This is a genomic window from Pseudomonas sp. PsB, assembly GCF_043658375.1.
GTDB classification, from domain to species: Bacteria; Pseudomonadota; Gammaproteobacteria; order Pseudomonadales; family Pseudomonadaceae; genus Aquipseudomonas; species Aquipseudomonas putida_Z.
On record NZ_JBIGLU010000012.1, the window covers coordinates 1 to 56768 of the forward strand.

The window sequence follows — 56768 nt, forward strand, 5'->3', positions numbered from 1 at the left end:
TAATTGGCCCGAAACAGATGTAGGAGCAGCCTTGTGCTGCGAAGCGCCGCGCGGGCGGCGCTCGATCTCATAGGCGCTGAAACTGTCAAGGCAAGCACCTGTCAGCCCCGACACTACGTTATCGCCAGTCCGCCTTGTCGGCAAAAAACGCCTGCGCATTCGCCTCCAGGCTCTCCAGGTGATACCCCCCTTCCTGCACGATCAGGCACGGCAAGCGCATCGCCCGAATCCGCTCGCCCAATACCGCAAACCCTTCAGTCGTCACCGCCACCTTGCTCTGCGGGTCGAGTTCGTAAATATCGAACCCCAGCGACAACACCAGCACCTCGGCGCCAAAGTCCTTCACCGCTGCCAGCGCGATCTCCAGCTGCCCCATGAAGTCCGCTTCGCTAGCCCCATGCGCCATCGGCAAGTTGAGGTTGTACCCCTCCCCCGCACCGCTGCCACGCTCGTCCGCGAACCCGGCCACACCCGGGTAGAAGTTGGTGGGGTCGCCATGCACTGACACATACAGCACATCCCGGCGGTTGTAGAAGATTTCCTGAATCCCCTGCCCGTGGTGCATGTCGGTATCGAGGATGGCCACGCGGCTGTAGCGGCTGCGCAAGGCCTGGGCAGCGACAGCGGCATTGTTGATGTAGCAGAAACCACCGGCTGCATCGAAGCGCGCATGGTGGCCTGGCGGCCGGCACAGGGCATAGGCCGCCGGCTCGCCGTCGAGAATGGCCTTGGCACCGGCCACTGCGCTTTGCGCAGACCAATAGGCCGAGCGCCAGGTGTGTTCGCCTACAGGGCAGCTGCCGTCAGCCAGGTAGCGCCCGGCCTGGGCGAGGATGCCGCGCAGGGCGTTGGGTTCACGCACGAAGATGTTGGACATGACCTCGTCGCCCCAGTCCTCGGGCACTTCCTTCCAGCGCGCATGAGCCTCTTCGAGGAAGGCCAGGTAGGCCTCGCCATGCACTGCCTTGAGCGGTTCGAGGCCGGCGTCCTCAGGTTGACGGATGTCGAAACCCAGATCCTTGGCCGCCTGCAGCAGGCGCTGGGCGCGTTCGGGGACTTCCTGCGGGGTGCGCATGGCGCCGCGCGAGTAATAGCTGCGTGGGTGGTGCAGCAGTTGTTCGGGGTGGAAGTAGCAACGCATCAGGCGTCTCCTTGTTCAATACGACCCGCGCGGGCCAGCACGGCATTGAGCAGTACATCGGCGCCCTGGCGGGCGTCGTCGGGCAACACGTCTTCGGCTTCGTTGTGGCTCAGGCCGCCGACACAAGGGATGAACACCATGGCGGTCGGGCAGTAGCGGGCCAGCAGGATGGCGTCGTGGCCGGCGCCGCTGACGATCGACTGCTGGGCATAGCCCAGGCCATCCACTGCCTGCTGCACGGCGGCTACGCAATCGGCATCGAATGGTGTGGCCGGGCTGACCCAATGGCGCTCGATACGCACCTGCAACCCGCGCTGATTGGCGATGGCTTGCAGCTTCAACGTCAGGTCGCGCTCCATCGCCTCGATGGCTTCATCCCGGTGATGACGCAAGTCGACGGTGAACTGCAGCAGCCCCGGAATGGTGTTGCGCGAGGACTTGGCGATGGACAGTTCACCCACCGTGGTCAGGCCTTCAGGGGCAAAATCGGCAGCCAGTTGCTCGACCGCCTGGATCATCCGTGCGGTGCCGTACAGGGCATCCTTGCGCAGCGGCATCGGCGTGGTGCCGGCGTGTGCGGCCATGCCTTCGACCGTGACGTCGAGCCATCGGATGGCCTGCCCGCCGCTGACCACGCCAATGGCCTTGGCGTTGTCTTCAAGGATCGGGCCTTGCTCGATATGCGCCTCGAAATAGGCATCGACCTGGCCGCCCAGCGGGCGCCGGCCGGCGTAACCGTTGCGTTGCAGTTCATCGGCGACACTGATGCCATCGGCATCGCGAATGGCCAGCGCTTCGTCCAGTGCCAGGGTGCCGGTGAACACCGCCGAGCCGAACATGGCCGGGGTGAAGCGGGCGCCCTCCTCGTTGGTCCATACGGCGATTTCCAGCGGTTTGCGCGTCTGGATGTTCAGGTCATTGAGCCGGCGCACCACTTCAAGGCCCGCCAGCACACCGTAGACACCATCGAAACGGCCGCCCTCAGGTTGGGTGTCGAGGTGGCTGCCCATCATCACCGGCGCTGCATCCGGGTCGCTGCCAGCGCGGCGAACGAACAGGTTGCCGATGGCATCCACAGTCAGCGTCAGGCCGGCTTCGCGGCACCAGTGGCTAAACAGTTCACGGCCAGCCTTGTCCTCGTCGCTCAGGGCCAGGCGGCAGCTGCCGCCACGGGCAGTGGCACCGATTTCGGCCATGGCCATCAGGCTCGCCCACAGGCGTTCGCCATTGCTTTTCAACATGTGCGGGTACTCCAGAAAAAAGCGGTTCGATCAGGCCAGTTCCAGGCGCTGGCTGCGGGCGTACTGGCGCGCCAGGGCGAGCACGCAGACCAGCGAAATAGTGGCGATCAGGGTGTAGAACACCGCCATCGGCCACCATTGGCCGGTGAAGGTGTGGGCCAGCCAGGTACCGATCAGCGGCGTCAGGCCGCCCGCGATGGCGCCGCAGATCTGGTAGGCCAGGGAAATGGCGGTGTAGCGCACACGGGTGTCGAACATGCCGCTGACATAGCCGGCGATCACCGCGTAGAACGACGCCATGCACGCGGCGGCCAGGGCAATGCCGAGTACGATCAACGGGCCCTGGCCCGAGCTGACCAGCACGAACATCGGGTAAGGCGAGGCCATCGCCAGCAGCGCGACCAGGGCCAGGAAGCGGGTGGCGCCGATCTTTTCCGATAGCCAGGCGGCCAACGGCTGCACGCAGAACTGGATGATCGCCACGAAGAACAGGCACTCCAGGATCAACGAACGCTCCAGGTGCAACTGCTGGGTGGTGTAGCTGATCATGAAGGTGTTGGTGAAGTAGACACCGGCAATACCCAGGGTATTGGCACCGATGCACAGCAACAGCGGGCGCCAGGCCGTGCGCAGCACTTCGAATACCGGGGCCTGCTCCTTGCGCCGGGCCTTTTCCGCCTGCTCGCGGCTGGCGATGAACTCGGGCGACTCATTCACCCCCAGGCGAATCGCCAGGCCCACCAGCAGCAACAGCGCGCTGGCCAGGAACGGCACGCGCCAGCCCCAGTTCATCAGGTCTTCTTCCGGCAGGCGGGTGACCGCGCCGAAGGCCAGCAGCGACAGGATCAGGCCCGCCGGGCTGCCCAGCTGGGCGAACGAAGCGAAGAAGTTGCGCCGGCCCTTGGGGGCATGCTCACCGGCCATCAGCACCGCCCCGCCCCACTCGCCGCCCACGGCGATGCCCTGGACGATGCGCAGCAGGATCAGCAGTACCGGCGCGCTGGCGCCGATTTGTGCGTAGGTCGGCAGCAGGCCGATGCCCACGGTGACGATGCCCATCATCAGCAAGGTGATGACCAGCGACTTCTTGCGGCCGATACGGTCGCCCACGTGGCCGAAGACGATGCCACCCAGCGGCCGGGCAAAGAAGCCGACGGCGAAGGTGCCGAACGCGGCCATGGTGCTGAACAGGCTGTTGTCGGAGGGGAAGAACAGCGCGCCGAACACCAGGGCGGCGGCGGTGGCGTAGATGTAGAAGTCGTACCACTCGATCATGGTACCGATGAACGCGGCGGCGGCGGCACGGCGTGGCTGGGGGGAAGCGGTGGGCTTCATGGGGGCTCCTTTGCTTGTTGTTCTGGCAGGAGTTGTTGGGGGCACGGGGGCGCTCTTGTGGCGCTTGGCTTGTTGAATCGGTGTTGGCTTCTTCGCGGGCTCGCCCGCTCCCACAGGTACTGCGCAGCATTCGAAACCTGTGGTGACCCTGTGGGAGCGGGCAAGCCCGCGAAGAAGCCAGCACCGACTCGGCAGGCCTCGATACCTGCGATTTATCGGCTCGGGGCTATGATTAGTCAATTTTCTATTTATTATTCGAAATATTAGCCTTGCTTATTATCGAGCCCTGCCATGCCCGACCGTCTGCTCAACGACCGCCTCGACTGGAACCTGCTGCGCACCTTCCGGGTCATCGGCCAGGAGCTGTCCATCAGCCGCGCGGCCGCCCGCCTGCACCTCACCCAGCCGGCAGTGAGCCAGGCGCTCAAGCGCCTTGAAGAACAGCTTGGCCGCCAGCTCATCGCCCGCCGCGGGCCGCGCTTCGTGCTGACGGAAATGGGCGAGCAGCTGTTCCAGCTGGCCGGCGAGGTCTATGGGCAGATGTCGCAGATCGGCGGCTTGCTGGAGCAGCCGGCGGACGAACTGGTGGGCAAGGTACGCCTGCTGATGATCAGCCGTATCGTCAACGAACGCTTCGACGACTTCCTCGCCGACTTCCACCGCCAGCACCCGCGGGTGGAGCTGGAGATCGACGTGATGCGCAGCTCCGACATCGTCGCCGCCCTGCAGGAAAAAACCGCCACGGCGGGCCTCAGCCTGAACCGGCGTGCGCAGCCACGGCTGGAGCAACGGTTGTTCCTGCGCCAGCGCTATGCGTTCTTCTGTGGCAAGCACCATGCCCTGTTTGGCCAGGACGAGGGCGACCTGCAGCGGGAGAACTTCGTCAGTTTCACCAGTGACCAGATTGGCGGCATGCTGTCGCCACTGACCATTTTCCGCGACCAGCAAGGGTTTGCCGGGCGGATCGTGGCATCGTCACCAAGCCTTGAAGAAGTACGCCGGCTGGTGATTGCCGGGTTTGGCATAGGTTGCCTGCCCGAGCATGTGGTGGCGCCGGATGTAGACGCCGGGTTGCTGTGGAAGCTGTCGCCGCAGGAAGGGATTGCCGATGTGGATATCCACCTGTTGTGGAACAGGGAGCAACGCTTCAGCCGGGCAGAAGAAGTGTTTATCGAGGCGTTGCAGCAGAGCCTTGACTGAACGCAGAGCTGGGGTCGGCGAGCACTGGACACGATAGTGGCCAATTAGTAGCATCCAGGCCAACTGAACATTACGGACAATCTCAGTCATGGATCGAGCTACCGTGGTCATTCGACGCCCCATTCATCACCCCATCCGCCCTTTGATCACCTGGGAAGAAGCATGGAAGGGGCCCGACGAGGGCTTGATCCGCTGCTGGGAGATTGGCCGTGAGCGGGCTCTGGCCCAGCCAGAACTTGCCCGGCACTGCGCCGATGGCGCACTCCCGGTGCTAGGTTGGAAAGGTGGCCATGATCGCGCTTTGAAGAAACCGATGAAGTACGGTTCGTTCAAGTACCTGGCGCAATGGCAGGGCCTTCGCGGCGAGGATCTGTTCATCGATACGCGAACAGAGCTCACCCTGACCTGTAATCACACCGGCATGCTGACAACGTTCACACCGGACCAGGAAAAATACGCCAACGCTTTGATGCTGATGGAATAGAACAGAGAATGGCGGCCTTGCAGGAACTTCGGTGAAGCACGCTTTTTCACTAAGTACCTTTACACCCTACCCCGAAATTGCACGGTCACTGTGGGAGCGGGTTCACCCGCGAAGCAGGCGACACGGTGGATGGCACCGGCGTTGCCGGTGTTCGCGGCTAAAGCCGCTCCCACAGGTACAGCGTGAGCCCGCTCCTACAGAGGTAGAACCCGAAGTCAGGCTGTTGCCAGTGCCGGGTAGTCGGTCAGGCCATGGGCATCACCGCCAAACAGCGTGGCCCGTTCGTGCTCGGCCAGGGGCGCATTCAGCTTCAGCCGTGCCGGCAGGTCCGGGTTGGCCACGAATGGTCGGCCGAAGCCGATCAGGTCAGCCCAGCCCTCCTCCAGCGCGCGCCGTGCACGTTCGCCGGTGTATTTGCCGGCATACACCATCACCCCGGGGAACACCGCCCGCAGCTGTTGCTTGAAGTCCACCGGCATGTCCGGCGCGTCATCCCAGTCGGCTTCGGCAATGTGCAGGTAGCCGATGCCGATTTCGCCCAGGCGTTTGGCCGCTGCAGTATAGGTGGTGACCGGGTCGGCATCGACACAGCCATTGAGGGTGGTCAGCGGCGCCAGCCGTACACCTACGCGCTGGGCGTCGCCGGTGCCTTCGACCAGCGCACGGGTGACCTGGTCGAGGAAACGCAGGCGGTTTTCCAGCGAACCGCCGTAGCGGTCGGTGCGGTCGTTGGCGCCGGAATCGAGGAACTGGTTGACCAGGTAACCGTTTGCCGCGTGCAACTCGACACCGTCAAAACCGGCCGCCATGGCGTTGCGCGCAGCCTGGCGGTACTGCTCGATGATCTCGGCAATTTCCGCTTCGCTCAACGCGCGTGGTTTCGAGGCCTGGACAAAGCCTGGCGTGCCGTCGGCATTGTCGATGAACACGTTCACGCCTTCGGCCTGCATCGCCGAGGACGACACCGGTGCCTGGCCGCCGAGCAGGCTGCTGTGGCTGAGACGGCCGACGTGCCAGAGCTGGGCGAAGATGCGCCCGCCTGCGGCATGTACCGCCTCGGTGACCAGGCGCCAGCCGTCGATCTGCGCCTGGGTGTGGATACCCGGGGTACGGGCGTAACCCTTGCCCAGTGGCGAGATCCAGGTGCCTTCACTGACGATCAGCCCGGCACTGGCGCGTTGTGCGTAGTACTCGGCCATCAGCGCGGTCGGTACATCGCCAGGCTGGGCGGCGCGGGAGCGGGTCATCGGCGGCATCAGCACGCGGTTGGGCAGGTTGAGGGCGCCGAATTGCAGGGGTTGGAACAGCGGATCTTGAGTCATTACGTGCATCTCCGTAAGGCAAATCAGGGGTCAGGCGCGGCTGACGACAGGTTGTGGCTGGGCAGGTACACGGCGGTCGAGGCGGCCGCTGTACAGGGTCAGGGCCAGGGCTCCAAGGGTGACCAGCGCGGCAATCCATGGGGTATGGCCAAGGCCGAGCTGTTGCACCACCTGGGCACCGCCCCAGGAGCCACCGGCCACACCCAGGTTGAAGGCGGCGATGTTGAAACCGGCAGCCACGTCGACTGCGTCGGGGGCGACCTTTTCCGCCTGCTGCACCACGTACACCTGCAGGCCCGGCACATTGCCGAAGGCCACCGCGCCCCAGGCCAGTACGGTGATAACCACCAGCACCGGATGCGGTGCGGTGAAGGTCAGCGCCAGCAGCACCACGGCCAGCAGCAGGAAGATGATCGACAGTGCCTTGACCGGGCCTTTGCGGTCGGCCAGGCGGCCGCCCCAGATGTTGCCCAGGGCAACCGAAACGCCGTAGGCGAGCAGCACCAGGGCGACGCTGTTGGCGCCGAAGCCGGCGATGTCCTGCAGGATCGGGGCAAGGAAGGTGAAGGCGATCAGCGAGCCGCCGTAACCCACGGCAGTCATGGCATACACCAGCAGCAGGCGCGGTTGCAGCATCACCCGCAGTTGGCGCAGCAGCGGTGCCGGCTGGCTGTGCTGGATGCGCTTGGGCACGAACAGCAGTGCGCCAAGCAGCGCCACCAGGCCGAAGGCAGCCACCACCAGGAAGGTCACGCGCCAGCCGAAGTGCTGGCCGATGAAGGTACCCAGCGGGATACCGGTGACGAAGGCCACGGTCATGCCACTGAACATGGTGGCGATGGCGCTGGCGGCTTTTTCTTTCGGCACCAGGCTGGTGGCGATGATCGAGCCGACCGAGAAGAACACCCCGTGGGCCAGGCCGGTGAGGATGCGCGCCATGATCAGCGATTCGTAGCTGGGCGCCTGCCAGGCCACCAGATTACCGGCGGTGAACAGCGCCATCAGGCCGACCAGCAACAGCTTGCGCGGGACGCGGCCGGTCATGGCGGTGAGCAGTGGCGCGCCGATGGCGACGCTGAGGGCGTAAAGGCTGACCAGCAGGCCGGCCGAAGGCAGAGTGACCGCCAGGTCATTGGCGATGGTCGGGATGAGGCCGACGATCACGAATTCCGTGGTGCCGATGGCGAAGGCCGCCAGGGTCAGGGCTAACAAGGCGAGAGGCATTTGAGAATCACCTGTGGAAGGTTGGGATGGGTGAATTCTCGGGGGACGTGGGGATGGGAAAAAGGTGGGGACGGGACAATGAGTTTTGATTTGAAGGCAAAGGTCATCCTGAAGATATTGCGAGCGGGTCAACTTTAAACAATGTTCCGGCCTGCGCGGCTTTTGTAGGAGCGGCCTTGTGTCGCGAAAGGGCTGCAAAGCAGCCCCAGCAATTTGTGCATTTGTGCTGAACCCCTGGGGCTCCTTTGCAGCCCTTTCGCGACACAAGGCCGCTCCTACAACGTTCATCAACCCGACGAAGTGAACGCATGGCACGCTGGCAAGATCTAGACCGCCCAAGTCATAATTGTTAATAGTTAAGTCCCAGGAGGTCTCATGCAAGATCTACGTCAGTTGCGCTACTTCGTCGCCGTCGCCGAATGCGAGAACGTCGGCCGGGCCGCCGAGCAGCTGCATATTTCCCAATCCCCCCTCAGCCGGCAGATCGCCCAGCTGGAGGACAACCTTGGCCTGGCGCTATTCGAACGGCGCAACCAGCGCCTGTACCTGACCAGGGACGGGCGCACCTTCCTGGCCGAAGCGCGCGGCCTGCTCAAGCATGCCGAGCGCCTGGAATCGCTGGGCAAGCGCTTGGGCCGTGGCGAGGAAGGCGGGCTGTGCATCGGTTACGTCAACCACGCCATCCACGCCGGCGTGCTGCCTGGCGCGGTGCGGGCCATTCGTGGCGAGCGCCCGAACATTCATATTGCGCTGTACAACATGACCCCCAACGAACAGTTCGAAGGCCTGCGTCAGCGCAGCCTGGACATTGCCCTGGTTTGCGAGCCGCCGCCAAAGAACGACCCCGACCTGCGCGGCCAGCCGGTGCTGGACGACCCATTGCTGCTGGCCATCCCGGCCGCGCACCCGCTGGCCAGCAAGGCCGAACTGACCCCCGCCGACCTGCACGAACAGGACTGGATCATCACCGGTGGCCAGCCCGACCAGGGCCACAAGCGTGACGATTTCATCGCCCGCTGTGGCGATGCCGGCTTCACCCCGCGCCTGTCGCTGGAGGCCAACGACCCGCTGAGCGTGCTCGGCCTGGTGTCCGCCGGCCTGGGCCTGGCCATGGTGCAAAGCAGCCTGTCGGCCAGCGCCGGGCCTACCGTGGTGCTGCGCCAGCTGGACTGGTTCCAGCCCAGCGAGCAGTTGTGGACGGTCTGGCACCAGGTCGACTTGCGGCCGATCGTGGGCATTTTCCGCGAGCGGGTGCTGGCATTGGCCGAGCAAGGGCTTGATAAGTCCCACCATGTCTGAACTAAGTCGAATTACGTCTTTTACAGTCTGACCGCGCTTCACTAGGATGGCTCCTATCGATGCAACTCACCCACAGGAGCCATTCCATGAACATCGACCTCGGCGGACGCACCGCCATCATCAGCGGCTCGACCGGCGGTATTGGTCTGGCTACCGCCCGCGGCCTGGCCCGCGCCAACGCTGACGTAGTCATTGCCGGCCGCAGCCAGAAGTCGCTGGATGCCGCCCTGGCCGAACTGCGCGAGCAAGGCGGCCGTGGCCAGATCCACGGCGTGGTTGCCGACCTGGGCACCGCCGCCGGTGCCGAAACCCTGTTCGCCGCCCACCCACGGGCCGACATCCTGGTCAACAACCTGGGCATCTACGACGACGTCGACTTCTTCGACGTGGCCGACAGCGAGTGGACGCGCTTCTACGACACCAACGTGCTGAGCGGCGTGCGCCTGGCCCGCCACTATGCCCCGGGCATGGTCGAGAAAGGTTGGGGGCGGATCCTGTTCATCTCCTCGGAATCGGGCATCGCCATCCCTGCCGACATGATCAACTACGGCGTCACCAAGGCTGCCAACCTGGCGGTATCGCATGGCCTGGCCAAGCGCCTGGCCGGCACCGGGGTAACCGTGAACGCAGTGCTGCCCGGCCCGACCCTGACCGACGGCGTGGCCGCGCTGGTGGCTGATGCAGCCCAGGCGTCCGGGCGCAGCATTCGTGAAGAAGCCGACAACTTCGTGCGTACTGCACGGCCGGGCTCGATCATCCAGCGTGCCGCCGATGTCGACGAAGTCGCCCACCTGGCGGTGTACCTCGCCTCCCCTTACTCGTCCGCCACCACCGGTGCAGCGCTGCGGGTCGACGGCGGCGTGGTCGACAGCCTGGCTATCTGAGTTCAACCTGGGGGCTGCTCTGCAGCCCATCGCGACACAAGGCCGCTCCTACAAGGAAACGCGTTCTCCTGTAGGAGCGGCCTTGTGTCGCGATGGGCGGCAAAGCGGCCCCAGACTTTTGCCCTGAAATCAAAACACCTTGCCCTCACCGCAGCTGTTTCCCCCGCCCGATCCCCGCTAGCCTGCCGCCCACACCCGTCTCGAAAGGACCCGCACCATGCCAACCGATCATCAAGCCTGGGCCTGGACCCCGAACGCCGGCCTCGACGGCCTGCAACTGCTGCGTAAACCCCGGCCACAACCCGGCCCCGGTGAGGTGCTGGTGGCCAACCGCGCCATTGCCCTCAACCCGGTGGACTGGAAAATCTGCGAGTGGGGCCACCCTGCCTGGCAGCAAGGCACGGTCCCGGGCGTGGATGGCGCCGGTGTGGTAGTCGCCGTTGGCGCAGGCGTCGACATGCCGTTGGGCAGCCGCGTTGCCTACCACCAATCGCTGGCGCGTGACGGCAGCTTTGCCGAGCACTGCCTGCTGGATGCCAGCCTGGTGATGCATATCCCCAGTGCGCTCGGCGACACCGCCGCGGCCGCCGTGCCCTGCCCCGCCCTGACCGCCTGGCAGGCCCTGGCCAAGGTGCCCGAAGGTGCCAGCCGCGACGTGCTGGTGATCGGCGCCGGTGGCGCGGTGGGCTTCTACCTCGCGCAACTGGCCGCGCAACGCGGCCTGCGCGTGTGGGCCAGTGCTGGCCGACGCCACCACGCCACGCTCAAGGCCCTTGGTGTGAGTGGGGTGTTCGACTACCACGACGCCGACTGGCAGAACCAACTGCAGGCCGCCCTGGGCGAGCGCCCGCTGCATGCCCTGTTCGACACCGTCAGCGGCGCCCATGCCGGCAGCCTTGCCCACCTGCTCGGCTACAACGGCCACCTGGTGTGCATCCAGGACCGCCAGGAAACCGCACCAACGCCCGCCTTCGGCACGGCGATCTCGCTGCATGAAGTGGCGCTCAACAGCATTCATGCCCATGGCCGGTTGGCAGATCTCCAAGCCCTGCGCGTGGCCGGTGAACGCCTGCTGCAGGCCGTCGCCGATGGCAGCCTGATCGCGCCACAACGCCGCGAGTTCACCTTCTCGGCACTACCACAGGCTCTGCGGCAGCTGAAAGAGGGCCAAGGCGCAGGCAAATGGGTGACGCGCCTCGACTGAACGCCGTGTGCGAGAACTTGGATCCCATTCTGCGACAAGGTATGCTGGGCAATAGCTAAACGCCACTGCTCAGGTAGGCCTCGTGCCTGCCTTCAAGGACGAGCCCTTTGCCCAGCCACCCTACCCGTCACACCATCGCCCGCCAGTGGCAGCTGCTCAAGCTGCTGCCCGGCCGCCACCCGGGGATGAGTTCCACCCAGTTGCAGGCCGCCCTGACAACCGTGGGCCATATCACCAGCAAACGCACCGTCGAACGCGACCTGGTCGAACTCGCGGCACTGTTCCCGCTGCAGTGCAACAGCAAAGGCATGCCCTACGGCTGGTACTGGCAACCGGGCCTGAACCTGGGTGAGGCGCAGCAGCTGCAGCCTGATGCGCTCACACCCCCGGACCAGGTTGAATTGCACGCCTGGGTCGATGATGCGCTGGCCCGGCGCCTGGAAGCGGCGCCTCTGTCGGCAGATATGCAACTGACGCTGCAAGCGGACGGTGGGGCCACCCTGGTCGCCACCGTCGACGACAACCGTGCGCTGATGGGCTGGCTGCTGTCCCAGGCCGGCTCGATCCGCGTGCAGGCGCCGCAGGCACTGCGCCAGGCCATGCTCGAGCAGTTGCGCCAGAGCCTGGTGCTGCACGAGGGTTGTTGTTGACCGGCAAGCAAAAGTCATTGTCCCCCGGGCCGCTTTTTCCCATAGCTGGCCCTGCGCAGAATCTGCTCCTGACAACGCCTCACTATCAGGAGTACCCGATGAAACGCTTCAAGCCCCTGCTGCTCGCCGTCGCCCTGGCGACCACTGCCCAGGCCACCCTGGCCGCCGACTGGCAGACCTCGCCCTACGGCAAACAGGATGAAATCGGCGCCGCCAACCTGCTCACCCCCGAAGTGGTCAAGCAGGCGGTCGGCCTGGTCAAGACCGGCAAGACCTACCCGCTGGCCGTACCGGTGAGCAAAGACCTGCCGGCCTTCCGCCACCGCAGCTTCCACCTGTACAACATCCAGCCTGGCGAGCAGGCCGGCCAGACCCTGGGCCGCAACAAGTTCAGCTTCAACGATGAACTGGTCAACGGCTGGACCGGCGTCGGCACCCAGCTCAACGGCATCGGCCACATCGGTATCGACAACGTCTACTACAACGGCAACAAGGCTGCCGACTTCGTCACCGTCGAAGGCGTGACCAAGCTGGGCGTGGAAAAAGTACCGCCAATGGTCACCCGCGGCGTGGTGCTGGACATGACCGCTCACTACGGCAAGGCCATCGTGCCAGGCGGCACCTCGTTCACCGTCGACGACATCAAGGCCGTGCTCAAGAAAGAAGGCATTACCCTGCGCAAGGGTGACGTGGTGCTGTTCAACACCGGTTGGCTGGAACTGATCGGCAAGGACAACCAGCAGTTCCTCGCCACCGAACCGGGCATCGACCTGCCGGCGGCCGAGTGGCTGGCTGACCAGGGCATTGTCGCCTTTGGTGGCGATACCTGGGCTTCGGAGGTGTACCCGAACCCGACCGGTGAAGAATTCCCGGTCAACCAGTTCATGCTGGCCAAGCGCGGCATCTACAACCTGGAGCTGATCGACACCCGCGCGCTGGTGAAGGACAAGGCGTTCGAGTTCCTGTTCGTGCTGGGCCAGCCGCTGTACAAGGGTTCGACCCAGGTGAACATCAACCCCGTGGCGATTCATTGACTATCAGTGCCATTGGGCACTGACCTGTAGGAGCAGCCTTGTGCTGCGAAGGGGCCGGTATGACTTACAGAAATCTGTCAGACATACCGGCCCCTTCGCAGCACAAGGCTGCTCCTACAAGGGGGAGCGTTCGGGCCGTTAGAACGTACCGGGGAACGCCCCGCCATCGATCAACAGGTTCTGCCCAGTGATGTACCCGGCATGCGCACTGCACAGGAACGCGCAGTAAGCGCCGAACTCGCCGGCACTGCCAAAGCGCGCCGCCGGGATGGCCTTGCGCCGCGACTGGGCGGTGGCATCCACATCGCCACCTGCCGCCTTCAAGGTCTTCTGCAGGCGCGCCGTGTCGAACGCCCCAGGCAGCAAGTTATTCAGCGTCACGTTGCTGCCCGCCAGGCGCTGCTGACGGGCCAGGCCGGCGATGAAGCCGGTCAGGCCACTGCGCGCACCATTGGACAAGCCAAGAATATCGATCGGCGCCTTCACCGCACCGGAGGTGATGTTCACCACCCGGCCGAACCCGCGCTCGGCCATGCCATCGACCACCGCCTTGATCAGCTCGATGGGGGTAAGCATGTTGGCGTCCAGTGCCTTCAGCCAGTCCTCGCGGCCCCAGTCGCGGAAGTCGCCCGGGGGCGGGCCACCGGCATTGTTGACCAGGATGTCCACCTGCGGGCAGGCTGCCAGCAGCGCCTGGCGCACCTCGGCGTCGGCGACATCACCGGCCACGGTGCGCACCTCGATGCCCGGGCAGGCCGCGCGCAACTCGGCGGCGGTCTGCTCCAGGGTGGCCTGGGTACGGGCATTGATGACCAGGTTGACGCCTTCTTTGCCCAGCGCCTCGGCGCAGCCTTTGCCCAGGCCCTGGCTGGCCGCGCAGACGATGGCCCAGCGGCCGGTAATGCCTAGATCCATTGGGTTGCTCCTTGATGCAATGCAGTTACAGGGTCACTGGATCGGGGAAAACGCGGCAGGCATCAACAGCTTCGATTCCATCCGCACCAGCATCGGGAAGGCCACGGGGATGAAGCGCTCCAGCCAGTCCGCATCGCGGTACAGGGCGGCGCGGCGCTCGATGCGGTCATCAAGGCTCTCGTAGGCCCAGATGTGCACCACCTGGTTCAGTTCGCCAATCTCGGTGTACCACCAGCCCACCAGCTTGGCGTAGCGCGAGATCACCGGCAAGCCTTCCTTTTCGAAGTGTTCCAGGTACTGCTTCATCTTGCCGATGTGCAGGGTGTAGGTACGCATTTCATAGAACATGGTCGTGATTCCGTAAAAGGTTCAGAGGTTGCCGTGGTAGGCGTCGGTGATCAGGCGCTCGACATCGCGCGCGGTGGTCAGGCGTGGGTTGACCAGCACGTTGCCGCTGCGCATCGAGTCGCTGACCATCTGCGGCAGGAACTCCAGATCCACGCCCAGTTCACGGATGGTCGCGGGAATGCCGATGGCCTGGTTCAGGGCCACCACCGCATCCACCGTGCGTGCCGCGGCCTGCTCCACGCTGAGCCCGGTCACATCGGCGCCCAGGGCAATGGCGATGTCGCGGAAGCGCTCCGGGCAGGCCGGCAGGTTGAACTTGATCACGTAAGGCAGCAGGGCGGCGTTGGCGATGCCATGGGGGATGTTGAACACCCCGCCGAAGGTGTGGGAAATGGCATGCACGTTGCCCAGCTTGGATTGCGAGAACGCCACCCCGGCCAGGAACGAGCCCAGCAGCATCTGCTCGCGGGCCGCCATGTCGGTGCCGACGAAGTAGGTTTTTTCCAGGCTGCCGGCAATCATGCGAATGGCCTGCAGGGCCATGGCCTGGCTGATCGGGTTGGCCTGGCGCGACACATACGACTCGATGGCATGGGTCAGGGCATCCATGCCGGTGGCGGCGGTGATGGCCGCAGGCAGCTTCAGGGTCAGTGCCGGGTCGAGGATGGCCAGGCGCGGGAACAGCCGCGGGCTGACGATCACCGTCTTGAACAGCGTGCGCTTGTTGGTGAACACGGTCGACGCCGTGCATTCGCTGCCGGTACCGGAGGTGGTCGGGATGGCGAAGATCGGCAGCGGCGGCTGGGTCAGTTTGTCGTAGCCCTCGTAGTCGAGGATGTTGCCAGGGTTGGTGGCCATCGCCGCCACACCCTTGGCGGTGTCGATGCTGCTGCCGCCACCCACGCCGATCACGGCGGTGCAGTTGCGCTCTTTCAGCAGCGCCACGGCAGCGTCGAGCACGTCGGTGCTGGGGTTGGCTTCAACGGCGGAGAACAGCTGGTAGTCGATGCCCGCCTGCTCCAGCGAGGCGAAGAAGCCGGCCAGGATGCCAGCGTCGATCAGGCCCTGGTCGGTGACCACCAGCAGGGTGCCGTCCACGTACGGCTTGAGCAGCGCACCGGCCTGGTCGGCCAGGCCCGCGCCACATTTGGCAATGGTGGGGAAATGGAACTGGAATTGGCTCATGAGGGGTCCTCAGGCAACTGCGTTGTTCTTGTTGTGCCCGCCGTGACGCTGGCGGGCCGTGCCGGGGCAATCTAGAGCGCGGGCCAGGGCCGCCGATGATGAAAAGAGCTGATCCGCCAATAACCACTGCTTATCCCCTGCCTGGGTAATAAGCAGGCGTTATTGGCGGATCAGCTCTTTTCATTACCTGCACTGCCGGCAGCGCTCCAACAATCGGCCTGCGTAGTTGCTACGCCTCCCGATAATCACAACAACGAGCTCCTGCGATGAAGACCATCCCCTCCCCGGCCGACCTGGCGCTGCCCGCTGCGGCCCCGATGACCACAGTGCGCTGGCGCATCTTCCTGATCCTGTTGCTGCTGACCGCAATCAACTACATCGACCGCGCCTCGCTGTCGGTGGCGCTGCCGCTGATCGCCCCCGAATTCAACCTGACGCCGGCCATGGAAGGGCTGATGCTCAGTGCGTTCTTCTGGTCCTATGCCTTGATGCAGATCCCTGGCGGCATGCTGCTGGACCGCTTCCACACCCGCGGCATCATTGGCGCGGCAACCGTGGCCTGGGGCCTGTTCCAGGCACTGGGCGCGGCCTCGCACAACTGGCTGGTACTGCTGCTGACGCGCATTGGCCTGGGCGTGGCCGAGTCGCCGATCATGCCCGCTGGGGCCAAGCTCAATGGCGCCTGGCTGACGCCTAACGAACGTGGCCGTGGCGCGGTGCTGGTGGATGGCGGCGCGCCGCTGGGCAGCGCCCTGGGGGCTATCCTGATTTCCGGGCTGATTGCCTGGCTGGGTTCGTGGCGGTTGGCCTTCGTGGTGGCCGGGGTCGGCACCGTATTGGCCGGCATCCTGGCGTGGAAGTACATCCGCAACCATCCCAGCGAGCACCCGGGGGTGAACGAGGCCGAACTGCGCCACATCACCGAAGGCAACGCCAGCGCCCATGCCGCGGCAGCCAAGGCCAGGCTGCCGCTGCGCGAGCTGCTCAAGGACCGTTCGATCTTTGCCATGTTCGCCGGCTACAGCTGCATCCTGGCAGTGTTCTACGGCCTGCTGACCTGGATGCCGAGCTACCTGCACAAGGCCCATGGCCTGAACATTTCGGCCATGGGCGGGGCGACCTTCCTGATCTTCATGTGCGGGTTTGTCGGCGAACTGATCGGCGGCTGGATCGGTGACCGCTGGCGGGCCAGCGGTGCCTCGCCGAACCTGGTGATGCGCACCATGTTCAGCGGTTCGGCGCTGGTGGCGGCGCTGTGCATCCTGGCGGCAGCCTATGTGGGCGAGACCGTCGCGGTGATCAGCCTGCTGTGCGTGGCGATGTTCTTCATCCGTTGGTGCGGGATGTACTGGTGCCTGCCGGCGATCATCGGCGGGCCGTCGCGTACCGGCGTGCTGGGTGGCACCATGAACTTCTGCGGCAACATGGCCGGGGTGCTGGTGCCGATCGTGATCGGGCTGATCGTGCAGTTCACGGGGGATTACTTCTTTGCGCTGATCTTCTTTGTGGTGGCTGCGGTGTTGATTGCGGTGTTTTCCAGCTTGATCGATTACCGCGAGCGGCAGTTCTGAGACCTAGATTGCGAGATTCCTGTGTGGCTTCAGCCGCGAACACCGGCAGAGCCGGTGCCATCCACCGCGTCGCCTGCTTCGCGGGTGAACCCGCTCCCACAGGTACGGCGCAGGCTTCGGGATCACGCTGTACCTGTGGGAGCGGCTTCAGCCGCGAACACCGGCGCAGCCGGTGCCATCAACCGCGTCGCCTGCTTCGCGGGTGAACCCGCTCCCACAGGGACGGCGCAGGCTTTCGGGCTCACGCTGTACCTGTGGGAGCGGCTTCAGCCGCGAACACCGGCGCAGCCGGTGCCATCCAACGCATCGCCTGCTTCGCGGGTGAACCCGCTCCCACAGGTACGGCGCAGGCTTTCGGGCTCACGCTGTACCTGTGGGAGCGGCCGTGACCGCGAACACCGGAGCAGCCGGTGCCATACACCGCGTCGCCTGCTTCGCGGGTGAACCCGCTCCCACAGGTACGGCGCAGGCTTTCGGGATCACGCTGTACCTGTTGGAGCGGCTTTAGCCGCGAACACCGGCAGAGCCGGTGCCATCCACCGCGTCGTATTCTTCGCGGGCAGACCCGCTCCCATAGGGGGCCGCAACAGGGCTCAACCGGCCGTAAGCTCCTCCACCAGCAACCGCGCCGCCGGCGACAGCGGCGCGGCTACCCGGTGCACGATCCCGAACGGCTCGCTCAGTGCCCGCAGCTTCACTGCCAGCGACACCAGCAACCCGCGCTGCTCGGCAAAGGCCGCCACGGCGCTGGGGATCACCGCCACCAGCGTCGGGTCATCTTCCAGCAGCATGAAGGTGGCAAAGGTGGAGAAGGTTTCCAGCGGGTAGCGTGGCACCTCCACCCCCGCCTCGCTCAACTCACGCTCCAGCGCCTGGCGCATGGGCATGTTCGCCGGGTAGACAATCCAACGGTACTGGCTCAGGTCGCCAACTTCCAGCGCCGCCGCCCCGGCCAGCGGGTGCTGCGGGTGCGCGACCACCGCCAGCGGCTCCTGGGCCAGTTCGACAAAGGCGTAGTCCGCCGCGTTGCGGCCCAGCCCTGGCCGGCAGATGGCCAGGTCCAGGCGCCCTTCATCAAGCTGGGCCAGCAGGTTGGCACTGGTGTTCTCGGCGATCTCCACCGCCAGTTGCGGCTGCTTGCGGCGCAACCGCCCGAGGGCACCGACCAGGGTCGGCATGGCACCCATGATGCTGCCCACCGCCAGCCGCCCACCCTGGCCCTGGACGATGCCAAGCACCTCTTCGCGCAAATGCCCCAGGTCACTGTGAATCAAGCGCGCATATCGCACCACGCAACGGCCTACGTCATTGGCCACCAGGCCGCTGGGCAGGCGCTGGAACAACGGCACACCCAGCACCTCTTCCACCTCGCGCAAGGCCTTGGTGGCCCCAGGCTGGGAAATCGCCATGGCCTCCGCCGCCTTGTGCAGGGAGCCGCAACGGTCCAGTTCGATGAGCAGGCGTAACTGACGCAGGCGCAGGCGGGAAAAAATGGAGTCCAGGGAGGGGATCATCGGGCAGGCTCGGCATGGGTCTTGTAATGCCGAGCACTATAGAGGGGTGTCAACGGGCGATTGTTGAGTTTGCGGCAAATGTCCTTTGCCCCAGAAACACGCATTTTCGCCTTTTCTGTAGGAGCAGCCTTGTGCTGCGAAGAGGCCGGTACTGACCAAACATGTGTATCACTCGTACCGGCCTCTTCGCAGCACAAGGCTGCTCCTACAAAGGTGTATGGCTGCAAAACAAGGTAACGATCTGCCAACGTCGGTAGCGTCTGGAATCTCTATTGTAGGTATCCCACACGAAACGGATGCGAGGAACACTACATGGATCGTGCTGAGGCCAACCTGCTACGCCGGGGGCGTTTTTCAGAGCCTGGCAGGCTGTACCTGCTGACCACTGTCACCCATGCACGCAAGCCGCTGTTTCAGGATCTTCGTACAGCTCGCCTGGTCATCAGGGAGCTGAGGCGGTCGGAACGCCTTGGTGCTTGCCGCTCACTTGCCTGGGTGCTGATGCCTGACCACTTGCATTGGCTGGTAGAGCTGCGTGCTGTCACATTGAGCAGCCTGATGCGGCAGTTCAAATCGCGATCTGGTACGGCATTGTGCAAGGCGGGCGTGAGCCCGGGCCAAGTCTGGCAACGCGGGTTTCATGACCGAGCGCTGCGCCAGGACGATGATGTGCGCAAGGTAGCCCGATACATCATTGCCAACCCTCTGCGGGCTGGCCTGGTAGCAGAGATTGGCGATTATCCACACTGGGACGCAGTATGGCTCACTGACAGCCTGCACAACTCCTTGTAGGAGCAGCCTTGTGCTGCGAAGAGGCCGGTACAGGCGATACACATGTTCAGTCAGTACCGGCCTCTTCGCAGCACAAGGCTGCTCCTACAGGTGAGGCGTTCAGTGCGGGTTACGACGCGACAGGCAGGCATACCCCAGGCCCAGCACGCTGGCCGCCAATACGCCCAGCAGCACCATCAGCTCGCGGCTGTAACGGGCCACCCAGGCCGGGAAACCGATGACCTCGCGGTAAACCTGTATGTCAGCCTTGCCATCGGCGTGACTGATGCTGACCCCGCCCTGGCGGATCTGTGAGTAGTCCGCATCGAAATACACCCATACCTTGCACGCGCCACCCGGCTCGATGACGGGGATGTCCGCTTGCATGGTGGAGGTTTCCAGGATGGTGTCATTGCCAGCTGCATCGCGCACCTGCACAAGGCCTTTCGCCGGCAGGCGGATTTTCACCTGGCGCACCTGCGCATCACCGCTGTTGCGCAGCTCGATGAGCAGACCGGTACGGTGGTCGACCAGCCCGGCCTCGAAGGGCTTGGCGAACAGCTGGGCATACGGCGCCTGGGCCATTTCGATCAGCCGCTCGACCTGATCGTGGCTCAGCCCGCCCTCGCTGATGGCATTGATACGCCCCTGCAACTGCTCGTACTTGAGCTGCTCGCTGGCTTTGGTGATGCGTTCGCTGAACTGGCTGGGATAGGTGAGGTAGGCATAGGTCAGCGATGCCTCCAGGCGCGGGTTGCCCCTGAGCAACCCATAGGCGGCCAGCAGGACCATCAGGCCAAGCAGCACGGCTACGAGGAGTTTCCCCACCTTGTCCCAGCTCAATGCGAACTTCCTTCTGTCGTGATACAGAGATTCAAACTGACCAAGGGTGCCAAGTTCATGGTCCCCAGGCAAGTCTGACTAAGGCTCCTGCTCGCCTCCCCGAGCCTGGCGCAACTGCTGCAACTGACCGTCGATCAGCGCCTTGGCCATGCCTGCCAGGTAATACGTGGCCTGCATCATCGCCTTGCGGTCACCAGGCCGGTCGATGGCCTTGCGGGTGAGTTCGGTAATGCAGCCCATGATGCTCGAGGCCTCCATCAGCGCCGTACGCATTGGCAGCTGCGCGTTCATCTGCACCAGTTCGGCGCCGCCGTTGCCAAAACGGCCCGCTGCGCGCACGACATTGAGGTTGCTGCTTTCTTTCGGAGTGTCTTTGTCCATGTCCATTCCTCGGGGTTACGAGCGTGCCGAGACTAGGGCGCTGCATGCCCCGCCACAATAACCTTGGGGGTGGAAAGGCTTACTTTCGGAAATGGACTACAAGGAACCTACAAAGGGGATGCTCCACCACCACTCAGGCTCTTGACCGGCAACCGGCAGTGACGGACGATCAATCTCCCCCCACAAGGATGAACACCATGCTACGGATACTGGGCAGAGCCTCCTCCATCAATGTACGAAAAATCCTGTGGGCGTGCGCCGAGTTCGAGGTCGCGTTCGAGCGCGAAGACTGGGGGGCGGGTTTCAAGCCCACGGACAGCGCCGAGTTCCTTGCGTTAAACCCCAACGCCATGATCCCGGTGATCCAGGATGGCGACTTCACCCTGTGGGAATCCAACAGCATCATCCGCTACCTGGCCACGCGCTATGGCGCCACCGGGTTCTACCCGGGCGAGGCGCAGGCGCGGGCCAGGATCGACCAGTGGATCGACTGGCAGGCCTCGGACCTCAACCGTTCCTGGAGCTACGCGTTCATGTCGCTGGTCAGGCACTCGCCCGCCCACCAGGACCCACAGGCCCTGGCCGCCGGCTGCGCGGACTGGGCGCGCTACATGCACATTCTCGACCGCCAGCTGGCAAGCACCGGTGCCTACGTGGCCGGCAGCCAGTTCACCTTGGCCGACATCCCCATTGGCCTGTCGGTCAACCGCTGGTTCGAAACGCCGTTCGAGCACCCGCACCTGCCGGCAGTGCGCGATTATTACGAGCGGCTGAGCGAGCGCCCGGCCTATCACCTGCATGGCCGTAACGGTACGCCGTGATGGGCAAAACTGTGGGGCTGCCTTGCAGCCCATCGCGACACAAGGCCGCTCCTACAAGGAATCGCGTCTTCCTGTAGGAGCGGCCTTGTGTCGCGATGGGGCGCAAAGCGCCCCCCGAAGATCTCCACCTGTTACACAGCAACCTGACTCGCCGCAGCCCCCGCCCGCCCCCGCCAAGCGAACAGCAGCACCATCACCAGGCCCAAAACCGCCATCGCCGCCCCCGCCAGGGAAACCGCCGAATACCCCAGCCCGGCATTGATCACCGCCCCACCCAGCGCCGCACCAATCGCATTCCCCAGGTTGAACGCCCCGATGTTCACCGCCGACGCCAGGTTGGGCGCATCCTTGGCCGCCTCCATCACCCGCATCTGCAGCGGCGGCACCAGGGCAAAGCTGGCAGCGCCCCACACCAGGATCGCCAGCGCAGTCGGCAGCGGCCAGTCCATCACCAGCGGGAACACCAGCAACACCGCAATCAGCACGGCCAGCGACAGCATCAGGGTACGGTCGATCGAGCGGTCCGCGGCCTTGCCACCCCACACGTTGCCCAAGGTCAGGCCGACACCGAACAACACCAGCATGGCCGTGACGAAGGTGGTGGACGCTGCCGCTTCGCTCTGCAGGATCGGCGCGATGTAGGTGAATACCGTGAACATCGCACTGGAGCCCACCACGGTCAGCAGCAATGCCGCCAGCACCGGCCCGCGGCCCAGCACGCGGATTTCGGCCATGGCCCCGCCACCCTTGGGCGACGACACATTGGGCAGTGCGTACCAGAGGGTGGTCATTGCCACCAGGCCGAGCCCGGCGATGCCCCAGAATGCCGTGCGCCAGCCCAGCATTTCACCGAACCAGGTCGCCAGCGGCACTCCGCCGATGGTGGCCAGGGTCAACCCCATGAACATGGCGGCCACGGCCCCGGCGCGCTTCTCGGGCGGCACCACGCTGGCCGCGACGATCGAGCCGATGCCGAAGAACGCACCGTGGTTCAGCGAGGTGACCACGCGGGCGACCAGCAGGCTGGCGTAGTCGCTGGCCAGGGCCGACATCAGGTTGCCGAGGGTAAAGATGGCCATCAGCCCGATCAGCAGGTAACGCCGTGGGATCTTCACCGTGGCCAGGGTCATCAGCGGTGCACCGATCAGCACACCGATCGCATAGGCACTGACCAACAGCCCGGCAGCGGGGATGGAGACACCAAGGTCGGTGGCGATGCTGGGCAACATGCCCATGGGGGCGAACTCGGTGACACCGATGCCAAAGGCACCGATGGCGAGTGCGACAAGAGGTGGGTTGATACGCATGGCAAGCTCCTTATCTGTGCTGCAAATGCTACGATCCGAAGGCTAGCCGCACTAGACTGCATTTTTGCGAACCACCTTTGCTGAAGAGGCACAAATGGACTTCAGTGGAAGATCCGGAGAGATGGAAATATTTGCCAAGGTGGCCCAGGAGGGCAGCCTGTCCGCAGCCGCCCGGGCGTTGGGCCTGACGCCTTCGGCGGTGAGCCGCATCCTCGCGCGCACCGAACAGCGCCTGGGCATCCGCCTGCTGCTGCGTACCACCCGGGCGATCACTCTCACGCCCGAAGGCGAAGCGTACCTGCGCGGTGCACGGCGGGTGCTGGCCGACATGCTCGAAGTGGAAGAGGCCATCACCGACCAGGGCGTGCCACGCGGGCGCTTGCGGGTCAGCGCAGCACTGGGCCATGGCCGCTTGACCGTGGTGCCGTTGCTGGCGGCGTTCAGCGCGCGCTACCCGCAGGTGCTGGTCGACCTTACCCTCAGCGACGAAGTGGCCGACATTCTTGGCGGCCAGGCCGACGTGGCGCTGCGCTTCGGCCACCTGCCGGACAGTTCGTTGAGCGCCCGCGCCATTGGCGAAACCGGCCAAGTGATCGTCGCCTCGCCCGAGTACCTGGCGCGCTGCGGTACGCCGCTTGTGCCGGAAGACCTGGCCCGGCACAACTGCCTGCGCTTCAACTTCCGCCGCGCCGCACCCGACTGGCCGTTCCGCCGCGACGGGCAGGTTTTTTCATTGAAAGTGACGGGCAATATCGAATGCAGCAGCGGCGAGGCCTTGGCGCAGTTAGCCAGGCTCGGCGCCGGCGTGGCGCGCATCGGTACCTTTACCGTGGCCGATGACCTGGCCAACGGGCAACTGGTGCCGTTGCTGGAGGCGTACAACCCAGGTGATTGCGAGCCGATCCATGCGGTGTTCGTCGGCGGCCCGGCGATGCCGGCGCGGGTGCGGGTGTTCGTGGATTTTCTGGTGGAACAACTGTCAGGTATGCCCAGCGCCTTGTAGGAGCGGCCTTGTGTCGCGAAAGGGCTGCAGAGCAGCCCCAACAGACTATGCACAGTTGCTGAAATCCAGGGGCCGCTTTGCGGCCCTTTCGCGACACAAGGCCGCTCCTACAGAATCGCGCTGTACAGGATCCCTTGCCCTCGGCTCATGTTCAGGAGTTACTTCATGCCCTACCCCATCGAACAGAAACTGGTCATCGGCGTTGCTTCGAGTGCGCTGTTCGACCTCACCGTCTCGGACGACATCTACCAGACCCAGGGCGTCGAGGCTTACCGCCAGCACCAGCAGCAGAACCTGGACGAACCCTTCCCCAAGGGTGTGGCGTTCCCGTTCATTCGCCGCTTCCTGAGCATCAACCAGGCCTTCCCCGAGCAGTTGCCGGTGGAGGTGGTGCTGCTGTCGCGCAACTCGCCGGAAACCGGCCTGCGGGTGTTTCGCTCGATCAGCCACTACCAGCTGGACATCACCCGCGCGGCGTTCATGTCGGGCCGCTCGCCCTACGAGTACATCCCGGCGTTCAATGCCTCGCTGTTCCTCAGCGCCAACGAGGAGGATGTGCAGAAAGCCATCGACGCCAACTACCCGGCCGGGCGGGTGCTGCCGACACGCATCTACGATGACGAGATCGACACCGAACTGCGGGTGGCCTTCGACTTTGACGGGGTGATTGCCGATGACGAGGCCGAGCGCGTGTACAAGCGCGACGACAACCTGGACGAGTTTCAGGAGCATGAACGCGTGCGCAAGGGCATCCCGCATTCGCCGGGGCCGCTGGCGGACCTGTACCGCAAGCTTTCGCTGATTCGCATGCTCGAAGACCGCAAGTTGGCCGAGGACCCGGCGTACAAGCGCATCTTGCGGATTGCCATCGTGACGGCGCGCAATGCCCCCTCGCACGAGCGGGTGGTGACGACGTTGAAGGATTGGGGCGTATCGCCGGACGAGTGCTTCTTTCTGGGCGGGATGGAAAAACCCAGGGTGCTGTCGATACTGAAGCCGCATGTGTTCTTTGATGACCAGCGCAGCCATTTGCAATCGCCGGCGGGGGATTTGCCGATGGTGCATGTGCCGTTCGGGGTGGCGAATCGCGAGCGTTCGGTAGCGGACTCTGCGCTCGACGTGCCCCACAGGTACAGCGTTGCTCCCGAGGTTGTCGCTGAACCTGTGGGAGCGGCCTTGTGTCGCGAAAGGGCCGCAAAGCGGCCCCAGGATTGATGCGCAACAGTTGAAATTGCTGGGGCCGCTCTGCAGCCCCCGCCCGCTTTACTCAGCTGGCCCAGCAGGACTGCCGAATGACGCTGCAGAAATTCCCAGGCCGGAATGCAGGCTCCTTGTCCGCGATCACATCCGCCTTCACGTTGCCAAACGTGGTCTGCGGCTTGTGCCGGATCCCGTCGTAAAACGCCTGGATGATCGCCTCCTTGAACCGCTCCCCACGCGGGTGCGCCTGGACCACGGCGTCCCGCGCGGCAATCCCCAGCCCTTCGTGGTGCAGCCCCAGCACATCAGTCTCCACCCCCGCCGTGACCAGGGCGATCAGCGGGTGCATGTGCTCTGGAATGCCCGGCGTGGTATGCAGCGCGATCGCCGTCCACACTCGCTCGACATCGCGCTCGTCCACGCCGTGGCGCTGGAGGAAATCGCGCGCCGCATTGGCACCGTCCACCTCGAAGCGGCAGCAATCGCTGCTGTGCTGATGGGTCAGGCCCATGTCATGGAACATGCAGCCTGCGTACAGCAGTTCACTGTCGTAACGCAGCCCCAGCCGCTGCCCGGCAAGGGCCGCGAAGTAGAACACCCGGCTGGAGTGGTGGAACAGCAAAGGGGAAGCCGTGTCACGGACGAGCTCGGTGATTTCCCGAGCCATGGCGCTGTCGGGCACCTGGATACCGGCGATGGATGAGGACATGGTCGCTCCTGGGTGGGTTGATGACGAGCCCAGTCTGCTGCTGTGAGCCAATGTCCTCAATTGACTTGTAGCGCCAGATACTGCCATTGTCGGCGGATTACGGACTTGCGGCGCAACGCCCGGAGCCACCATGCCCTCTGCCCCCATCACGGTCGCCATCCTGGCCATGCCCGGCGTACAACTGCTGGATGCCTGCGGCCCGCTCGATGTGTTCGCCGAAGCCAACCGCCAGGCCGGCCGTGACGCCTATCGCCTGCTGTTGCTGGCTTGCGAACCGGGGCCGCTGGTGAGCTCTTCCGGTACGCGCCTGGTCGCCGACGGCTGGATCGGCGAAGACCTGGAAGCCATCGACACCTTGCTGGTCGCCGGCACGCCGCAGGCTGCCGAGCAGTACCTGCGCCCCGGCATTCTCGACTGGCTGCGGCAACGCGCGGGCGCTTGCCGGCGTTACGGCTCGGTGTGCACGGGGGCGTTTGCCCTGGCGGCTGCCGGGTTGCTGGATGACCGGCGTGTGACCACCCATTGGGCCGTGGCGCAGCCGCTGGCCGAGCGTTATCCGCGGGTGCAGGTGGATGCCGACGCCATTCAGGTGCATGACGGCAACCTGCGTACCGCTGCGGGGGTAACGGCTGGGCTGGACCTGGCGCTGGCCCTGGTGGAAGAAGACCTGGGGCGGGATATTGCCAAGCAGGTTGCCGGGCACCTGGTGATGTACTTCAAGCGGCCTGGCGGGCAGCTGCAGTTCAGCCGGCAAGGTGGGACATCACCGGTTGGGCGTTCGGCATTGCAGGGGTTGCAGCGTTACGTGGCCGCCAACCCTGCACTGGACCACGGGGTTGCCAGCCTGGCTGCGCGGGTTGGGCTGAGCCCGAGGCATTTTGCACGGGTGTTTCAGGGTGATGTGGGCATGACCCCGGCCGCGTGGGTGGAGCTGGCGCGGGTGAATGCTGCGCGGGCGCGGCTGGAGGCTGGGCGAGAGGCACCGAAGCAGGTGGCGGCGCTGTGCGGGTTTGCCAATGCGGATACGTTGCGGCGGGCGTTCGTGAAGCATGTGGGGGTGACGCCGGCGGAGTATCGCAAGCGGTTTGGGCGGTCGGGGTGAGGAGACCTTGATAAGCGTGGCGTTCACGCAATGTGCAACGCCAATCAGCCCCCAGCGACACAGGTTGTCGCCCTCCTGGCAAAAGCTACCCACACCAAGCCAGGAGGAAAACGAGATGAGAGACCTGTTTGCAGTCATCGGCTTTGCCGTGGTGGTGAAGAAGGGATACGAGTGGTATCGCGAGTACAGCGAGCTCAAACGCGAAAAAGCGCAACGGCAGTGAGCTCGCAAAGCCCGCGTAATACCAAAGGCGATAAAAATTGACGCGCAAATGCGCCATTAAACCGCCATTACCACTAGCATATGGCCACCATTCACCGGTACGATCCGCACAGCTAGAAGTCGTGCCGGGCAGCCGGTGATCCAGAACAAGGTCGTTTTCATGTCACAAGCGAAGGACACGCTGCTCAGACTGTTTGCCTTGCTCCGTCTTATCCCGACAGAGCCACAGCGCATTGCCACCCCCACATTGCTGGAGAAGCTTCGCGATCGCGGGTTTTCGGTCACGCTGCGTTCCATTCAACGCGACCTGAATCGGTTGTCCATCCCCTTCTCCCTCGTGTGCGACGACAGCGAGATGCCTTTTCGCTGGAGCTTCACTCGTAACGCGCCCTTGCAGCTGCAAGACATGGATGCGCCTACGGCATTGGCGCTTTACCTGTCCGAAAACCATCTGCACGCCTTGTTGCCGCAAACAGTCCTGGACCAACTGGGCCCGCAGTTCCGCCGCGCCCGTAACTACCTGCATGGCGTAGGGGCCAATGGCCTGGCCGACTGGGCCCGGCGCGTTCGTGCACTGCCCAACGGTAAAACCTTGATCCCGGCTGCGGTGTTGCCAGAGGTTTGGGCACAGGTATCCAGCGCGTTGCTGGAGCGTCGGCAACTGCAGGTGAGCTATCGAAGCCGCAGCAAAGATGCCATCAAGCAATTTCGCCTGCATCCGGCCGGGCTGGTATCGCGCCATGCCATCAGCTACCTGATTGCGACGGTTGATGACTACAGTGACCTGCGCCAGTTTGCATTGCATCGCATCCAGCAAATCGAAGTGCTCGGCGAAGCTGCCGAGCTGCACAGCAGCTTCGATGTCGACGACTACATCGCCAGCGGCGTATTCAACCTGCGCCAGTCCGACACCCATGTAGAACTGATCGCTGATGTTCATCCACAGATCGCCACCTTGTTGCACGAGACGCCCCTCAGCCAGCAACAGGAATTGACTGACCTGCCTTCAGAGGACTGGAAGCGATTACGCGCCAGGGTGCCCCTGGACCGGGAAACGCTGTGGTGGATATTCGCGCTCAACGACAACATCCGCCTACATGCCCCACAGGTCTGGGTCGACGAGATCCGCCAGCGTTTGCGCTCGATGCAAGCGTTCTACCTGGAGGCTTGCCCCGCCTGACCTCAACCCTGCAGTACGTTGTGCCGATTTTCCGCTACCGCTGCTCAATGTGAGCGCGAAAGCAAACCTAGACAGATATCGATATCCACCAAAAGGACATTGCCATGCCGCTTCCTCTAATCCTCGGTGCCGCCGCCCTGGTTACAGCTGCTTACGGAGCCAAGAAAGGCTACGACGGATACCAACGTCATTCGGAAGCCGACGAAATTGTCAAAGGCGCCCAGGAACGCTATGAGGCGAAGAAGGAAATCTTTGACGAGCAGGAAACCAAAACCACTTCCGCTCTCGAAGCCTTGGGGAAAAAGGAACTGGAGATCGGCCAGAGTTTTGCTGAATTCAAGGTACTGGCCGACAAACTGCTGGACCAGATGAACGCCGGCCGCCAGCACAAACTGGAAGTCAACATTCCCAAGCACAACCTGCAAAAGGTCGACAGCTACAGCTTCACTGCTGTTGGCGTGCTGGGTACCGTAGCGGGCGCAGGTACTGCGGGCGCTGCGGCGGGCTTCGCCGTCTATGGCGGTGTAATGGCCCTGGGCGCGGCTTCGACCGGCACCGCCATTTCGTCGCTGGCTGGTGTTGCCGCTACCAACGCGACCCTGGCGGCAATCGGTGGCGGCTCTTTGGCGACCGGTGGCCTGGGCATGGCAGGCGGTACCGCAATTCTGGGCGCAGCAGTGGCCGCCCCGGTATTGGCGATTGCCGGCTGGGCTTACAACAGCCACGGCGAGGAGGCGCTGAAAAACGCCCGCAAAGCCGACCAGGAAGTGACAGCGGCAGTCGGCAAGCTTGCCCGCGCCACCGAAATGCTCGGTGAAACAGAACACTACACCCGCAAGATCCGTCGTTCGCTGATGTCCATCTACGCCCAGTTCAATCAGTATTTCGACAGCCTGAAGGACATCGACAGCTTCCTGCAGGACCTCAAAGGCCGCAACGTCGATGCCAAGGCGGAACTGGCCAAGCACAACGAGTCGATCGTGCGCACCATCGAAAACGGCTACGCCCTGGCGGCCATTCTGGTGAACGTCATCACCACCCCGATCTTCAAGCTCAAGAAGGTCAACGGTCAGGTCGCCAAGGACAAAGATGGCGTTCCGACCATGGAACTGGACAACGACGGTTCGATGGTCCTGAACGAGAGCGAACTCGACAAAGTGATGGTCAGCGCCAGCGCTGAAGCAGAAAAGGTCGAAGCAGCCTGATGCCCTCCCGGGGAAGGCTCGCCTTCCCCACCTCCCCCTTTTCGATTTTCATGGACCCGAACATGCACGCCGCAGCGCGAGACTATCCCTGGGCTGAAGAGCTCGAGAAAACCGTAGTCACCAGCCTGGCCACCAGTTTTGGCCTGGACTTTCTTTTGTTCCAGGACAAACACGGCGGCGAGGTGGACACCATCCACAATGCACGCAATGGCGTTTGGGCAACGGAGCAGGAGAAGCAACGCTTTGAAAAGCGCGGCGACTACAATCCGGATCCATACCATCAGCACGAAAACTACATCGAGACAGGGCGCCGGGACAAAGCCACTCACCTGGCTGGCGAACTTCACGACCCTTACCGCAACACCACGTTGACTGCAGCCCAGAAACGCAACCTTGATCACGTTATCAGTGCCAAGGAAATTCATGACGATGCCGGCCGCGTGCTGGCCGGGCTGGACGGTGTCGAGCTGGCGAACCAGAGCAGCAACCTGCAAACGACCCACGAAAGCATCAACAAGTCGAAAGGCCAGACGCCTATCAACGACTACCTCCGCGATTTGCCCGAGCTGATCGGCAGAAGCGAAACCAAACTGGCAAAGGACCGAGCACGCCTGGCTACCTTGCCGCGTGACACCCCCGAGCAACAGCACAATGCACGCGTGCTGGAAGATCAGATTCGCAAAGACGAAAACAAGATCGAAACGTTGAAGGCCATCGACCCCGATGAGATGCGCAAACGGGACGAGGCTGCCCGGGCGCCCTACAACGAACAGATCAACCGCGCCTACTACACCAGCAGCAAGTTCTGGAAGCAAAGCGCTTCCGCGTCGCTGGATGCCGGCCTGAAAATGGGTGCCCGCCAGATGCTTGGCCTGGTGCTGGCCGAAGTCTGGTTCGAATTGCGCGGGCAGGTGCCGGCGCTGCTTGAAAAACTCAAGCACAAGTTCGACTTCGAAACCTTCATCGACAGCGTCAACAGCACCTTGAAAGGCATCTGGACGCGTGTGCAAAAACGCTTCACGGACTTTCTCATCGGCTTCAAGGACGGCGTTTTCGCGGGTGTCATGGCCAGCGCGACCACCACGCTATTCAATGTGTTCGCCACGACCAAGGTCATGGCGGTCAAGATCATTCGCGAGGTCTGGGGCCAGTTGGTCAAGGCCATCAAACTGATGATCTTCAACCCCGAACAACTGGGCTTCGTCGACCTCTGCAAGGCCGTTACCAGCTTGATGTCCCTCGGTGCCGCCACTGTCGTGGGCACCATGGTGCATGCCCAACTGCTGCCACTGTGCAGCTTCCCGTTCGGCGGTGAACTGGTGGCGTTTGCCAGCGCATTGGTCACCGGGGTGGTCACACTGGGCCTGAACTACTTCCTGCTGCACAGCCCAGTGGCCCACAAGCTTTGGGCCTTCATCGAGTCGATCATGCCCCACGCCGGAGTGGTCAAGCACTTCGAGTCGGTAAACGCAGAGCTGGACCGTTACCTGACCGAGCTGAGCAAGCTTGAGTTCAACCTGGATGCTTATGAACTTGAAGCGTTCTCGCTGACACTGATGGCCTGCAACGATGAACTGCAGCGCGGCATGGTGCTGAAAGCTGAAGTAGCCAAGCGCAACATCGAGCTGCCGTTTGAAATGGGCAACAGTGCGAGCACTCGCGACTGGCTGGCCTCGCTGGTGTAAGGATGCAGCCGTTTCCATGCAACCAGTGCGGCCTGTGCTGCCGGAACGTTCACCTGGCCGAGGAAACGCGCTTCCTCGACCGGGGGGACGGCACCTGTCGACATCATGACGTGCCCAGCAAACGCTGCACGATCTACGAGGAAAGACCTGAGATCTGTCGGGTGGATCGGCAATATGAGCTGCACTACGCCAACCGGTATGGCTGGGATGAGTTTGTGAAGCTGAATGTTCAGGTATGTGAGGTGTTGCAAGAGCAGTCGCCACAAGGCTAGATCTGCTGCCTACGCAATCCGCCAATCATCGCCCGGCATGATGCGTCGCATGAACTCATCGAAGAGCGGTACCGTGAACGCCGTATCACCGTGGCTCGGGCTATAGATCATCCCTTTATCGATCAATGCACTACGCAACGGCGCGAGCGTGGAAACCTTCCGCTCCAGGCGCGCCGCAATATCCCCAGAGCGATGCGGACCGGCACCCAGATCCGCCATGCCACGCAGGTACTTCTTTTCCGCTAGCGTAAGGCGGTCAAAGCGCACCCGGAAGAAGCTCTCATCCAGTGTGGCAATCGCCTGCTCTGAAGCAGTTTCGACATCAGCGCTGGTGATGGGGCTCTGCGTGGCTACATCCCATGAATGCTTGCCCCACTCCTGCAGGAAGTAGGGATAGCCCTGTGAATGTGCCAGCACACTTCCCAGCGCCGCCTCTTCGAATGCCACACCTTCATCTTCTGCAGGCCGTACTACCGCAAACCTTGCGGCCTCAGGAGCAAGCGGGCCGATCTCAGGGAAGTCGAACAGTCGCTCCGCATAGGATTTCGCGTTACCACAACGCCCACGCAATTGGGGCAGGCCAGCCCCAACCAGCGTGACAGGTAACTGGCCCTGGGCACAGCGATGCAAGGCTGTAATCAACGCGGCCAACTGATCTTCGGCAACGTACTGCAACTCGTCGATGAACATCACCAGCGCCGTGTCGGCGCGCTGTGCGGCCTTGCCGGCCTCCTCCAGCAAGGTCGCCAGGTCGCCTTCCAGGTCACCGTTATCAGCCAAGCCAGGTTCTGGCTCCAGGTCCAGGCCTACTTCTATGTCCGCGTAGGCAACCTTCAACGACTTTGCAAAACCGGCAAGGGCTCGCAACCCCCGTTGAGCCAGGTCCCGAGCCGCTTCCACCCGGCTCAGGCGAAGCAGCGCCAGGCGCAATTGAGGCGCCAACAATGCGGGTAGCGAACGGTTTTCCGGCGCCTCCATGCGTATGGCATGAACGCCCTCGGCCTCGGCTTCAATGCGCATTTTTTCGAGCAGTACAGTCTTGCCCACGCCGCGCAAGCCGACCATCAGCACGCTCTTCGCCGCTCGGCCTCGGCGAATGCGGGCGATTGCGATGCTTACCTGCTTGAGCAATGCGTCGCGACCAGCCAATGCCGGCGGCGGCGCGCCTGCTCCCGGGGAATAGGGATTAGCGATCGGGTCCATGACTTATACCGAGTTTAGGAAAGTTATCGAATTTAGATAACTTAACTAATCTCACTTGATTCGGCAATGTCAGCAAAAGCAAGCCCCTGTGCACAGCACTTTTCTTGAGACCCGACGGTGTTGCCGCTAGCACTTCCGGGCTGTTGCCGGATACCTTTCACAACCAGAAGCGACAGTGAACCTTTGTGCCAGCAGTGGCTCAGTTGTGCAAAGCGCGCTTACCACTCCGACAAGGGATTGCCATGAGAGATGCCCCGTCCACCGCCCTTCCCCAGGCTCGCATCGAACGTGAACTGAGCCCGCGGGCGGTGCTCACCGGCGTAGTGCTGGGCATTCTGCTGACACCCTCGAATGTGTACGCGGGCCTTCGGATCGGCTGGTCGTTCAACATGTCGATCATCGCCTTGCTGGTCGGTTTCACCCTGTGGCAGGGCCTGGCGGGGCGCAGCAAGGGCCGGCCCGCATGGACGTTGCACGAAAGCAACATCAACCAGACCGTGGCCTCGGCCGCCGCGTCCATTGTTTCTGGCGGGCTGGTCGCGCCGATCCCCGCCTATACCCTGCTCACCGGTCACCAGCTGGACCCGCTGCCGATGATGGCCTGGGTGTTCTCCGTGAGCTTTCTGGGCATCTGGATCGCCTGGTATCTGCGCCCCGCCCTGCTCGATGACCATGGCCTGAAGTTCCCTGAGGGCATGGCGACCCTGGAGACATTGCAGCAGATTTACCGCCACGGCCACGAAGCCATGATGCGGATAAAGGTGCTGTGCAGCGCCGCGTTGCTGTCGGGGCTGGTGAAGTGGATTGACGGGTTCGTCTGGGCGATACCGCGCTGGGCACCCTCGCCTGTGCTCGAGCGCCTGACCTTCACGCTCGATCCTTCGCTGATGCTGGTCGGCTTCGGCGGCATCATCGGTATCCGCGTGGGCCTTACGCTGCTGTTCGGCGCCGCGCTGGCCTGGGGCGGGCTGGCACCGTGGCTGATCGACCATGCCCTGGTGGTGCTGGCCACGAACGCCAGCGGCCCACAGTTCGCTGCCCTGGTGGAATGGCTGTTGTGGCCGGGCGTCAGCCTGATGGTATGCGCGACCCTGACTTCATTGTCGGTCCGCCTGTTGCAAATGCCCCGGCAAAGGCCCACCGCCCCGCTGGCAAGTCGGGCAGCGCACGCCCTTGGGCGATTTTACCTGGCGCCTGCGTGGGGGCTGTTATTGTCCATTGCGCTGGTGGTGGCGTTACAGGCGTTGCTGTTCGGCATCGACTGGTGGATGGCGCTGCTGAGCATTCCCTTGGCGATATGCCTTGCGGTGGTCGCCGCGCGCGTGGTCGGCGCCACCGGTATTGCGCCGATCGGCGCCATCGGCAAGCTGTCGCAGCTAAGCTTTGGCCTGGTCGCCCCGGGCCAGGTGGCCATCAACCTGATGAGCGCCAACACTGCCGGCGGCGCGGCCGGGCAAGCCACCGACCTGATGAACGACTTCAAGGTTGGCCAGGCGATCGGCGCCACGCCACACAAGCAACTGATTGCACAGTGCCTGGGCATTCTCATCGGCAGCGTGGCGGGCGTGCTGGTGTACCTGGTGCTGATTCCCGATCCGCAGACCCTGCTGCTTACCGAGCAATGGCCCGCACCGGCCGTGGCGACCTGGAAGGCCGTGGCCCAGACCCTGATGCAGGGGCTGGGGGCTCTGTCGCCGGAGCTGCGCTGGGCGATCGTGGCCGGCAGCGCGGCAGGCGTACTGCTGGGCGCGCTGGACAGCCTGCTGCCGCAATGGGTGGCGCGCTGGCTGCCGAGTACCGGCGCGCTGGGGCTGGCGTTCATACTGCCTGCATCGATCAGCATGATGATGGGGCTCGGCGCGGTGGTTACCTGGCTGGTCGGCTGCCGTTGGCCGAGCGTTACAGCGCGGTTTGCGATCACGGCCGCAGCGGGGTTGATTGCCGGGGAAAGCATTTCCGGGGTGGCGGCATCGTTCTGGGAGATGGTGCGGATGCTGTAGCGGCTGGCATGGCGCGGCCATGCTGCCTGGGCAGCCCATCGCGCGTTCACGCTTGACCCACACCCTCCCCCCGCCACATGCTCGATCGCTCCACCCACGCTCAAGGAACGATTGCATGAAGCTGGAAACCCTCGCCATCCACGCAGGCTTCAGCCCCGACCCGACCACCCGGGCAGTGGCCGTACCGATCTACCAGACTACTTCCTTCGCCTTCGACGACACCCAGCACGGCGCCGACCTGTTCGACCTGAAGGTGGCCGGCAACATCTACTCGCGCATCATGAACCCCACCAACGACGTGCTCGAGCAGCGCATGGCCGCCCTGGAGGGCGGGGTTGGCGCGCTGGCGGTGGCCTCGGGCATGGCGGCCATCACCTACGCCATCCAGACCGTCGCCGAGGCCGGCGACAACATTGTCTCGGTGGCCAAGCTGTACGGCGGCACCTACAACCTGCTGGCCCACACCCTGCCGCGCATGGGCATCCACACCCGCTTCGCCGCCCACGACGACATTGCCGCCCTCGAAGCATTGATCGATTCGCGCACCAAGGCGGTGTTCTGCGAGTCCATCGGCAACCCTGCCGGCAATATCGTCGACATCGCCGCGCTGGCCGAGGCCGCCCACCGCCATGGTGTGCCGCTGATCGTCGACAACACCGTGGCCACCCCGGTGCTGTGCCGGCCGTTCGAGCACGGTGCCGATATCGTCGTGCACTCGCTGACCAAGTACATCGGCGGCCATGGCACCAGCATCGGCGGCATCGTCATCGACTCCGGCAAGTTCCCTTGGGCCGACAACAAGGAACGCTTCGCCCTGCTCAACACCCCCGACCCGTCCTATCACGGCGTCACCTACACCGAAGCCTTCGGCCCCGCCGCCTTCATCGGCCGCTGCCGCGTGGTGCCGTTGCGCAACACAGGCGCAGCGCTGTCGCCGTTCAACGCCTTCCTGATCCTGCAAGGCCTGGAAACCTTGGCCCTGCGCATGGAGCGCCACACCGAGAACGCGCTGAAGGTCGCCCGCTACCTGCAAGCCCACGAGCAGGTGGCGTGGGTGAAATATGCAGGGCTGCCCGACCATCCCGAGCATGAACTGGCCCGGCGCTATACCGGCGGCAAACCAGCGTCGATCCTGTCGTTCGGCATCAAGGGCGGCCAGGCGGCCGGCGCGCGCTTCATCGATGCACTGCAGCTGGTGGTGCGCCTGGTGAACATCGGCGACGCCAAGTCGCTGGCCTGCCACCCCGCCTCCACCACCCACCGCCAGCTCAACGACGAGGAGCTGGAGAAGGCCGGCGTGCCACGGGACATGGTGCGCCTGTCGATCGGCATCGAGCACAGCGACGACATCATCGCCGACCTGGCCCAGGCGCTGGAGGCCAGCCGCGGTTGATTCATCTGCGCCCTACCCAATGCCTACGGCGGGCGCACCTTTCGCACATATGGATAGCCCTGCGATGACCCTGTTCTACCTCAAGCTGATCGTCACACCTCTCCTGATGTGGGCCATCTCCCTCGCCTCGCGTCGCTGGGGCGGCCTGCTCGGCGGGTTGCTGTCCGGCCTGCCGATCACCTCGGCACTGGTAATGACCTTCCTGTGCCTGGAACAGGGCACGGCCTTCGCCCTGGGTGCGGTGCCCGGCGCGCTGGGCGGCCTGGCGGCGGTGCAGGCCACTTACACTTTCTACCTGTTCGCTACACGCAGGCTCGGCATCGGCCCGGCCGTATTGCTGGCGATGCTGTTCTATGGTGTAGCGGCCTATGCGTTTACCCACGGGGGCAACCTGTACCTGTCGATTGCCGTGGCGCTGGTGCTGATTGGCGTGCTGATACGCGCCAGCGGCCGCGAGCCCAGGCCGGATGCCCTGGCCCGGCCACGGCAGCGGTTTTGGGAGATCCCTCTGCGCATGGTGTCTGCCACTTCGTTGCTGATGGTCATCACAAGCCTGGCCAACTGGCTGGGCCCGGCGGCCAGCGGCATGCTGGCGCCGATCCCGGTGATCGCCTGGCCGCTGGTGGTGTTCGCCCATGTGCAGAATGGCCGTGCCGGAATGGCGGCGATGGTGCGGGGCAATGCGATCGGAGCGGTGGGGGTGATTGCGTTTTATCTGGTATTGGCAGGGCTGCTCGATGTCTGGGGTGTCGCAATTGCCATCAGCCTGGCAATGCTTTGTGCCGTGATCCTGACCGTGGGGCTGGCGGCTGCGTTGCGACGGGGGTGATACGCCGGCGCGCATGCCAGGGCTGCGTCGGTTGGGGCTGCTGCGCAGCCCATCGCAGTTCAAGCCAGCTCCTACAGGATCACTACAGTCTTCAAGGCAGATGCAGTACCTGTGGGAGCGGGCGCGCCCGCGAACACCGGCGTAGCCGGTGCCATGCACCGCGTTGGATTCTTCGCGGGCATGCCCGCTCCTACAGGATTACCACAGCCTTCAAGGCAGCCACAGTACCTGTAGGAGCCGGTTCACCCGCGAACACCGGCGCAGCCGGTGCCATGCACCGCGTTGGATTCTTCGCGGGCATGCCCGCTCCCACAGAATTACCACAACCTTCAAGGCTGCCGGAGTACCTGTGGGAGCGGGTTCACCCGCGAACACCGGCGTAGCCGGTGCCAGCCACCGCGCTGGATTCTTCGCGGGCACGCCCGCTCCCGCAGAACCACAACAGCCTTCAAGACAGCCACAGTACCTGTGGGAGCGGGTTCACCCGCGAACACCGGCGCAGCCGGTGCCAGCCACCGCGCCGGATTCTTCGCGGGCGCGCCCGCTCCCACAGGATTACCACAACCTTCAAGGCAGCCGCAGTACCTGTGGGAGCGGGCATGCCCGCGAACACCGGCGCAGCCGGTGCCATACACCGTGTCGGATTCTTCGGGGTAAACCCGCTCCCACAGGGCCCTGCCCTATCAATGGTCACTCCCTGCGCTGATCCAGGTCTACCGCAGGCTGCTCCACGCTCTGCCTGCCGTCATCAGCCAAGCTGTCTTCCTCCTGCCAATCACCACCCTCTTCTTCGTTCAGGAGCGGGTCGTCGTCAGGGTCGGGTATGGTCGGGCGGTCGGGGTCAACGGCCGGGTCGGGTGAAGTGGGCATGTCCTGGTTCGTGCCGCCTTGGGCATTCGGATCGGGGCTCATCGCTGCATACCTCGCAAGAAAGGTGTGAACCGCATTCGTTCCGGGCAACTCCGTCAGCGAGGCTGCGGGTGCTCGGCAGAAACCGAATTGTTGGCCTGCACGTCCTCCATCTCCTCCTCGATCGGGCCTTCGTCATCCGAAGGTAGCGGGACCTCTCCGTCACCGCTGCCGGGCTGGGACTCGGTTTGCTCGAGGCCGGGGACTTTCTGATCGTTTGCCATGGAAGTTCTCCTGGGTTTGCGCATTGATCGCGCATACAGGTCGGACGGAAAACGGCCAGCAGCAGTGCCTTGGGCTCGACAGGTGGCGCAAAAGGCCGGGGTACCGAACATGGCCCCATATAGAGCTAAACCATTATTCAGAGACGTTTCCTACAAGCTTTTAGGAAGCCCAATGCCTCTCTGGAAAGCGATTCCCCGTTAGTGTTCAGAGGTCGACAAGGACCTGTCCAACACGAGGATCGCTCATGACCATCAGCCAACGTATTGCCCTCGCGATCGCCGAAGCCGGGCTGCCGCACGACCAGTGCATGTTCTGCGAGCGCCAGGGCCTGCCGATCCTGCCGCTGCGCCGCGCCCTGGTGCCTGATACCCGCCCCGAGTGTGTCTCCACCGTGGCGGATAACAGGCATATCTCGACAAAGATCGGCTTGCGCACCTTGCGCAGGGGCTACCTGTATGTCCTGCTCGACCAGCAGGTCTGGCATGCCTATGCCGTCAGCGAGCAGGGTCACCTGCGTCGTTTCAATCCCTACGAGCCGCCAGACGGCCCGCCTTCGCCGCTGCCCGAAAAATGCGTGAACGCAGACCACGACATTCCTTCGGCCTTTCTCAACCTCGATACCAGCAGGTACGCCAGCGCCTGGCTGGCCTTCTCCAGCGATCCTTGGCCGGTGAGCGTGCTGAACGCCTACAAGAGCGGCGCGTCGCCTGCGCATCGCTTCGAGGGCCTGGACCTGATCCAGGCCCGCAGCAATCCCGAACTGCTGGGCATCGCCATGACGCCCGATAAGCTTGGGGTCGACCAGCAGGTGTTCGAGTATACCCAGCATGGCTGTGCCCCCTTCGACAGTGCGCATGGCTTCCACAGCCGCTGGTTGCGCCGGTTCGCCCTGCGCGGCTATCTGGTCAATGCGATCAACCGGCACCAGCTGGAAAACGGCGTGCTGGCAGTGGTGCTCGACGACACTGTCGGGCTGATTCAGGAGTACAACCATCAGCGCCTGAACTGGGTAGTGAAGCGTCAGGCCTGGCGTGAAGAACCGATGCGCGCCTATCAGCTGCAGACCTCGCAGATCCTGCAGATCATTCGTGCCACGCACAGGGAATGGGCGGCACAGAAGGTGCCGTCGCTGGAACCGATGACGGGCGATGGGCCGCCGGTGTTCACCGACCCGGCTGTCGAGCGGCAGCTGTTGGTCGAGCGTGCGCAGCAGGAGAGTGACGAGCGGCTTGAAGAGCGCTACCACGAACCGCAGCGGGCCGCGTTCCAGGCTGAATACGAGCAGCAGGAACGCGAGTTTCAGCGTTACATCGACAAGGACGCAAAGGCGTACGTTGCCTTGTTCGATACGCCCATGTTCAAGGTGGCCGAGGCGTACGACTACGACGGTAACGATCGCGAGTCCGGGGTGGCCTACGCCAAGACCATGACCCTGTGCCTGGGTGGCGGCGTTACGGAAGCTGTCGTCCCCCGCCTTGAACCGCAGGTTCCCGCTTCCGGCACCAGCGAACTGCTCTGGTTGAAATGGCTAAAGGACCCGGACAGCCCGCCCTACCGCGCCTTGCTGATGCGCGACCAGGCACTGCTGGCCGGGCTGCTGCCCAGTTTCTCCGCCACAGAAGCGATCAACTGGAACGACAGCGACAAGCTCTACGGCATGCTGAGCAAGATCATCGCCAGCGATGACGCCGGCCTACGCATGCGCAATACCCTCAAGCAGGCCATTGCTGAAACGCAGAGCGCGCTCAATGCGGCCAGTCAGCGGCTGGCGCCATGCCTGTCGCCTGGCGTTCAGAAGGCCGTGCGGCATTTGAACAGCGCCACGCAGTTTCTCTACAACGGCGTGCACCTGATCGAACTGGAAGTGAAGATGAAGCTGGGCGAGTACTACGCCTTGCAGAGCGCCCACCTCCGAGAGTTGCAGCACAAGGCCAACGCGTCGATCGCCGAGGCGCGGGACCGGATGCGCCGCAATATCGATGACTTCGAGTTTGGCTCGATGAAGGCCATGCGCAAGGTGCGGCCGATCATCCAGCACGGGCTGATGAGCCTGGCCGTGCTTGACCCGCGGTTCACCAATACGATGATCAGCGTGACGGTGTGGGTCGAGGGCAAGGCCGAGGAAGTGCATGGGCGGTTGTTCCAGGAAGCCAACATGGGCGTATCGCAGGCGAGCAGCGCGGCGCAGCTTGCCCTGGTGGATATCTCGGTGGCAGCGGGGACGTTGGAAACAAATGCACGCAAGGTATTGCAAGGTTTGCGGATCACTTCTCAACAGGCGACGCAGTTGGTACGGAACAGCTTTAACGGATTGCGGGGGGTGGTGGGTAGCTGGGAGTTATTGCTGGCGATGGGAGGACTTTATTTGCAAAGTGATAGTTTGAATAGGAACCAAGCGAAAGCTGAAGCGGAACTCGGGCCCAAAGCCACGGAAGCCATGATGGCCTTGAATGGCGTACGAATAGGCATCTTGGGCGGAAGCATTGAAGCGCTTGGGTTGGTTGTAATTTCTGGAGCTTCAGAAATCCAGCGTATGCGAACGCTGTCTTTTGCTGCTGAACATAAAATTACAAACTTGGTAAAAATCGGACGTGTGGTAGCTAGAATCGGAGCGATTATCAATGCAGGAGCTGGCGTTTTTGACGCATTACAAGCCATAAGCGCTGTAGGCCGTTCAGCAAAAAATGGTGATGATCGCGCATCGAGACTCTATAAATACGCAGGTCTTCTATTTGGCATTGGTGTAGTTGCTTCGGTTGCTGCAGTTTTCAACCCCTTATTGCTAGGGGTGTTAGGCATAGCACTGGTGTCAGGCTTGGGTGCATATGCATTAAGCAAGTGGGCCGAGGAGAACGAGTCGTCACCGCTCGACCGTTGGGTTAGACGGTGCTACTTTGGGAAGGCTAACGAGGTACCGGTTGTCCACTGGAACGTCCCTGAATATGCGGATCTAGCCTTAGCAGAGCTCAATGCTGCTGTATTGGGTATCACTGCAAACGTTAAATTCGAAGCTGACATTTCAGGCGTTCTATCTAACACCACGGTGGGTAGCACACTGGGCCTAACTATCCAGCAACGTGTAAGTTATTTAATTACCCTTCCTCACTTCAACGAGAAAAGTTCAGCGCTTCAGTGGGAACTGCAGGCTCACCGCCAGGGTGATGGCCTGTTCCCCGACTACGCCAAAGGCCAAGTCATTATTGGTAGCGCATCAAATCTGCCCGCGACCACTAAGAAGGAAATGATAAGCTGTTCGAATGAGCAATACAACCCACTCAAACATCCGGATTACGAAACCACCAGTATTGAGCAGAATGAAACTGATCGCGTAGTCGCTACAACTGCTGGAAACGTGAGTATCAGGCAATGTTTTGGAGGATTCGATCTGACTCCATACATTGACAACCCCACTATTATTGCCGTGACGCTATCCTTGATATTTTGGCCTGATCGAAATATGCCTGACGTATATGCTCAGGTAGTTTCCACAGAACTGAATGCATGAAAGGAGAAAGAAATATGCTGCCTAGCCGAGGGGTTGGCTGGAAATATGATCTTCCTCCAAATGATACTGCACCCACGCAGCGCGAGGTGTCTTTGGCATCCAATTTAAAGATCAATCGGGCCGGGCATATATTTATCGAGTTCCCACGGTCGTCGGTCAGTGTGCGAGGGATATCTTTTTTCGGAGGCTTGATTATTTTAATTTACACCATGGTGTTTATCGTGCCAGACATCATCACTTCTCTCCTTGACGACTGGCAATCGGGAATTGAAATTACGACCATAGGCATCATGATTATAATTCTTTCAACCTGGGCCTTTTTTCCATTGTTTCGTATGGACCTACGACTTCCTCGCGATGAACCCATACGCTTCAACAGAGCACGTCAAAAAGTCTATTTTTACGAGTACAGATTTGATCGCCTATACCCCTTCGGCAGCAAGGGTTGGGGGGTAAAACCTGTGGCCTATGACTGGGCCGACCTAACTGCCGAGGTCTACAGGGTATACGCCCCAATGGGCTACGGCGGCCTCATTGAAAATGTAATGATATCGGTTCGTAAAACAGGCACCGAGGAAGTCATCGACCGCATGTTCCTGTGTGACGACATAGAGCAAGGCAAGCAGTATTGGGCACTGGCACGTTTGTACATGCAAAGTGGCTATGACGCTCTTCCTGACTCTCTACGCCCTTTTCAGGGTCAGAAGGTTGGCAATGGTCTGAACCCTATGCAATACCTCGCCCCCAAAGTCCGATGGCCAGCGAAAATCGACTTGGAGTCTCGCAGCCCACCGACAACAGATGAAGTCGTCTAAAACCTTAGCGCAAGGTGCTGAGGGCCCGGCAAGCCCCCTGACTGCAAACCAGACACGGCGCTGGATTGTTCAGGGCAAGCCCGATTCAACAGTTTGATTCGTCGAAATTAGCATTAGGGAAGCCAACGAATGAAGATCAAGCCCAGGATCCTTTCGGAGCGAGCTCTGTGTTGGAGTCATGATCTGCCTGGTGTCAGTTCGGATGAAGTTCCGCGTTTAAGCTTTGAAGATATAGATCCGCCACCAAACTACTGTGATGATGTGTTCCTGGAGCTTCCCCGATCTACTGTCAGTTTGCGTGGTGTCACAGTGCTGATAGGGGGACCAATTCTGGTTTTTTCTGTGGGTGCATTAATCTACATGCATTGGAGGTTTTTTGGTATCTACTGGTCGAATAATTGGGGCATTGACATCCTCTCATCGTTAGCGATCTTGATTGGCATGTGGGCTACTGCGACATATGTAAAAATGGACCTATTGCTCCCACGGGACGAACCCATTCGCTTCAATCGACTACGACGCAAAATTTATCTCTATCAATTCAGATTCCACTACATTTATCTGTTCAGCCATAAGCATTGGGGCGTCAAACCGGTCGCCTACAACTGGGACGACGTAACCGCCGAAGTCTACCGAGTCTACGCCCCTGGCCACGGTGGCCTGATCGAAAACGTCATGCTGTCGGTTCGCAACCCGGAAACCAACGAAGTCATCGACCGCGTCTTCTTCACCCACGACCTGTACCACGGCGAAGCCTACTGGGCCATCGCCCGGCTATTCATGCAGCAAGGCCCCGAAGCCCTGCCGAAGTTCGTGCACCCACCCCGTGACTGGAACGACGACGATGGCCTGAGCCATATGCATTGCCTGGCGCCCAAGGTTCATTGGCCGGAGGATATTGACCGTGAGTCCCGTACTGCCCCATCTGACTGAGAGGGTCAATGCCCCGGGGCCTAGACGGTAAGGATCACCATACCTTTCAAAGCAGTTGCAGTACCTGTGGGAGCGGGCATGCCCGCGAACACCGGCGCAGCCGGTGCCAGCCACCGCGTTTGATTCTTCGCAGGCAAGCCCGCTCCCACAGTTTGGTTCAATGCCTCAAGCGCTGGCCGACACATGACGTGGAGCACGCACACCCCACAACCAGTAACCCAGGGATAACAGCACCAACCAGCCAACCCCGACATACATGGCTGTGCGGCTGGCCGGGAACCAACCGAGCACGCCAAAAATGAACACCATGAAAGCAATCGCGCAAGCTGGCCCTACCGGCCACAGCGGCACACGATAATCCAGTGCTGCCACCTCCTCCTTGCTCATGCCGCGCCGCATGGCCACTTGAGAAAGCAGGATCATCAACCAGACCCAGACAATGGAGAACGTGACCACCGCCGCAAGAACCAGGAACAAGTCTTCCGGCACCAGGTAGTTCAATACCACGCCCAGAAGCAGCGCGACGCCCATCACCGCAACTGTCATCCACGGCACACCGAAACGCGACAACGATGCAAAACCGGCTGGCGCCTGGCCGTCCTGAGCCATTCCGTACATCATCCGCCCAGCACTGAAGATATCGCTATTGATCGCCGAAACAGCAGCTGAAATCACCACGATGTTCAACACGGTGGCCGCTGAACTGATGCCAAGACCACTGAAGATCTGCACGAACGGGCTACCGTGGCTGCCAATGCTGGTCCAAGGGTAAATGGCCATGAGTACGAACAGGGTAAGAATGTAGAACAGCAGGATGCGCAGAGGCACCGAGTTGATAGCCTTGGGCAGCACGCGCTTCGGGTCCCTTGCCTCGCCTGCGGTGATGCCGATCATTTCGACCCCGCCAAAGGCGAACATCACGACAGTGAACGAAGCGATCATCCCACTGACGCCATTAGGGAAGAACCCGCCGTGGCTCCACAGATTCGAGACTCCGGCAACCGTGCCTGCCTCGTCATTCAACTGGATACCCAGCAGCAGCACAGCCGCACCTGCCACAATCATGGCAACGATCGCGGTCACTTTCAGCAACGACAGCCAGAACTCCATTTCCCCGAACACTTTCACGCTGCACAGGTTCAGCGCCCCGATAAAGAACACTATCCCAAGCACCCAGATCCAGGCAGGTGTTTCAGGGAACCACAGCCCCATGTAAACGCCAAAGGCCGTCACGTCTGCCAGGCAAACCACCAGCATCGAGAATGCGTAGCTCCAACCTGTCAGAAAGCCAAAGTAGCGCCCCAGATACTGGCTGGCATAGTGCCCGAACGAACCTGACACCGGGTTATGAACCGCCATTTCGCCAAGGGCGCGCATCATCATGTAAATGGCTGCGCCACCTATCAGATAGGCCAGCAAAACCGAAGGCCCTGCCAACTTTATTGCCGATGCCGAGCCATAGAACAGCCCCGTACCGATAGCAGAACCTAACGCCATGAAACGAATATGCCGGGTAGAGAGACCCCGCTTCAACTGGTGTGAAGATTGAGCGCTCATAGATACCTTCTTGGTTTTATTATCAGGTCCGCACAACGCTAATGCCGTGCGGTTTTATCAGGCACGCAGCATTCCAATCATCAAGCCCTTGGCCACAGCACCGGAAACAGTTCGTGGTTCATTTGGGCACCGCTGGCGAGTTGCGTTTCGAGGCCAGGAAACTGTGGCGAAGTTTTCCACTGGCGCGGTGCGTGAGTAATGTCATCGCCCAGGAAACGTACCGAGAAGGCACGACGCCGACGATTGCCCCCGACACCGCCAGAGGCGTGCAAGGTGAGCATGTGGAAGAACACCGCATCGCCCGGAGAGAGCTCCCAGCCGAGGATGTTCCAGGCGCTGCGATCGGCTTCGATATCCGGCAAGTCTGCAAGGCTGCCTTCCGGAAACCATTGCGCCTGGCTGTCGAGGAAGCTTCGCGGCATCAGCCATGGCCCAAGGTGCGAGCCCCCTACGAATTCAAGGGTGGATTCTCTCGAGACCGGGTCGACTGGCATCCACATGCTGCAGTTCTGCCGCCCGTCGATGTTGTAGTACGGCTGGTCCTGATGCCAGGGCGTTCGCTGACGCGTGTTCGGCTCCTTGACCAGCAGGTGATCGTGATAAAGCCGGGCCGTCTCACTGTTCATGAGTTGCGCTGCAACACTACCTACCCTGCTTTCGAAGATGAACTGGCGATAGGCCGAAATATCCCCCCAATTACAGAAGTCTTCGAAGAACCAACCCGGGTCATCAGGGCGGCTTGCCACTTTAGCGCGCTCGCTTGGGGCTTTCAGGTTCTGTTCGATGCCGGTTTCGAGCAGTGCAACTTCTTCCGGCGTGAACAAATTACGTACGCAGACGGCACCATCACGCTGGAAAGCCTCGATGGTTTCGTCACTCAGTTGAAATTCGGCGGACTGTTTCATAAGCACCCTTTGGTCTTTTTATTGGGCAACAGCACCACTGCCAGTTTTCGAGCGGAATAAGCAAGGTGCACCGCGAGTATTGCTTTTCAGCCACAATAGGAAAAGAATATATTTCCTAATCCCGAGTATAGGAAAAGATGATAGGGTTCTCGTTCAGGCAGCTCGAGTACTTCGTCGCCGTGGCCGAGCACGGCAGCATCAGCGCTGCGGCCAGAGCCCGGCACGTTTCACAGCCATCGGTTTCGGTAGCGATCGCCCAGCTGGAAGAGGCGCTGAACGAGCGCCTTTTCCGGCGCCAGGTGAGCCGCGGGCTGGAGCTGACGTCAGCGGGCACGCGTTTACTGGCCCAGGCACGCGATATCATCGGCATGGCCATTGCCATGAATCAGAACGCGGATACCACGCGCGGCTCGCTTCGCGGCAACCTGTCGCTTATCTGCTTTCAAGACTTGGGCCCCTATTACGCGCCGCGGCTGCTGTCGAGTTTTCGCAAGCAGTATCCCGATGTCGAGGTAACGCTTTTCGAGACTGACCTGGCAGGCGTACACCGCCACTTGAGCGCCGGTAAAGCCGAGCTCGCGCTAACTTATGACATTGGCCTTGATCCCTTGCTGCCGCGCCAGGTACTGGCTGAGTTGAAGCCCTACGCACTCATCGCCACTGATCACCGCCTGGCCCACCTGGCCGAGATACCGCTGCATGAGCTGGCGCAAGAGTGTTTGATTCTTGAGGACATCGCACAAACGCGTGAGTATTTTCTTTCACTGTTTTGGGCGCATAACCTGCAACCGCGCACTCAGCAATACACCCAGACCTTCGAGATGCAACGGGGCCTCGTCGCGCATGGCTACGGGGTTGCCCTGTCATGCACCCGGCCCGCGGGGGACCACTGCTATGACGGTACACCGCTGCTATGCCGGCCATTATTGGAAGAGGTATCACCGCAAAAAGTGGTGCTGGCCCAATCAGGCGCGATGCACCCATCGCCGGTGGCGGAGGCGTTCAAGGGCTGGGTTGCTCGGGAGATAGCTGGTGGGGGGGCCTGAGTTCGTTCACTCAAGAAAGCTCCACTGTAGGAGCGGGCATGCCCGCGAACACCGGCACAGCCGGTGCCATGCACCGCGTTGGATTCTTCGCGGGCACGCCCGCTCCCACAGGATCACCACAACCTTCAACGCAGCCACAGTACCTGTGGGAGCGGGTTCACCCGCGAACACCGGCGCAGCCGGTGCCATACACCGCGTTGCATTCTTCGCGGGTGAACCCGCTCCCACAGGCTCACCACAGGCTCACCACAGCCTTCAACGCAGCCACAGTACCTGTGGGAGCGGGCATGCCCGCGAACACCGGCACAGCCGGTGCCATACACCGCGTTGCATTCTTCGCGGGTAAACCCGCTCCCACAGGCTCACCACAACCTTCAACGCAACCACAGTACCTGTGGGAGCGGGCATGCCCGCGAACACCGGCACAGCCGGTGCCATGCACCGCGTCGCATTCTTCGCGGGCTCGCCCGCTCCCACAAGATCACCACAGCCTTCAACGCAGCCACAGTACCTGTGGGAGCGGGTTCACCCGCGAACACCGGCGAAGCCGGTGCCATACACCGCGTTGGATTCTTCACAGGTAAGTCAAACCGCCACACCGCCGCGTCGCACAACAAGCGAGCCCGCCAATCAGAACACCGACCACCCAATCCGCGAGCTCAGCAACTCAAGCGCCGCCATCCCCGCCAGAGAGTTACCCGCCGCATTCAACTCCGGCGACCACACGCACACGGTGAATTGCCCCGGCACGATGGCCACAATCCCGCCCCCCACGCCACTCTTACCTGGCAACCCCACCCGATAGGCGAAATTCCCTGCTTCGTCATACAGCCCGCTAGTGGCCATGATCGAGTTCACCTGCTGGGTCTGGCGCCGGGTCAGAATCTGCTCACCGCTGTGCTTGCAGAACCCATCATTGGCCAGGAAACAGAACGCCCGGGCCAGGTCCAGGCAGTTCATTTGCAGCGCGCAATAACTGAAATAACTGCGCAGCACCGTCTCCACCTCGTTATGGAAGTTGCCGAACGACTGCATCAGGTAAGCCATGGCCGCGTTGCGCGCGCGGAATTGATACTCCGAATCGGCAACGCGAGCATCGATCGAGATATGCGGATTGCCCGATAGCCGCCGCACGAAATCGCGCATCGACAAAGTGGGTGCAGCAAAGCGCGACTGGTTGATATCGCAGATCACCAACGCCCCCGCATTGATAAAAGGATTACGCGGCCGACCACGCTCGAACTCCAGCTGCACCAGCGAGTTGAACGGCTGGCCGGAAGGCTCATGGCCAAGCCGCTCCCAAATGGCTTCCCCCGAGCGCCCAATCGCCTGCACCAGGCTGAACACCTTGGAAATACTCTGCACCGAGAATGGCACCAGGGCGTCGCCTGCGCAGTAATAGCTGCCATCGTTGCCATAGACCGCTATGCCCAGTTGGTTCGCTGGCACATCGGCCAGCGCAGGAATGTAGTCAGCCACTTTGCCCTTGCCGATCAAGGGACGTACTTCTTCGAGAATCTCGTTCAACAGCGTTTGCATGAAAGGCCCTGTATCAGTCCCCAGACGACGGCGAAGGGGTAGCAATCTTGACGAAGATCGAGCGAAAGAAATCACACTCTCGGCAAGAAATGGCCAGCCGCACCTGCAACCCAAGGCTCCACGCTATAACCTATGCTGTGCTTGTTTCGACGGTATAGAGAACGCGCCCCGCCAAGTGCAAAAGCAGCCAACCAGGGAATGGAGGACCAACGATGCCAGCTTGCCCTTTACCCGCAGACGAAGCGCTTCGCCAGCGCACGCTCGATGACATGAACCTGGTTGATACACCAGCCGAGCATTACCTCGATACCCTGGTGCGGCTTACCCAGGACCTGGCCCATGTGGACACTGTGCTTATCAGCCTGATCGACCAGGACCGACAGTGGTTCAAGGCCCGCATAGGGCTTGAGGCAAGCGAGACGACGCGCAGTATTTCCTTTTGCGGCTACGCCATTCTCGGTGACGAAACCTTGATGGTCCCCGATGCCAAGCGCGACAGCCGGTTCGACGACAATCCACTGGTGCTCAAAGAGCCCTATATCCGTTTTTACGCCGGCCACCCCTTGCGCGCCGGCAACGGCAAAGCCATCGGCACGCTGTGCATGTTCGACCCCCACCCGCGCGTGCTCAGCGAGGCTCAACAAGCGAACTTCAGGGATCTGGCCACGCTCGCCGAGGGGTATCTGCAGCTGCGCACCTTGGCGCAGGTGAACCGCGATCTGCGGCTTGAAATGGATCGCGAGCAACGCAAAGCCCTGCTCGACCCTTTGACGCAACTATGGAACCGCGGCGCGCTGTCGGCGTTTGAAGACCATGAACGGCGATTGGCAGAGGTGAACGGCTTACAACTGGGCGCGGTTTATGCCGACCTGGATCACTTCAAATCCATCAACGACAAGTACGGCCATGGCGGCGGTGACAAGGTGCTTTGCGAATCTGCCCGTCGCCTGCGTGCAGCACTTCGCCCCGATGACCTGCTGGTGCGCCATGGGGGTGAGGAGTTCGTCGCTATTTTGCATGTTAAAGACAGCGAAGAACTGACGCGGATTGCTGAGCGGATTCGCGAACAGGTGGGTGGCAGCCCGATGCAGTTGCCCTGCGGTCAACTGAAGGTGAGCGTGAGCGTAGGGTGCACCCTGTTTGCCAAGGGTGAAACGCTGGATGACGCACTGGAACGCGCTGACAAGGGACTTTATGACGCCAAACAGAATGGACGAAACCGGGTTGTATATGTAGCGCCGCCATTCTGAGACGGGCATGGTCCGGGCTTTAAACCTATTACCCGGCACCCTGTGAGAGCAGGTGTGCCCGCGAAGCGTTCAACCTGGCCTGAGTCAACTGGTCATGCGCAACCCAGTTGCTCTACGTAGCGCCCCTAGTAGGCATTGCCCCACAGTGTAAGAACACACCTACCAGAGCAACCCACCCCACCATTATATTTTTCTTGAGGAATTCAGGCTGATATCCCAAAAACAAAAACTGCTGAAACTCCAATATCCTCATGTATGTAACAACAAAGAAGATATTGTATAGCAAGCACAGACAGAATAGCCCATAACCGAGATGAGGCCCCGAGCACTTGGTACGCAAAATGAATGCACCGCACACACTGAACACGGTGCACAAAATGAATAACCATGCCATCACCTATTCCTCAGCTGGACTCTTACTTGATCACCTATCAACATGTTTAAAATTTCGGAGACAATAGGCCACTTCGCCAGCTCCTTGTAAGGGAAAGGCTTGGAGGCTATAGAAAAAATATCGCCGAGTATGTAGGACCGTTCCGAAACCCACGCCTTGCTTTGCTAAAGACTATTGCAAGTACACGATCTGTAAGAGATCGCCCAGCCCTTGGGTTGCGCTATCGCGCAGAGAGCTCAACTCGCAAGCGCGACGCGACGCCTGTGGGAGCGGGCATGCCCGCGAAGAACTCAACGCGGTGGCTGGCACCGGCTGCGCCGGTGTTCGCGGGCACGCCCGCTCCCAGAGCCCTGCTACATCAATCAGTCATATGCTATTCCACGAGACCGATTTAGCGCATACAAACTGCCGAAGATCTCGGAACCTACCCACTTGCCCCTGCCCCGCCAGCCCCGATCTCATCCATGAAATCCGCAAGAAACACTTCAAGCCGAGCATGACGCTCAGCAGCCAGCCGAGCCCCTTCAGCAGTTTTAAACCCTGACGCAAGCTTGAGCAGCTTGGTATGAAAGTGCTCGACCGTATACGCCTTGTCCTGATACTCCCTCCCCCACGCAGTGGGGTTCTCGAAATCGTACAGCGCCGACCCCATTCGCCCGGATACGTAAAAACACCGGGCGATACCCACTGCACCTAGGGCGTCCAGGCGATCACTATCCTGAAGAATCCTGGCATCAAGGGTGAGCGGCTCGAAGCCAGCCGAGTAGCTGTGGGTTTTGACTGCATGCGCCACCTGTTTGATGCGCTGCAAAGGCCAGCCCATATCAGCCAGGATCGACGCCGCCCTTTGTGCGGACAGCGTTGACGCCTGCCCACGCAAGGGCGAGTTCTTTTCTACTGCGACACAATCATGCAGCACAGTCGCTGCAAGCAGCACTTCCAGGTCGCCGCCTTCTACGCGCTGTATCCGTTGTGCGTTGACCCACACGCGATGGATGTGGGACAGGTCGTGGGAGCCATCTGGCTGGTCAGCCGGTAGATACCTCAACAGGTCAGCGGCAAAGCGCTGGAAAGGGGCAAAAGCTTCGATAGTCATCTTCGGTGCATTCCATGGGCTGTTACTTGGCGTCCGTTGCCAGGGGCTGGACCGTGACCTGCCTTGGTCCAGATGCGAGCGGGTCAGTTTCAGGGCTTGAGTGGCGAAAGTCCATGCTGGACCGTTTGTTGGCATCGCGACATAACTGGATACAGGGATTCGTGAGAGGAAAGCTTTTTGAGAGCCACAAACCGTTAACAGAGCAGCCAGCGTTGCATGCTGTGAAGGTGAATGGGCAAAAAAAGTCAGAATTAACCCCTTCCTTGTAGGCCATTTCCCAAAGATACTCCCTGCGCCTGTTTTTCGTTGCACATGGAAATCGTGAACCATAGTCTCGACCTGCCGCTACCAATTGGCGGCACGGTTTTGACAGGCCGTGGTTCACTGAGAGCATGTGCAATGCCAGTTATGGCAGCTGTGCGTGGGGCACCTTTGTGTGCGCCGGGAATCTCAGTGCCCCCGGTCTGTCAACCCACAAACAGCTGCCACCCTTCCGTTTGACAGCGGATCTGCGGCAGCCCTTTAAGGCACTGAGAGGGTTTATGCTGAAGATAGTCCCTGATCCACCCCACAATGTTCTATCCCTTGAAGACACCCTGATCCAGGCCACGGATTACGCGCTGTGCGCGGCGACCGTTGTGCATCAGGCGATACTGCTGCAGCCCAAATCGCCCGCGTCGATTCTGATGATGGCCTCGATGCATGAGCTGGAGACGCTGCGAGCTTTGCTTGAGTCCGCACTGGTCCAGGTGCAGATGCCCACTGAGCCTAGGACTTTGCACTAAGGCTTCATTTATGTGTCGCCTGGGCTGCCCCTATCGCCAGCAAGCAAGGCTCCCACATGGATCTAAGCTGCGCCACAAATCTCGAGGCCTGTGCAGTATCTGTGGGAGCTGGCTTGCCGGCGATGAGGCCAGACCAGGCACTAGAAATTTCGGGGAGATTGAACAATGACCACAGAAGAAACCAAATTCACCGTCGGCAAAACCACCTTCTACCAAGGTGAAAACCAGACCCATCCGCTGTTCCGCATCGAAGCGGGCATCCCCTGCCAGAGCGCCCGCGAACAGGCCTCGGAGCTGATGGGCTATGCACGGGATATGACCCTGGACGGCTTGATGGAAGACAAACCCCAGCTGATCTGGGCTTCGCATTACCTCTGCGCATTGGCTAAGGCGCTGATGGATGATGCCGAGCTAGGCATGATGCGCTGAATCACCCCTCCCTCACTGGACGCCTTCAAAACCTAAGTCCATCCCCCGTTTTGAAGGCGCTCCAGCTGCCCCCCACCTTCACACGCAGGCAGTGTTAGCGTGCGCTTAGCAATCTACTGGGACTCGATTACCCATCGCCCGCGCAACATTCCTTTCAACTCGTCAACACTCAGAGTCATATCTCTCTTGCGATGAACTACCGCATGACAGTTGGCGCACAACGTCACGAGGTCAGTCTCAGGATTCACGGCCTTCTCCCCACCAAAGTCCGAAATCGGTACTACGTGATGAACGTGAATGAAGCCCTTCGCGTGTTCGCCGTATGCCTGTTCGAAATCAAACCCGCATGCCTTGCAGTCAAGCCCGTGGATGGCGATGGCCTTCACTCTCAAATCTTTCCGACGCTCGTAACGGGTTCCAAAGTAGCTTGTTTTGCTGCCTTCACTGGCCGATTCAAAGGTAAGTGGGTCGTCTTCCATATCCGGTACAGCCGCGTCAGCACGCGAAGGCAGGAGCGTCGCATGGCTTAAGATGGCATCGTAATCGGATTGAGAAATCGGCCGAACGCCATCACGCCAGTAGTTACTCATACGGCTGGCGGGGATAGTCTCCAGGTACTCGCCGTCAATTTCCGAGGGGACAGCGTCTTCAAACGGCGTGAAATTTTCGATCAGAGCAAACAGATCACCCTTATCGCTTCTCCGGTCTGCGTAGACCTGACCTATGCGTGCCTTACCAAAATAATGCGGATCGGCGCTGAGGCGGACGGAAGCAAAGGCTTTGTCCTTGATTCGCCCTTTGTAGTAGATCACCTCTGTTCCCTGCGCGAGCCAGGCTTGGTAGCGCTTGGGGAAGTGATAGACAGCACCTGTCTCGTCTTCCCACTGTGATGTATCGTTTTCAACGATGACGACGGGCATTTCCTTTTCCTCTCGACTGATGGCAAAAGCCTATCAAAAAAGAGGAAATTTCCTACGGCATAATGAGAGGTGAGCCACATTTCCGGCGGTTGTAGAGAACTGGCCATGCCCTACACCGCCGAGATTGCTGTTGGGATTTGTCGTTCTCCGACAACCCGAAACCTAAAGCGCGCATCATCCGGCAACGAAGAAAACCACATTCAAGCTCGCATGCTTCTGGTTTGGAATGTCATATAGTCTGACTTTTTCGTAACTCGAAGTTACAATCCTCCAGCAGCATTTGCCAATTACACTTGTCGGGGCCACCAGTGTCGCTCATTAAAAAGCTTGGTGCTTTTGTCGTTCTGCTTGTCGGATGCGGATATGCCGCCATCGCATGGAATAGGCACGCGAACTTTGAAAAAACCGGGGAATCCTTGGTACGCCAACTGGGCTTAAAAATCGTTACAAATCTTGGACAGATGAACACCACTTGCAGGTCCGTGGCTAGGATTGACTCAATCGCCATTGAATCTGATGGGCTGCTTGGTATGAAGGGGTCGGCAGTTCTGTACATTTCCGGGCAGAATGACAGCGCTATTTCCATCAGATACCGTATGGAAACAGTGGGCGATAAGGTTTGGGTCCAGCCTACAGATCAGATTTCCGCGCAGCTGTCAGTGATGCAGTTTGGATTGAAGAGCTGCAATTAGAGCCTTATAAACGGGACCTACCGCAAAACAACACTCTGCCGTCCTTGCTTGAGCAAGTAGTCACATGTAAGGCAACTCATCCAGCACAATCAGCAACGTGCAAGATGAAGCCAACCTAAAAAATGGGGACTAGGTGGTGAGACTGGCGTACATCAGGAACGCCAAAGCCCGTCTAAGACGGGCTGCAGCTGGAGAAATGTAGCGAAAGCGTAGCTATTCGAACCACCATTGCCCCAATAGTGTGCTACCGGTTGATTGCCTCTGCATTGAGCGACTGCTCAGCCCACTCAAATTTGATCGTACAGTGCCCAAGGTTCTGACGACTCTGAATTCCTGAGTGGCGGGCTGTTGAAATCCGGTGGGACAAAAAGTGGGGCAAAATTACTAACGAGTGAAAAGCGGTTAGGCATAAAAAAATCCAGTCACCGCTAAATGACTGGATTTTTAGGGATTTTTGGTCGGGACGGAGTGATTCGAACACTCGACCCCTTGCACCCCATGCAAGTGCGCTACCGGGCTGCGCTACGCCCCGACTACATTCTCATAACCTCTGAGAACGATGAAGAATCTACCCTAACCTCCTGATAAATGAAAGCTTTTTCTCAAAAAAAATTTCACTCATCAAAAACCCAGGTCACTTCTTCAACACCACCAACACATCCTCCAACTCGACAATCATCTGCCGAATCAGCTGCTTGTACTGGCTCGACTCATCCTTGGCCTCATCACTTGAGAGCCTCAACCGAGCCCCACCAATAGTGAACCCCTGGTCATAAAGCAGCGCGCGAATCTGGCGAATCATCAGCACATCCTGCCGCTGATAATACCGCCGGTTCCCCCGCCGCTTCACGGGATTGAGCTGATCGAACTCCTGCTCCCAATACCGCAGCACGTGCGGTTTTACCGCACAAAGCTCACTCACCTCACCAATGGTGAAGTACCTTTTGCCCGGTATGGGGGGCAGTTCGTCGTTATGGCTTGGTTCCAGCATAGGCCTCAACCCGGGCCTTCAACTTCTGCCCTGGACGAAAGGTGACGACGCGCCGTGCGGTGATCGGGATTTCTTCCCCTGTCTTGGGGTTGCGGCCCGGCCGCTGGCGTTTGTCGCGAAGGTCGAAGTTGCCGAAACCGGACAGCTTGACCTGCTCGTTCTCTTCAAGTGCGTGCCGAATTTCTTCAAAAAACAGCTCGACCAGTTCCTTGGCCTCACGCTTGTTAAGCCCCAGCTCCTCGTACAGCCTTTCGGCCATCTCAGCTTTCGTCAGAGCACCCATGCCGTTATTTCCTTAACGTGGTGTTCAACCTTTGTTCGAGCGAGGTGAGGATGTTTTGCAGGGTAGTGTTCACCTCATCGTCGTTAAGAGTGCGCGATGGATGCTGCCAGGTCAAGCCGACGGCAAGGCTTTTTCTATCAGGATCAATGCCTTTACCTTGGTAGACATCAAACAGCCTGAGGTCTGTGAGCCATTCGCCTGCATTGTCACGAATTACTTCAAGCACCGAGCTAGAAGCTACATCACGTCCTGCGATCAAAGCCAGGTCGCGGCGGGTTTCCGGGAACTTGGACAGCTCGCTGAATTTTGGCAGGCGGCCTTCGACCACATCGCCCAGCACCAGCTCGAACAGGAACACCGGGCGGTCCAGGTCCAGGGCTTTTGCCAGCTCTGGGTGGATGGCGCCGAGGTAGCCGACCAGCTTGCCGTCACGCTCGATGGCGGCGGTCTGGCCTGGGTGCAGGGCTGGGTGTTTGCCGGCACTGAAGGTGAAGTCGCTCAGGGCGCCGGAGTAGCCCAGCAGGGCTTCCACGTCGGCCTTCACGTCGAAGAAGTCGACGCCGTCGCGGCCGTTGGCCCAGCCTTCTGGCAGGCGGCTGCCGGTGACAACGCCAGCGATCATCGGCTGCTGCTTCAGGTCGCCGAGCTGGCCGACGAAGCGCAGGCCGCTTTCGAACAGGCGCACGCGGTCTTGCTGGCGGTTCAGGTTGTGCTGCAGTGCCTTGACCAGGCCCGGCCACAGGGACGCGCGCATGGCGGCCATGTCGCTGGAGATGGGGTTGGCCAGCAGCAGCGGCTCTACGCCCGGGCTGAACAGTTCGAACAGTTTCGGGTCGATGAAGCTGTAGGTGATGGCTTCCTGGTAGCCGCGGGCAACCAGCAGGCGGCGCAGGGTCGGCAGGTCACCGCGGGTTTCCGGCTTGCCCTGGGGGGCCAGGCGGGCTTGCGGGTAGCGAACCGGCAGGTTGTTGTAGCCGTACAGGCGGGCCAGCTCTTCGATCAGGTCCACTTCCAGGCTGATGTCGAAGCGGTGGCTTGGGATATTGACAGTCCACTGCCCTTCTTCAGTCTTGGTAGTGGTCAGCTCCAAGGCGTTGAGCAGTTGCTCGACCTGGGCTGGGTCCATTTCCATGCCGAGCATCTGGGTGATGCGTTCGGCGCGCAGGGTGACCGGGGCCACTTGCGGCAGGTGCTGTTCGCTGACGGCTTCGACAACCGGGCCGGCTTCGCCGCCGACGATGTCCAGCAGCAGCTGGGTGGCGCGCTCCATGGCTTCGCGGGCCAGCTGCGAGTCTACGCCGCGCTCGTAGCGGTGCGAGGCGTCGGTGTGCAGGCCGTAGGAACGGGCTTTACCGGCGACGGAGATCGGCTCGAAGAAGGCGCTTTCAAGGAACAGGTCGCGGGTTTTTTCGGTGTTCACACCGCTGTGCTCGCCACCCATGACGCCGGCAATGGCCAGGGCGCGGGTGTGGTCGGCGATTACCAGGGTGTCGGCGCGCAGGGCAACTTCCTGGCCGTCGAGCAGGACGAGCTTCTCGCCCTCTTCGGCCATGCGTACGCAGATGCCGCCGTTGATTTCTGCCAGGTCGAAGGCGTGCATCGGCTGGCCGAGTTCGAGCATCACGTAGTTGGTGATGTCGACGGCGGCGTCGATGCTGCGCACGTCGCTGCGGCGCAGGCGTTCGACCATCCACAGTGGGGTCGGCTTGCTCAGGTCGACGTTGCGGATGACGCGGCCCAGGTAGCGTGGGCAGGCAGCCGGGGCGCTGACTTCGACCGGGCGCACTTCGTCGTGGGCAGCCGGTACGGCTGGCACC

The 56768-nt window shown here is 61.6% G+C and carries 51 protein-coding genes and 1 tRNA gene (1 of these 52 running past the window's edge); 27 read left to right on the top strand and 25 right to left on the bottom strand.

Annotated elements, in window-relative coordinates:
- Nucleotides 1-118: 118 nt before the first annotated feature.
- Genes ACGLHT_RS16045 through ACGLHT_RS16055 form a run of 3 tightly spaced genes read right to left on the bottom strand, consistent with a single transcriptional unit; the run spans nt 119 to nt 3717 of the window.
- Complete coding sequence (locus ACGLHT_RS16045; RefSeq protein WP_137163571.1) at nt 119-1141, bottom strand: histone deacetylase family protein; 1023 nt, start codon at nt 1139-1141, stop codon at nt 119-121.
- Nucleotides 1141-2382, bottom strand: a complete 1242-nt coding sequence (locus ACGLHT_RS16050; RefSeq protein WP_274120256.1) for a Zn-dependent hydrolase — start codon at nt 2380-2382, stop codon at nt 1141-1143. The genes ACGLHT_RS16045 and ACGLHT_RS16050 overlap by 1 nt, the downstream gene beginning before the upstream one ends.
- Nucleotides 2383-2412: 30 nt before the next feature.
- Entirely contained in the window at nt 2413-3717 is a 1305-nt protein-coding gene (locus ACGLHT_RS16055; protein ID WP_025338598.1) for an MFS transporter, read from the bottom strand.
- Nucleotides 3718-4008: 291 nt separating this feature from the next.
- On the opposite strand from ACGLHT_RS16055, the gene ACGLHT_RS16060 reads away from it, so the two are divergent.
- Both ACGLHT_RS16060 and ACGLHT_RS16065 read left to right on the top strand, forming a co-directional pair.
- Nucleotides 4009-4917 carry a LysR family transcriptional regulator gene (locus tag ACGLHT_RS16060; protein WP_274079617.1) on the top strand — a complete coding sequence of 303 codons (909 nt, stop codon included), beginning with the start codon at nt 4009-4011 and terminating at the stop codon, nt 4915-4917.
- Nucleotides 4918-5005: 88 nt separating this feature from the next.
- A complete protein-coding gene (locus ACGLHT_RS16065; RefSeq protein ID WP_170978831.1) occupies nt 5006-5401 on the top strand; it encodes a hypothetical protein in 396 nt (131 codons plus the stop codon).
- A gap of 215 nt (nt 5402-5616) precedes the next feature.
- Here the strand turns inward: ACGLHT_RS16065 and ACGLHT_RS16070 are convergent, their stop codons facing one another.
- Together ACGLHT_RS16070 and ACGLHT_RS16075 are read right to left on the bottom strand one after the other, a co-directional pair.
- Nucleotides 5617-6723 (bottom strand): alkene reductase, encoded by a 1107-nt coding sequence (locus ACGLHT_RS16070; protein WP_085663447.1) that lies wholly within the window; start codon nt 6721-6723, stop codon nt 5617-5619.
- A gap of 30 nt (nt 6724-6753) precedes the next feature.
- Entirely contained in the window at nt 6754-7947 is a 1194-nt protein-coding gene (locus ACGLHT_RS16075; protein ID WP_025338595.1) for an MFS transporter, read from the bottom strand.
- A gap of 375 nt (nt 7948-8322) precedes the next feature.
- On the opposite strand from ACGLHT_RS16075, the gene ACGLHT_RS16080 reads away from it, so the two are divergent.
- From ACGLHT_RS16080 to ACGLHT_RS16100, 5 genes are all read left to right on the top strand, one after another.
- Nucleotides 8323-9246, top strand: a complete 924-nt coding sequence (locus ACGLHT_RS16080) for a LysR family transcriptional regulator (RefSeq protein ID WP_274120255.1) — start codon at nt 8323-8325, stop codon at nt 9244-9246.
- Between the two features lie 86 nt (nt 9247-9332).
- Nucleotides 9333-10130, top strand: a complete 798-nt coding sequence (locus ACGLHT_RS16085; RefSeq protein WP_274120254.1) for an SDR family NAD(P)-dependent oxidoreductase — start codon at nt 9333-9335, stop codon at nt 10128-10130.
- Between the two features lie 217 nt (nt 10131-10347).
- Nucleotides 10348-11334, top strand: a complete 987-nt coding sequence (locus tag ACGLHT_RS16090; RefSeq protein WP_274120253.1) for a zinc-binding dehydrogenase — start codon at nt 10348-10350, stop codon at nt 11332-11334.
- Nucleotides 11335-11441: 107 nt separating this feature from the next.
- Nucleotides 11442-11984, top strand: a complete 543-nt coding sequence (locus tag ACGLHT_RS16095) for a WYL domain-containing protein (RefSeq protein WP_274120252.1) — start codon at nt 11442-11444, stop codon at nt 11982-11984.
- Nucleotides 11985-12082: 98 nt separating this feature from the next.
- Complete coding sequence (locus ACGLHT_RS16100) at nt 12083-13018, top strand: cyclase family protein (protein ID WP_025338590.1); 936 nt, start codon at nt 12083-12085, stop codon at nt 13016-13018.
- A gap of 138 nt (nt 13019-13156) precedes the next feature.
- On the opposite strand, the gene ACGLHT_RS16105 is transcribed toward ACGLHT_RS16100, so the two are convergent.
- From ACGLHT_RS16105 to ACGLHT_RS16115, 3 genes are read right to left on the bottom strand one after another with little or no spacing between them, the layout of a single operon-like run.
- A complete protein-coding gene (locus ACGLHT_RS16105) occupies nt 13157-13933 on the bottom strand; it encodes an SDR family oxidoreductase (RefSeq protein ID WP_274120251.1) in 777 nt (258 codons plus the stop codon).
- A gap of 33 nt (nt 13934-13966) precedes the next feature.
- On the bottom strand, nt 13967-14281 hold the full coding sequence (locus ACGLHT_RS16110) for an NIPSNAP family protein (RefSeq protein WP_013972037.1): 315 nt from the start codon (nt 14279-14281) through the stop codon (nt 13967-13969).
- 21 nt (nt 14282-14302) lie between these two features.
- Entirely contained in the window at nt 14303-15466 is a 1164-nt protein-coding gene (locus tag ACGLHT_RS16115; RefSeq protein WP_137163565.1) for an iron-containing alcohol dehydrogenase, read from the bottom strand.
- 266 nt (nt 15467-15732) lie between these two features.
- Between ACGLHT_RS16115 and ACGLHT_RS16120 the strand changes: the two genes are divergently transcribed.
- A complete protein-coding gene (locus ACGLHT_RS16120; RefSeq protein ID WP_075044788.1) occupies nt 15733-17037 on the top strand; it encodes an MFS transporter in 1305 nt (434 codons plus the stop codon).
- A gap of 593 nt (nt 17038-17630) precedes the next feature.
- Here the strand turns inward: ACGLHT_RS16120 and ACGLHT_RS16125 are convergent.
- A complete protein-coding gene (locus ACGLHT_RS16125) occupies nt 17631-18551 on the bottom strand; it encodes a LysR family transcriptional regulator (protein ID WP_025338586.1) in 921 nt (306 codons plus the stop codon).
- A 312-nt stretch (nt 18552-18863) separates the two neighbouring features.
- Here ACGLHT_RS16125 and ACGLHT_RS16130 point away from each other — a divergent pair, with 312 nt between their 5' ends.
- Nucleotides 18864-19343, top strand: a complete 480-nt coding sequence (locus ACGLHT_RS16130; RefSeq protein WP_025338585.1) for a transposase — start codon at nt 18864-18866, stop codon at nt 19341-19343.
- A gap of 99 nt (nt 19344-19442) precedes the next feature.
- On the opposite strand, the gene ACGLHT_RS16135 is transcribed toward ACGLHT_RS16130, so the two are convergent.
- Together ACGLHT_RS16135 and ACGLHT_RS16140 are read right to left on the bottom strand one after the other, a co-directional pair.
- Nucleotides 19443-20165: a hypothetical protein gene (locus ACGLHT_RS16135; protein ID WP_025338584.1), complete on the bottom strand. Its 723-nt coding sequence runs from the start codon at nt 20163-20165 to the stop codon at nt 19443-19445.
- A gap of 78 nt (nt 20166-20243) precedes the next feature.
- Nucleotides 20244-20546: a DUF3077 domain-containing protein gene (locus ACGLHT_RS16140; RefSeq protein ID WP_025338583.1), complete on the bottom strand. Its 303-nt coding sequence runs from the start codon at nt 20544-20546 to the stop codon at nt 20244-20246.
- 197 nt (nt 20547-20743) lie between these two features.
- Between ACGLHT_RS16140 and ACGLHT_RS16145 the strand changes: the two genes are divergently transcribed.
- Nucleotides 20744-21367 (top strand): glutathione S-transferase family protein, encoded by a 624-nt coding sequence (locus tag ACGLHT_RS16145; protein ID WP_274079623.1) that lies wholly within the window; start codon nt 20744-20746, stop codon nt 21365-21367.
- 131 nt (nt 21368-21498) lie between these two features.
- Here the strand turns inward: ACGLHT_RS16145 and ACGLHT_RS16150 are convergent, their stop codons facing one another.
- Nucleotides 21499-22674: an MFS transporter gene (locus ACGLHT_RS16150; protein WP_274079624.1), complete on the bottom strand. Its 1176-nt coding sequence runs from the start codon at nt 22672-22674 to the stop codon at nt 21499-21501.
- 94 nt (nt 22675-22768) lie between these two features.
- Here ACGLHT_RS16150 and ACGLHT_RS16155 point away from each other — a divergent pair, with 94 nt between their 5' ends.
- Both ACGLHT_RS16155 and ACGLHT_RS16160 read left to right on the top strand, forming a co-directional pair.
- Nucleotides 22769-23677 (top strand): LysR substrate-binding domain-containing protein, encoded by a 909-nt coding sequence (locus tag ACGLHT_RS16155; RefSeq protein WP_274120250.1) that lies wholly within the window; start codon nt 22769-22771, stop codon nt 23675-23677.
- A gap of 165 nt (nt 23678-23842) precedes the next feature.
- Nucleotides 23843-24892 carry a 5'-nucleotidase gene (locus ACGLHT_RS16160; protein WP_085592344.1) on the top strand — a complete coding sequence of 350 codons (1050 nt, stop codon included), beginning with the start codon at nt 23843-23845 and terminating at the stop codon, nt 24890-24892.
- A 52-nt stretch (nt 24893-24944) separates the two neighbouring features.
- Here ACGLHT_RS16160 and ACGLHT_RS16165 read toward each other — a convergent pair whose 3' ends face one another.
- Nucleotides 24945-25586, bottom strand: a complete 642-nt coding sequence (locus ACGLHT_RS16165) for an HD domain-containing protein (protein ID WP_025338578.1) — start codon at nt 25584-25586, stop codon at nt 24945-24947.
- A 130-nt stretch (nt 25587-25716) separates the two neighbouring features.
- Here ACGLHT_RS16165 and ACGLHT_RS16170 point away from each other — a divergent pair, with 130 nt between their 5' ends.
- From ACGLHT_RS16170 to ACGLHT_RS16190, 5 genes are all read left to right on the top strand, one after another.
- A complete protein-coding gene (locus ACGLHT_RS16170) occupies nt 25717-26688 on the top strand; it encodes a GlxA family transcriptional regulator (protein ID WP_075044779.1) in 972 nt (323 codons plus the stop codon).
- A 382-nt stretch (nt 26689-27070) separates the two neighbouring features.
- Nucleotides 27071-28090: a YafY family protein gene (locus tag ACGLHT_RS16175; protein WP_274079632.1), complete on the top strand. Its 1020-nt coding sequence runs from the start codon at nt 27071-27073 to the stop codon at nt 28088-28090.
- 104 nt (nt 28091-28194) lie between these two features.
- Nucleotides 28195-29295: a hypothetical protein gene (locus ACGLHT_RS16180; protein ID WP_025338575.1), complete on the top strand. Its 1101-nt coding sequence runs from the start codon at nt 28195-28197 to the stop codon at nt 29293-29295.
- A gap of 62 nt (nt 29296-29357) precedes the next feature.
- Nucleotides 29358-30980 carry a hypothetical protein gene (locus ACGLHT_RS16185; RefSeq protein ID WP_025338574.1) on the top strand — a complete coding sequence of 541 codons (1623 nt, stop codon included), beginning with the start codon at nt 29358-29360 and terminating at the stop codon, nt 30978-30980.
- A 2-nt stretch (nt 30981-30982) separates the two neighbouring features.
- The gene (locus tag ACGLHT_RS16190; protein ID WP_137163559.1) at nt 30983-31252 is read left to right on the top strand and encodes a YkgJ family cysteine cluster protein; all 270 of its coding nucleotides are present in this window, start codon (nt 30983-30985) and stop codon (nt 31250-31252) included.
- A 9-nt stretch (nt 31253-31261) separates the two neighbouring features.
- Here ACGLHT_RS16190 and ACGLHT_RS16195 read toward each other — a convergent pair whose 3' ends face one another.
- Nucleotides 31262-32455 carry an ATP-binding protein gene (locus ACGLHT_RS16195; RefSeq protein WP_137163558.1) on the bottom strand — a complete coding sequence of 398 codons (1194 nt, stop codon included), beginning with the start codon at nt 32453-32455 and terminating at the stop codon, nt 31262-31264.
- A gap of 242 nt (nt 32456-32697) precedes the next feature.
- Here ACGLHT_RS16195 and ACGLHT_RS16200 point away from each other — a divergent pair, with 242 nt between their 5' ends.
- From ACGLHT_RS16200 to ACGLHT_RS16210, 3 genes are all read left to right on the top strand, one after another.
- Nucleotides 32698-34455, top strand: a complete 1758-nt coding sequence (locus tag ACGLHT_RS16200) for an OPT family oligopeptide transporter (protein WP_274079626.1) — start codon at nt 32698-32700, stop codon at nt 34453-34455.
- Between the two features lie 115 nt (nt 34456-34570).
- Nucleotides 34571-35848 carry a bifunctional O-acetylhomoserine aminocarboxypropyltransferase/cysteine synthase gene (locus ACGLHT_RS16205; protein WP_025338571.1) on the top strand — a complete coding sequence of 426 codons (1278 nt, stop codon included), beginning with the start codon at nt 34571-34573 and terminating at the stop codon, nt 35846-35848.
- A 64-nt stretch (nt 35849-35912) separates the two neighbouring features.
- Nucleotides 35913-36677 (top strand): hypothetical protein, encoded by a 765-nt coding sequence (locus tag ACGLHT_RS16210; RefSeq protein WP_274120249.1) that lies wholly within the window; start codon nt 35913-35915, stop codon nt 36675-36677.
- Nucleotides 36678-37367: 690 nt separating this feature from the next.
- Here the strand turns inward: ACGLHT_RS16210 and ACGLHT_RS16215 are convergent.
- Both ACGLHT_RS16215 and ACGLHT_RS16220 read right to left on the bottom strand, forming a co-directional pair.
- Nucleotides 37368-37547, bottom strand: coding sequence for a hypothetical protein (locus ACGLHT_RS16215; RefSeq protein WP_274120248.1), 180 nt, complete (start codon nt 37545-37547; stop codon nt 37368-37370).
- A gap of 95 nt (nt 37548-37642) precedes the next feature.
- Nucleotides 37643-37810 (bottom strand): hypothetical protein, encoded by a 168-nt coding sequence (locus ACGLHT_RS16220; RefSeq protein WP_274120247.1) that lies wholly within the window; start codon nt 37808-37810, stop codon nt 37643-37645.
- A gap of 245 nt (nt 37811-38055) precedes the next feature.
- Here ACGLHT_RS16220 and ACGLHT_RS16225 point away from each other — a divergent pair, with 245 nt between their 5' ends.
- The 3 genes from ACGLHT_RS16225 (at nt 38056) to ACGLHT_RS16235 (ending at nt 43064) form a co-directional block, all read left to right on the top strand.
- On the top strand, nt 38056-41316 hold the full coding sequence (locus tag ACGLHT_RS16225) for a T6SS effector BTH_I2691 family protein (protein ID WP_274120246.1): 3261 nt from the start codon (nt 38056-38058) through the stop codon (nt 41314-41316).
- Nucleotides 41317-41330: 14 nt separating this feature from the next.
- The gene (locus ACGLHT_RS16230) at nt 41331-42131 is read left to right on the top strand and encodes a DUF6708 domain-containing protein (RefSeq protein WP_274120245.1); all 801 of its coding nucleotides are present in this window, start codon (nt 41331-41333) and stop codon (nt 42129-42131) included.
- 441 nt (nt 42132-42572) lie between these two features.
- Nucleotides 42573-43064 carry a DUF6708 domain-containing protein gene (locus ACGLHT_RS16235; RefSeq protein WP_394519800.1) on the top strand — a complete coding sequence of 164 codons (492 nt, stop codon included), beginning with the start codon at nt 42573-42575 and terminating at the stop codon, nt 43062-43064.
- A gap of 165 nt (nt 43065-43229) precedes the next feature.
- Here the strand turns inward: ACGLHT_RS16235 and ACGLHT_RS16240 are convergent, their stop codons facing one another.
- Both ACGLHT_RS16240 and ACGLHT_RS16245 read right to left on the bottom strand, forming a co-directional pair.
- The gene (locus tag ACGLHT_RS16240; RefSeq protein WP_137163547.1) at nt 43230-44621 is read right to left on the bottom strand and encodes an amino acid permease; all 1392 of its coding nucleotides are present in this window, start codon (nt 44619-44621) and stop codon (nt 43230-43232) included.
- 80 nt (nt 44622-44701) lie between these two features.
- The gene (locus ACGLHT_RS16245; protein WP_025338554.1) at nt 44702-45526 is read right to left on the bottom strand and encodes a phytanoyl-CoA dioxygenase family protein; all 825 of its coding nucleotides are present in this window, start codon (nt 45524-45526) and stop codon (nt 44702-44704) included.
- Nucleotides 45527-45663: 137 nt separating this feature from the next.
- Here ACGLHT_RS16245 and ACGLHT_RS16250 point away from each other — a divergent pair, with 137 nt between their 5' ends.
- The gene (locus ACGLHT_RS16250) at nt 45664-46572 is read left to right on the top strand and encodes a LysR family transcriptional regulator (RefSeq protein ID WP_085663231.1); all 909 of its coding nucleotides are present in this window, start codon (nt 45664-45666) and stop codon (nt 46570-46572) included.
- Between the two features lie 630 nt (nt 46573-47202).
- Here ACGLHT_RS16250 and glsB read toward each other — a convergent pair.
- Nucleotides 47203-48111 (bottom strand): glutaminase B, encoded by a 909-nt coding sequence (gene glsB / locus ACGLHT_RS16255; RefSeq protein ID WP_075044759.1) that lies wholly within the window; start codon nt 48109-48111, stop codon nt 47203-47205.
- Between the two features lie 212 nt (nt 48112-48323).
- Between glsB and ACGLHT_RS16260 the strand changes: the two genes are divergently transcribed.
- Nucleotides 48324-49361, top strand: a complete 1038-nt coding sequence (locus ACGLHT_RS16260; RefSeq protein WP_274120243.1) for a sensor domain-containing diguanylate cyclase — start codon at nt 48324-48326, stop codon at nt 49359-49361.
- 818 nt (nt 49362-50179) lie between these two features.
- On the opposite strand, the gene ACGLHT_RS16265 is transcribed toward ACGLHT_RS16260, so the two are convergent.
- Nucleotides 50180-50851, bottom strand: a complete 672-nt coding sequence (locus tag ACGLHT_RS16265; protein WP_274120242.1) for an HD domain-containing protein — start codon at nt 50849-50851, stop codon at nt 50180-50182.
- Nucleotides 50852-51393: 542 nt separating this feature from the next.
- On the opposite strand from ACGLHT_RS16265, the gene ACGLHT_RS16270 reads away from it, so the two are divergent.
- Together ACGLHT_RS16270 and ACGLHT_RS16275 are read left to right on the top strand one after the other, a co-directional pair.
- A complete protein-coding gene (locus ACGLHT_RS16270) occupies nt 51394-51636 on the top strand; it encodes a hypothetical protein (RefSeq protein ID WP_054572973.1) in 243 nt (80 codons plus the stop codon).
- Between the two features lie 165 nt (nt 51637-51801).
- Nucleotides 51802-52065: a DUF3077 domain-containing protein gene (locus ACGLHT_RS16275; RefSeq protein WP_003256566.1), complete on the top strand. Its 264-nt coding sequence runs from the start codon at nt 51802-51804 to the stop codon at nt 52063-52065.
- A 113-nt stretch (nt 52066-52178) separates the two neighbouring features.
- On the opposite strand, the gene ACGLHT_RS16280 is transcribed toward ACGLHT_RS16275, so the two are convergent.
- The 5 genes from ACGLHT_RS16280 to pheT form a co-directional block, all read right to left on the bottom strand.
- On the bottom strand, nt 52179-52985 hold the full coding sequence (locus ACGLHT_RS16280) for an HNH endonuclease (RefSeq protein ID WP_274079978.1): 807 nt from the start codon (nt 52983-52985) through the stop codon (nt 52179-52181).
- A gap of 1147 nt (nt 52986-54132) precedes the next feature.
- Nucleotides 54133-54209 (bottom strand) — tRNA-Pro (locus ACGLHT_RS16285).
- Between the two features lie 102 nt (nt 54210-54311).
- Nucleotides 54312-54668 carry a MerR family transcriptional regulator gene (locus tag ACGLHT_RS16290; protein ID WP_003250681.1) on the bottom strand — a complete coding sequence of 119 codons (357 nt, stop codon included), beginning with the start codon at nt 54666-54668 and terminating at the stop codon, nt 54312-54314.
- Complete coding sequence (gene ihfA / locus ACGLHT_RS16295) at nt 54649-54951, bottom strand: integration host factor subunit alpha (protein ID WP_003250679.1); 303 nt, start codon at nt 54949-54951, stop codon at nt 54649-54651. Before ihfA ends, ACGLHT_RS16290 begins: the two co-directional genes overlap by 20 nt.
- 4 nt (nt 54952-54955) lie before the next feature.
- Nucleotides 54956-56768: the 3' portion of a phenylalanine--tRNA ligase subunit beta gene (gene pheT / locus ACGLHT_RS16300; protein WP_274079367.1), read on the bottom strand. 569 nt of this gene lie beyond the right edge of the window; the window shows 1813 of its 2382 coding nt (coding positions 570-2382); the start codon falls outside the window, past its right edge; it ends in the stop codon at nt 54956-54958.

Coding starts and splice junctions, on each gene's coding strand:
- ACGLHT_RS16045 (WP_137163571.1), bottom strand. CDS start 1,141: ATGCGTTGCTACTTCCACCCCGAACAACTGCTGCACCACCCACGCAGC.
- ACGLHT_RS16050 (WP_274120256.1), bottom strand. CDS start 2,382: ATGTTGAAAAGCAATGGCGAACGCCTGTGGGCGAGCCTGATGGCCATG.
- ACGLHT_RS16055 (WP_025338598.1), bottom strand. CDS start 3,717: ATGAAGCCCACCGCTTCCCCCCAGCCACGCCGTGCCGCCGCCGCCGCG.
- ACGLHT_RS16060 (WP_274079617.1), top strand. CDS start 4,009: ATGCCCGACCGTCTGCTCAACGACCGCCTCGACTGGAACCTGCTGCGC.
- ACGLHT_RS16065 (WP_170978831.1), top strand. CDS start 5,006: ATGGATCGAGCTACCGTGGTCATTCGACGCCCCATTCATCACCCCATC.
- ACGLHT_RS16070 (WP_085663447.1), bottom strand. CDS start 6,723: ATGACTCAAGATCCGCTGTTCCAACCCCTGCAATTCGGCGCCCTCAAC.
- ACGLHT_RS16075 (WP_025338595.1), bottom strand. CDS start 7,947: ATGCCTCTCGCCTTGTTAGCCCTGACCCTGGCGGCCTTCGCCATCGGC.
- ACGLHT_RS16080 (WP_274120255.1), top strand. CDS start 8,323: ATGCAAGATCTACGTCAGTTGCGCTACTTCGTCGCCGTCGCCGAATGC.
- ACGLHT_RS16085 (WP_274120254.1), top strand. CDS start 9,333: ATGAACATCGACCTCGGCGGACGCACCGCCATCATCAGCGGCTCGACC.
- ACGLHT_RS16090 (WP_274120253.1), top strand. CDS start 10,348: ATGCCAACCGATCATCAAGCCTGGGCCTGGACCCCGAACGCCGGCCTC.
- ACGLHT_RS16100 (WP_025338590.1), top strand. CDS start 12,083: ATGAAACGCTTCAAGCCCCTGCTGCTCGCCGTCGCCCTGGCGACCACT.
- ACGLHT_RS16105 (WP_274120251.1), bottom strand. CDS start 13,933: ATGGATCTAGGCATTACCGGCCGCTGGGCCATCGTCTGCGCGGCCAGC.
- ACGLHT_RS16110 (WP_013972037.1), bottom strand. CDS start 14,281: ATGTTCTATGAAATGCGTACCTACACCCTGCACATCGGCAAGATGAAG.
- ACGLHT_RS16115 (WP_137163565.1), bottom strand. CDS start 15,466: ATGAGCCAATTCCAGTTCCATTTCCCCACCATTGCCAAATGTGGCGCG.
- ACGLHT_RS16120 (WP_075044788.1), top strand. CDS start 15,733: ATGAAGACCATCCCCTCCCCGGCCGACCTGGCGCTGCCCGCTGCGGCC.
- ACGLHT_RS16125 (WP_025338586.1), bottom strand. CDS start 18,551: ATGATCCCCTCCCTGGACTCCATTTTTTCCCGCCTGCGCCTGCGTCAG.
- ACGLHT_RS16130 (WP_025338585.1), top strand. CDS start 18,864: ATGGATCGTGCTGAGGCCAACCTGCTACGCCGGGGGCGTTTTTCAGAG.
- ACGLHT_RS16140 (WP_025338583.1), bottom strand. CDS start 20,546: ATGGACAAAGACACTCCGAAAGAAAGCAGCAACCTCAATGTCGTGCGC.
- ACGLHT_RS16145 (WP_274079623.1), top strand. CDS start 20,744: ATGCTACGGATACTGGGCAGAGCCTCCTCCATCAATGTACGAAAAATC.
- ACGLHT_RS16150 (WP_274079624.1), bottom strand. CDS start 22,674: ATGCGTATCAACCCACCTCTTGTCGCACTCGCCATCGGTGCCTTTGGC.
- ACGLHT_RS16155 (WP_274120250.1), top strand. CDS start 22,769: ATGGACTTCAGTGGAAGATCCGGAGAGATGGAAATATTTGCCAAGGTG.
- ACGLHT_RS16160 (WP_085592344.1), top strand. CDS start 23,843: ATGCCCTACCCCATCGAACAGAAACTGGTCATCGGCGTTGCTTCGAGT.
- ACGLHT_RS16165 (WP_025338578.1), bottom strand. CDS start 25,586: ATGTCCTCATCCATCGCCGGTATCCAGGTGCCCGACAGCGCCATGGCT.
- ACGLHT_RS16170 (WP_075044779.1), top strand. CDS start 25,717: ATGCCCTCTGCCCCCATCACGGTCGCCATCCTGGCCATGCCCGGCGTA.
- ACGLHT_RS16175 (WP_274079632.1), top strand. CDS start 27,071: ATGTCACAAGCGAAGGACACGCTGCTCAGACTGTTTGCCTTGCTCCGT.
- ACGLHT_RS16180 (WP_025338575.1), top strand. CDS start 28,195: ATGCCGCTTCCTCTAATCCTCGGTGCCGCCGCCCTGGTTACAGCTGCT.
- ACGLHT_RS16185 (WP_025338574.1), top strand. CDS start 29,358: ATGCACGCCGCAGCGCGAGACTATCCCTGGGCTGAAGAGCTCGAGAAA.
- ACGLHT_RS16190 (WP_137163559.1), top strand. CDS start 30,983: ATGCAGCCGTTTCCATGCAACCAGTGCGGCCTGTGCTGCCGGAACGTT.
- ACGLHT_RS16195 (WP_137163558.1), bottom strand. CDS start 32,455: ATGGACCCGATCGCTAATCCCTATTCCCCGGGAGCAGGCGCGCCGCCG.
- ACGLHT_RS16200 (WP_274079626.1), top strand. CDS start 32,698: ATGAGAGATGCCCCGTCCACCGCCCTTCCCCAGGCTCGCATCGAACGT.
- ACGLHT_RS16205 (WP_025338571.1), top strand. CDS start 34,571: ATGAAGCTGGAAACCCTCGCCATCCACGCAGGCTTCAGCCCCGACCCG.
- ACGLHT_RS16210 (WP_274120249.1), top strand. CDS start 35,913: ATGACCCTGTTCTACCTCAAGCTGATCGTCACACCTCTCCTGATGTGG.
- ACGLHT_RS16215 (WP_274120248.1), bottom strand. CDS start 37,547: ATGCCCACTTCACCCGACCCGGCCGTTGACCCCGACCGCCCGACCATA.
- ACGLHT_RS16220 (WP_274120247.1), bottom strand. CDS start 37,810: ATGGCAAACGATCAGAAAGTCCCCGGCCTCGAGCAAACCGAGTCCCAG.
- ACGLHT_RS16225 (WP_274120246.1), top strand. CDS start 38,056: ATGACCATCAGCCAACGTATTGCCCTCGCGATCGCCGAAGCCGGGCTG.
- ACGLHT_RS16230 (WP_274120245.1), top strand. CDS start 41,331: ATGCTGCCTAGCCGAGGGGTTGGCTGGAAATATGATCTTCCTCCAAAT.
- ACGLHT_RS16235 (WP_394519800.1), top strand. CDS start 42,573: ATGTGGGCTACTGCGACATATGTAAAAATGGACCTATTGCTCCCACGG.
- ACGLHT_RS16240 (WP_137163547.1), bottom strand. CDS start 44,621: ATGAGCGCTCAATCTTCACACCAGTTGAAGCGGGGTCTCTCTACCCGG.
- ACGLHT_RS16245 (WP_025338554.1), bottom strand. CDS start 45,526: ATGAAACAGTCCGCCGAATTTCAACTGAGTGACGAAACCATCGAGGCT.
- ACGLHT_RS16250 (WP_085663231.1), top strand. CDS start 45,664: ATGATAGGGTTCTCGTTCAGGCAGCTCGAGTACTTCGTCGCCGTGGCC.
- glsB (WP_075044759.1), bottom strand. CDS start 48,111: ATGCAAACGCTGTTGAACGAGATTCTCGAAGAAGTACGTCCCTTGATC.
- ACGLHT_RS16260 (WP_274120243.1), top strand. CDS start 48,324: ATGCCAGCTTGCCCTTTACCCGCAGACGAAGCGCTTCGCCAGCGCACG.
- ACGLHT_RS16265 (WP_274120242.1), bottom strand. CDS start 50,851: ATGACTATCGAAGCTTTTGCCCCTTTCCAGCGCTTTGCCGCTGACCTG.
- ACGLHT_RS16270 (WP_054572973.1), top strand. CDS start 51,394: ATGCTGAAGATAGTCCCTGATCCACCCCACAATGTTCTATCCCTTGAA.
- ACGLHT_RS16275 (WP_003256566.1), top strand. CDS start 51,802: ATGACCACAGAAGAAACCAAATTCACCGTCGGCAAAACCACCTTCTAC.
- ACGLHT_RS16280 (WP_274079978.1), bottom strand. CDS start 52,985: ATGCCCGTCGTCATCGTTGAAAACGATACATCACAGTGGGAAGACGAG.
- ACGLHT_RS16290 (WP_003250681.1), bottom strand. CDS start 54,668: ATGCTGGAACCAAGCCATAACGACGAACTGCCCCCCATACCGGGCAAA.
- ihfA (WP_003250679.1), bottom strand. CDS start 54,951: ATGGGTGCTCTGACGAAAGCTGAGATGGCCGAAAGGCTGTACGAGGAG.